Source organism: Mesorhizobium sp. M0500 (assembly GCF_040321165.1).
Lineage (GTDB): Bacteria > Pseudomonadota > Alphaproteobacteria > Rhizobiales > Rhizobiaceae > Mesorhizobium.
The window spans coordinates 1-56,082 of the sequence record NZ_JAMYRB010000021.1; the positions used below are offsets into that span (position 1 = coordinate 1).

Annotated in this window: 55 protein-coding genes and 3 pseudogenes; 37 read left to right on the plus strand and 21 right to left on the minus strand. The window is 60.7% G+C overall.

Annotated elements, in window-relative coordinates; genetic code table 11:
- Positions 1-169: 169 nt before the first annotated feature.
- The 6 genes and pseudogenes from NKI70_RS26360 to NKI70_RS26380 all read right to left on the minus strand — a co-directional run bounded on the left by NKI70_RS26360 (position 170) and on the right by NKI70_RS26380 (position 6,884).
- Positions 170-1,523: pseudogene (locus tag NKI70_RS26360) on the minus strand (IS1182 family transposase).
- 345 nt (positions 1,524-1,868) lie between these two features.
- The gene (locus NKI70_RS34065) at positions 1,869-1,973 is read right to left on the minus strand and encodes a hypothetical protein (protein ID WP_502898936.1); all 105 of its coding nucleotides are present in this window, start codon (positions 1,971-1,973) and stop codon (positions 1,869-1,871) included.
- A complete protein-coding gene (locus NKI70_RS26365; protein WP_502898937.1) occupies positions 1,967-2,398 on the minus strand; it encodes a recombinase family protein in 432 nt (143 codons plus the stop codon). The genes NKI70_RS34065 and NKI70_RS26365 overlap by 7 nt, the downstream gene beginning before the upstream one ends.
- 331 nt (positions 2,399-2,729) lie before the next feature.
- The gene (locus tag NKI70_RS26370) at positions 2,730-4,631 is read right to left on the minus strand and encodes a heavy metal translocating P-type ATPase (protein WP_352725342.1); all 1,902 of its coding nucleotides are present in this window, start codon (positions 4,629-4,631) and stop codon (positions 2,730-2,732) included.
- 135 nt (positions 4,632-4,766) lie between these two features.
- A pseudogene (locus NKI70_RS26375) lies at positions 4,767-4,964 on the minus strand (transposase); the annotation flags it as partial.
- A gap of 555 nt (positions 4,965-5,519) precedes the next feature.
- Positions 5,520-6,884: a hemolysin family protein gene (locus NKI70_RS26380; protein ID WP_352693734.1), complete on the minus strand. Its 1,365-nt coding sequence runs from the start codon at positions 6,882-6,884 to the stop codon at positions 5,520-5,522.
- A 44-nt stretch (positions 6,885-6,928) separates the two neighbouring features.
- Between NKI70_RS26380 and NKI70_RS26385 the strand changes: the two genes are divergently transcribed.
- The 11 genes from NKI70_RS26385 (at position 6,929) to copD (ending at position 18,279) form a co-directional block, all read left to right on the plus strand.
- Positions 6,929-7,270 (plus strand): hypothetical protein, encoded by a 342-nt coding sequence (locus NKI70_RS26385; protein WP_352693732.1) that lies wholly within the window; start codon positions 6,929-6,931, stop codon positions 7,268-7,270.
- 31 nt (positions 7,271-7,301) lie between these two features.
- Positions 7,302-7,976, plus strand: a complete 675-nt coding sequence (locus NKI70_RS26390) for a response regulator transcription factor (protein ID WP_023722098.1) — start codon at positions 7,302-7,304, stop codon at positions 7,974-7,976.
- Entirely contained in the window at positions 7,963-9,369 is a 1,407-nt protein-coding gene (locus NKI70_RS26395; RefSeq protein WP_352725344.1) for a sensor histidine kinase, read from the plus strand. The genes NKI70_RS26390 and NKI70_RS26395 overlap by 14 nt, the downstream gene beginning before the upstream one ends.
- Entirely contained in the window at positions 9,366-10,469 is a 1,104-nt protein-coding gene (locus NKI70_RS26400) for an ABC transporter substrate-binding protein (RefSeq protein WP_352577941.1), read from the plus strand. Before NKI70_RS26395 ends, NKI70_RS26400 begins: the two co-directional genes overlap by 4 nt.
- A 210-nt stretch (positions 10,470-10,679) precedes the next feature.
- Positions 10,680-11,783: an ABC transporter substrate-binding protein gene (locus NKI70_RS26405; protein ID WP_352577940.1), complete on the plus strand. Its 1,104-nt coding sequence runs from the start codon at positions 10,680-10,682 to the stop codon at positions 11,781-11,783.
- A gap of 120 nt (positions 11,784-11,903) precedes the next feature.
- Positions 11,904-13,574, plus strand: coding sequence for an ABC transporter permease (locus tag NKI70_RS26410; protein ID WP_352693728.1), 1,671 nt, complete (start codon positions 11,904-11,906; stop codon positions 13,572-13,574).
- Positions 13,567-14,631, plus strand: coding sequence for an ABC transporter ATP-binding protein (locus NKI70_RS26415; protein ID WP_352508357.1), 1,065 nt, complete (start codon positions 13,567-13,569; stop codon positions 14,629-14,631). Before NKI70_RS26410 ends, NKI70_RS26415 begins: the two co-directional genes overlap by 8 nt.
- Positions 14,632-14,965: 334 nt before the next feature.
- On the plus strand, positions 14,966-15,973 hold the full coding sequence (locus NKI70_RS26420; RefSeq protein WP_352725346.1) for an AI-2E family transporter: 1,008 nt from the start codon (positions 14,966-14,968) through the stop codon (positions 15,971-15,973).
- A 254-nt stretch (positions 15,974-16,227) separates the two neighbouring features.
- Positions 16,228-16,803, plus strand: a complete 576-nt coding sequence (locus NKI70_RS26425) for a hypothetical protein (RefSeq protein WP_352725348.1) — start codon at positions 16,228-16,230, stop codon at positions 16,801-16,803.
- Between the two features lie 274 nt (positions 16,804-17,077).
- On the plus strand, positions 17,078-17,419 hold the full coding sequence (copC, locus tag NKI70_RS26430; protein ID WP_352577935.1) for a copper homeostasis periplasmic binding protein CopC: 342 nt from the start codon (positions 17,078-17,080) through the stop codon (positions 17,417-17,419).
- 2 nt (positions 17,420-17,421) lie between these two features.
- Positions 17,422-18,279 carry a copper homeostasis membrane protein CopD gene (copD, locus tag NKI70_RS26435; protein ID WP_352623823.1) on the plus strand — a complete coding sequence of 286 codons (858 nt, stop codon included), beginning with the start codon at positions 17,422-17,424 and terminating at the stop codon, positions 18,277-18,279.
- 753 nt (positions 18,280-19,032) lie between these two features.
- Here the strand turns inward: copD and NKI70_RS26440 are convergent.
- A complete protein-coding gene (locus tag NKI70_RS26440; RefSeq protein ID WP_352577933.1) occupies positions 19,033-19,173 on the minus strand; it encodes a hypothetical protein in 141 nt (46 codons plus the stop codon).
- A gap of 395 nt (positions 19,174-19,568) precedes the next feature.
- On the opposite strand from NKI70_RS26440, the gene NKI70_RS26445 reads away from it, so the two are divergent.
- Together NKI70_RS26445 and NKI70_RS26450 are read left to right on the plus strand one after the other, a co-directional pair.
- Positions 19,569-20,210 (plus strand): DUF1007 family protein, encoded by a 642-nt coding sequence (locus tag NKI70_RS26445; RefSeq protein WP_502898290.1) that lies wholly within the window; start codon positions 19,569-19,571, stop codon positions 20,208-20,210.
- Positions 20,211-20,231: 21 nt separating this feature from the next.
- Positions 20,232-20,945, plus strand: a complete 714-nt coding sequence (locus NKI70_RS26450; RefSeq protein WP_352452073.1) for a HoxN/HupN/NixA family nickel/cobalt transporter — start codon at positions 20,232-20,234, stop codon at positions 20,943-20,945.
- A gap of 164 nt (positions 20,946-21,109) precedes the next feature.
- On the opposite strand, the gene NKI70_RS26455 is transcribed toward NKI70_RS26450, so the two are convergent.
- Genes NKI70_RS26455 through NKI70_RS26465 form a run of 3 tightly spaced genes read right to left on the minus strand, consistent with a single transcriptional unit; the run spans position 21,110 to position 23,007 of the window.
- A complete protein-coding gene (locus tag NKI70_RS26455; RefSeq protein ID WP_352725350.1) occupies positions 21,110-21,898 on the minus strand; it encodes a hypothetical protein in 789 nt (262 codons plus the stop codon).
- An 11-nt stretch (positions 21,899-21,909) separates the two neighbouring features.
- Positions 21,910-22,626, minus strand: a complete 717-nt coding sequence (locus tag NKI70_RS26460) for a HupE/UreJ family protein (protein ID WP_352725352.1) — start codon at positions 22,624-22,626, stop codon at positions 21,910-21,912.
- Between the two features lie 48 nt (positions 22,627-22,674).
- Complete coding sequence (locus tag NKI70_RS26465) at positions 22,675-23,007, minus strand: hypothetical protein (RefSeq protein WP_352725354.1); 333 nt, start codon at positions 23,005-23,007, stop codon at positions 22,675-22,677.
- A gap of 157 nt (positions 23,008-23,164) precedes the next feature.
- Between NKI70_RS26465 and NKI70_RS26470 the strand changes: the two genes are divergently transcribed.
- The 10 genes and pseudogenes from NKI70_RS26470 to NKI70_RS26515 all read left to right on the plus strand — a co-directional run.
- A complete protein-coding gene (locus NKI70_RS26470; RefSeq protein WP_352725356.1) occupies positions 23,165-23,446 on the plus strand; it encodes a metal-sensing transcriptional repressor in 282 nt (93 codons plus the stop codon).
- 9 nt (positions 23,447-23,455) lie between these two features.
- Entirely contained in the window at positions 23,456-24,799 is a 1,344-nt protein-coding gene (locus NKI70_RS26475) for a cation diffusion facilitator family transporter (RefSeq protein WP_352725383.1), read from the plus strand.
- Positions 24,800-24,859: 60 nt separating this feature from the next.
- Positions 24,860-26,182: an MFS transporter gene (locus NKI70_RS26480; RefSeq protein WP_352725358.1), complete on the plus strand. Its 1,323-nt coding sequence runs from the start codon at positions 24,860-24,862 to the stop codon at positions 26,180-26,182.
- Between the two features lie 9 nt (positions 26,183-26,191).
- Positions 26,192-26,632 (plus strand): YqaA family protein, encoded by a 441-nt coding sequence (locus NKI70_RS26485; RefSeq protein ID WP_352693712.1) that lies wholly within the window; start codon positions 26,192-26,194, stop codon positions 26,630-26,632.
- Positions 26,633-26,794: 162 nt separating this feature from the next.
- Positions 26,795-28,357, plus strand: a complete 1,563-nt coding sequence (locus NKI70_RS26490) for an ABC transporter substrate-binding protein (RefSeq protein WP_352577927.1) — start codon at positions 26,795-26,797, stop codon at positions 28,355-28,357.
- A 28-nt stretch (positions 28,358-28,385) separates the two neighbouring features.
- Positions 28,386-29,327: an ABC transporter permease gene (locus NKI70_RS26495; RefSeq protein ID WP_352693710.1), complete on the plus strand. Its 942-nt coding sequence runs from the start codon at positions 28,386-28,388 to the stop codon at positions 29,325-29,327.
- A gap of 4 nt (positions 29,328-29,331) precedes the next feature.
- On the plus strand, positions 29,332-30,243 hold the full coding sequence (locus tag NKI70_RS26500; protein ID WP_023722127.1) for an ABC transporter permease: 912 nt from the start codon (positions 29,332-29,334) through the stop codon (positions 30,241-30,243).
- Entirely contained in the window at positions 30,240-31,253 is a 1,014-nt protein-coding gene (locus tag NKI70_RS26505; RefSeq protein WP_023722128.1) for an ABC transporter ATP-binding protein, read from the plus strand. Before NKI70_RS26500 ends, NKI70_RS26505 begins: the two co-directional genes overlap by 4 nt.
- Positions 31,246-32,229 carry an oligopeptide/dipeptide ABC transporter ATP-binding protein gene (locus NKI70_RS26510; protein WP_352577925.1) on the plus strand — a complete coding sequence of 328 codons (984 nt, stop codon included), beginning with the start codon at positions 31,246-31,248 and terminating at the stop codon, positions 32,227-32,229. Before NKI70_RS26505 ends, NKI70_RS26510 begins: the two co-directional genes overlap by 8 nt.
- A 36-nt stretch (positions 32,230-32,265) precedes the next feature.
- Positions 32,266-32,370: pseudogene (locus NKI70_RS26515) on the plus strand (YqaA family protein); the annotation flags it as partial.
- Between the two features lie 222 nt (positions 32,371-32,592).
- Here the strand turns inward: NKI70_RS26515 and NKI70_RS26520 are convergent.
- The 7 genes from NKI70_RS26520 to NKI70_RS26550 form a co-directional block, all read right to left on the minus strand.
- Positions 32,593-33,366 (minus strand): sulfite exporter TauE/SafE family protein, encoded by a 774-nt coding sequence (locus NKI70_RS26520; protein WP_352725385.1) that lies wholly within the window; start codon positions 33,364-33,366, stop codon positions 32,593-32,595.
- A gap of 188 nt (positions 33,367-33,554) precedes the next feature.
- Positions 33,555-34,229, minus strand: a complete 675-nt coding sequence (locus NKI70_RS26525; RefSeq protein ID WP_352694354.1) for a LamG domain-containing protein — start codon at positions 34,227-34,229, stop codon at positions 33,555-33,557.
- A 34-nt stretch (positions 34,230-34,263) separates the two neighbouring features.
- On the minus strand, positions 34,264-35,631 hold the full coding sequence (locus NKI70_RS26530) for an ABC transporter permease subunit (RefSeq protein ID WP_352725360.1): 1,368 nt from the start codon (positions 35,629-35,631) through the stop codon (positions 34,264-34,266).
- Positions 35,618-36,412, minus strand: a complete 795-nt coding sequence (locus NKI70_RS26535) for an ABC transporter ATP-binding protein (RefSeq protein WP_352517438.1) — start codon at positions 36,410-36,412, stop codon at positions 35,618-35,620. Before NKI70_RS26535 ends, NKI70_RS26530 begins: the two co-directional genes overlap by 14 nt.
- A 45-nt stretch (positions 36,413-36,457) precedes the next feature.
- On the minus strand, positions 36,458-37,351 hold the full coding sequence (locus tag NKI70_RS26540; RefSeq protein ID WP_352577922.1) for a DUF1259 domain-containing protein: 894 nt from the start codon (positions 37,349-37,351) through the stop codon (positions 36,458-36,460).
- A gap of 54 nt (positions 37,352-37,405) precedes the next feature.
- Positions 37,406-37,759, minus strand: a complete 354-nt coding sequence (locus tag NKI70_RS26545) for a hypothetical protein (RefSeq protein ID WP_023802351.1) — start codon at positions 37,757-37,759, stop codon at positions 37,406-37,408.
- Between the two features lie 57 nt (positions 37,760-37,816).
- Positions 37,817-38,290, minus strand: coding sequence for a chromate resistance protein ChrB domain-containing protein (locus tag NKI70_RS26550; RefSeq protein ID WP_352517436.1), 474 nt, complete (start codon positions 38,288-38,290; stop codon positions 37,817-37,819).
- A 132-nt stretch (positions 38,291-38,422) separates the two neighbouring features.
- Here NKI70_RS26550 and NKI70_RS26555 point away from each other — a divergent pair, with 132 nt between their 5' ends.
- Complete coding sequence (locus NKI70_RS26555) at positions 38,423-38,596, plus strand: hypothetical protein (RefSeq protein WP_352517435.1); 174 nt, start codon at positions 38,423-38,425, stop codon at positions 38,594-38,596.
- Between the two features lie 287 nt (positions 38,597-38,883).
- Here the strand turns inward: NKI70_RS26555 and NKI70_RS26560 are convergent, their stop codons facing one another.
- On the minus strand, positions 38,884-39,702 hold the full coding sequence (locus tag NKI70_RS26560) for a DUF1259 domain-containing protein (RefSeq protein WP_352577921.1): 819 nt from the start codon (positions 39,700-39,702) through the stop codon (positions 38,884-38,886).
- 439 nt (positions 39,703-40,141) lie between these two features.
- On the opposite strand from NKI70_RS26560, the gene NKI70_RS26565 reads away from it, so the two are divergent.
- From NKI70_RS26565 to NKI70_RS26575, 3 genes are all read left to right on the plus strand, one after another.
- The gene (locus NKI70_RS26565; protein WP_352725362.1) at positions 40,142-41,122 is read left to right on the plus strand and encodes a chromate resistance protein ChrB domain-containing protein; all 981 of its coding nucleotides are present in this window, start codon (positions 40,142-40,144) and stop codon (positions 41,120-41,122) included.
- Between the two features lie 9 nt (positions 41,123-41,131).
- Positions 41,132-42,541, plus strand: coding sequence for a chromate efflux transporter (gene chrA, locus NKI70_RS26570; protein ID WP_352694345.1), 1,410 nt, complete (start codon positions 41,132-41,134; stop codon positions 42,539-42,541).
- Between the two features lie 102 nt (positions 42,542-42,643).
- Entirely contained in the window at positions 42,644-43,924 is a 1,281-nt protein-coding gene (locus NKI70_RS26575) for an MFS transporter (protein WP_352694358.1), read from the plus strand.
- Here NKI70_RS26575 and NKI70_RS26580 read toward each other — a convergent pair.
- The gene (locus NKI70_RS26580) at positions 43,871-44,413 is read right to left on the minus strand and encodes a hypothetical protein (protein ID WP_352694343.1); all 543 of its coding nucleotides are present in this window, start codon (positions 44,411-44,413) and stop codon (positions 43,871-43,873) included. The genes NKI70_RS26575 and NKI70_RS26580 overlap by 54 nt on opposite strands.
- Positions 44,414-44,772: 359 nt before the next feature.
- Positions 44,773-45,843: an NAD/NADP octopine/nopaline dehydrogenase family protein gene (locus tag NKI70_RS26585; protein ID WP_352508384.1), complete on the minus strand. Its 1,071-nt coding sequence runs from the start codon at positions 45,841-45,843 to the stop codon at positions 44,773-44,775.
- 213 nt (positions 45,844-46,056) lie between these two features.
- Here NKI70_RS26585 and NKI70_RS26590 point away from each other — a divergent pair, with 213 nt between their 5' ends.
- Genes NKI70_RS26590 through NKI70_RS26625 form a run of 8 tightly spaced genes read left to right on the plus strand, consistent with a single transcriptional unit; the run spans position 46,057 to position 52,669 of the window.
- Positions 46,057-47,028 (plus strand): LysR family transcriptional regulator, encoded by a 972-nt coding sequence (locus tag NKI70_RS26590; RefSeq protein ID WP_352725363.1) that lies wholly within the window; start codon positions 46,057-46,059, stop codon positions 47,026-47,028.
- Complete coding sequence (locus NKI70_RS26595) at positions 47,025-48,494, plus strand: NAD(P)-binding domain-containing protein (RefSeq protein WP_352725365.1); 1,470 nt, start codon at positions 47,025-47,027, stop codon at positions 48,492-48,494. The genes NKI70_RS26590 and NKI70_RS26595 overlap by 4 nt, the downstream gene beginning before the upstream one ends.
- A complete protein-coding gene (locus NKI70_RS26600; protein WP_352694337.1) occupies positions 48,488-48,973 on the plus strand; it encodes a CMD domain-containing protein in 486 nt (161 codons plus the stop codon). The genes NKI70_RS26595 and NKI70_RS26600 overlap by 7 nt, the downstream gene beginning before the upstream one ends.
- On the plus strand, positions 48,970-49,533 hold the full coding sequence (locus NKI70_RS26605) for a peroxidase-related enzyme (protein ID WP_352577915.1): 564 nt from the start codon (positions 48,970-48,972) through the stop codon (positions 49,531-49,533). The genes NKI70_RS26600 and NKI70_RS26605 overlap by 4 nt, the downstream gene beginning before the upstream one ends.
- A gap of 56 nt (positions 49,534-49,589) precedes the next feature.
- Positions 49,590-50,330, plus strand: coding sequence for an amino acid ABC transporter ATP-binding protein (locus tag NKI70_RS26610; protein WP_352694335.1), 741 nt, complete (start codon positions 49,590-49,592; stop codon positions 50,328-50,330).
- A gap of 24 nt (positions 50,331-50,354) precedes the next feature.
- Positions 50,355-51,182 carry a transporter substrate-binding domain-containing protein gene (locus NKI70_RS26615; RefSeq protein WP_352577913.1) on the plus strand — a complete coding sequence of 276 codons (828 nt, stop codon included), beginning with the start codon at positions 50,355-50,357 and terminating at the stop codon, positions 51,180-51,182.
- A 59-nt stretch (positions 51,183-51,241) separates the two neighbouring features.
- Positions 51,242-51,958, plus strand: a complete 717-nt coding sequence (locus NKI70_RS26620) for an amino acid ABC transporter permease (RefSeq protein WP_031194726.1) — start codon at positions 51,242-51,244, stop codon at positions 51,956-51,958.
- An 18-nt stretch (positions 51,959-51,976) separates the two neighbouring features.
- Positions 51,977-52,669, plus strand: coding sequence for an amino acid ABC transporter permease (locus NKI70_RS26625; protein WP_352694333.1), 693 nt, complete (start codon positions 51,977-51,979; stop codon positions 52,667-52,669).
- A gap of 184 nt (positions 52,670-52,853) precedes the next feature.
- Here NKI70_RS26625 and NKI70_RS26630 read toward each other — a convergent pair whose 3' ends face one another.
- Positions 52,854-53,336 carry an Lrp/AsnC family transcriptional regulator gene (locus NKI70_RS26630; RefSeq protein ID WP_023721564.1) on the minus strand — a complete coding sequence of 161 codons (483 nt, stop codon included), beginning with the start codon at positions 53,334-53,336 and terminating at the stop codon, positions 52,854-52,856.
- Between the two features lie 94 nt (positions 53,337-53,430).
- On the opposite strand from NKI70_RS26630, the gene NKI70_RS26635 reads away from it, so the two are divergent.
- Entirely contained in the window at positions 53,431-54,936 is a 1,506-nt protein-coding gene (locus NKI70_RS26635; RefSeq protein WP_352725367.1) for an aminotransferase class V-fold PLP-dependent enzyme, read from the plus strand.
- The gene (locus NKI70_RS26640) at positions 54,923-55,798 is read left to right on the plus strand and encodes an MBL fold metallo-hydrolase (RefSeq protein ID WP_352725369.1); all 876 of its coding nucleotides are present in this window, start codon (positions 54,923-54,925) and stop codon (positions 55,796-55,798) included. Before NKI70_RS26635 ends, NKI70_RS26640 begins: the two co-directional genes overlap by 14 nt.
- Positions 55,799-56,082 lie beyond the last annotated feature (284 nt).

The following is a 56,082-nucleotide window of genomic DNA, read 5'->3' on the forward strand; positions in this document are numbered from 1 at the left end:
CAGTTGCCTTCCGCACCGTTTCCACGCACCAATTCGACTGCCGAATTTCGTGCTCGCATAGGGCGCTGAACGGCGGTTTTCCACCGATAGTGTTGAAGAAGTCGGCGATGAAGCCGTCGATCCACTCGCACCGAAGCGTCTTGATTAAGGTCGACGCGACCTCCTCGCCTTAAGTGGCTCGGACGTTTGTTCCGAGGGTGCAAATCTTGGCCAATTTCCTGAGGTTCTGGGCGATGGCTGCAAGGTGGAACTCATCGCGGGCACCACAGGGGCCGCGCAATCGCAATCGATCGAGCTTCAGGATGCGCTTGAGGTGCGCGAACAGCATCTCCACCTTCTTCCGCTGATAGCGTGAGGTCTGGTAGGCGTCTGTCTTTGCGATGTCGCGGGCCATGTCGCGCGCGCCCTCATAGATCGAGCGCAGCACCTTGCGCGCCGGCTCCTTCGGGCAACAGCTGGGCTTCAGGGCACAGGCGTCGCAATCCAGCTTGCTGGCGCGATAGCGCATCATGCCATTCTCGTCGACGAGAGGGTGTGGCATCCGATAGGTCTTCTGGCGCTGCCTGAGCGTCTTCCCGCCAGGACAGATGTATGTATCTGTCGTCGCGCGAGAAGGTGCTATCCTTGCGCCTAGACTTGTCGAAGACCGGGATATGCGGCTCGATCCCACGCTCATGCACCAACCAGTTCAGCATTTCGGCCGAGCCGTAGCCGGTGTCGGCAATCAGCCGCTCCGGCCAGAGGCCGAGCTCGTCGTGCGCCCGCTCGATCATAGTCTTGGCGGCCGTCACCTCGGCTTGGCGCACCGCGGTCGAGGGCTCCACGTCCACGATGATGGCGTGCTCCACGTCGATCAAATAGTTCGTGCAATAGGCATAGACGGCTGGGCCACCCCAAGCGGCAGTCCAGCGCGCGGCGGGATCAACAGGGGAGACGAACTTGGGCTCCACCGGCGTGGCGGCCCCGAAGGCGGCGTCATCCAGAGTGGCGAGATACTCAGCCACGGCCCGCTTGGCTTTGGGATCGAGGTCCTCGGCCGTTTCGATCCCGCGCTGACGATGGGCGTCGGCGACGATCATGCTGGCATCGACCGCAAAGCCTTCGCCGCCGACGAGCCCTTCAGCTATGCAGCGCCGGACGACGGTCTCGAACAGTTCGCGCAGCAGGTCGGCATCGCGGAAGCGGCCGTGGCGGGTCTTGGAGAAGGTTGAGTGGTCAGGCACATCACCCTCGAGGCCAAGCCGGCAGAACCACCGATAGGCCAGGTTCAGATGTACCTCCTCGCACAGCCGGCGCTCCGAGCGGATGCCGAAGCAATAGCCGACGATCAGCATGCGGATCAGCAGCTCAGGGTCGATCGAGGGACGGCCGATCGGGCTGTAGAAGGGCGCCAGATGCTGGCGGATGGCGGACAGGTCGACGAAGTGGTCGATCGCTCTGAGCAGGTGATCCGCCGGCACATGCCGCTCCAGGCTGAAGCCGTAGAACAGCTCCTCCTGCATCACACTTTGCTCGCCCATCATCGACTCAATCTCCTCTTACGACGAAGATTGAATCAGTGCTTCAGGGCTGCTGCAACCCGGACTTTTTCAACACTATCCACCCCGGCCGGACCTTCCCGAGCCTCATCAGGCAATCTGATGTCTGAACGCACCAACCGACCACGTGCGCCAGTAGCAGTCATCCGATCGGACGAATCGAATGACCGCTTTGGCTAGTTCGGTTCGAATTCTTTTGCTCCAGGATGTGTTCCGCCGAACCAACCACGTAGGCATCTGGTACAATACCAATAACTGCAGGCCGGGGGTACGCGTCCGAGGAGGGCCGGTGCGTACGTCGCTGCGAAAGCGGTCCAATTGGACCCACAATCAGCGAACATTCATTTTCGTCTGAGCGCCGATACGTCTCACAGTGGCCTTATGAACTCGGAAGATGCGAGCAATCTCGGCGGCGGGTGGACCATCATTCAGCATGCCGATGATTTCGGAGCGCTGATCGGACGTGAGTTTTGGGCGACGACCACCTTTTCGCCCGCGCTCTTGGCCGCTTGAAGCCCCGCCATGGTGCGTTCCCGTACGATGGCTCGCTCGAATTCGGCGAAGGAACCGAGCATCCGCATCATCATGCGGCCTGCCGTCGTGGTCGTGCCGATTGCCTCGGTCAGTGAGCAGAACCCGGCGCCGGCGGCCTCGATCTTCTCAAGGATAAGGAGCAGGTCCTTGAGTGACCGCATCAGTCGGTCTAGTTTCCGGACAACCACGATATCGCCTTCTTCGCCAAGAAGCCGATGGAGCTCGGGTCGAACCCAGCGTCCTCCTGATGCTCGCTCCTCCGCGAGCCGCTTGCAGCCGGCGGCTTTGGCACCGCAGACAGGCCTACGCGCTTCTCTGGAAGCCATACTTGGCCTACTCTGTCAGGGGATCAGATGAGTCGCTCGTCACGAAAACGACGACCAAAGGATCGAAGAAATCGCTGGGTCGTCAGGCGCAGCGCGATATTTGGAGGTAACGATGAATTTCACGGACAGGCGCCTCTGGTACGGTGTGGCAGCCGTGATCGTGGTGCTGTTTGTGATCGGGTATGCGGCTGGGTGGTTTGGGGGCACACCGCCACCAGCGCCACAGCAGTAAGCGTACTCTGGTTGCGGTTGCCCGGTTTCGTGGACGATGCGAATTGGACGCGTTTGTCGTCCAAAGAACTGCAAGCGCCTTAGGCTCCAAAGAGATGCGCTAAACATCTTGGATTCGAACGCGCAGCAGTTTTGCCGAATTCAGGAACACCAGGACATCTGGCCCCAAGTGCAAAATCGCTGCCTGGATAGGACCGATCCAGCCCATCAGCGCTGCGGTAATGCCCAAAACGTGCACAACACCGACACCGACAAAAATATTTTCCTGAATTGTCCGGTAAGCACGTCGAGCAATTGCGCGCGCGCTGACAATTTTTGCCAGATCATCCTTCATCAATGCAATGTCGGCGGCTTCCAGTGCCGCCTGCGTGCCGCCGCCGCCCATCGCAATGCCGACATCGGCGCGTGCCAGCGCCGGCGCGTCGTTGATCCCGTCGCCGACCATCGCCACGCGATGGCCCTGCTTTTGCAGTTCGGCGATGGCGGCGACCTTGTCCTGCGGCATCAGATTGGCACGCACTTCATCCACGCCGAGTTCCTTGGCGATGGTCCGCGCTGTGGCCTCATTGTCACCCGTCACCATCACCATGCGCTTGACCCCGGTCGCACGGAGCTTTGCCAGCGCTTCGCGCGCACCTGGTCGCAATGTGTCGGCAATCAGAATCACGCCCGCGAATTTCCCATCGACCGCGACGTGAACCGGCGTCTGTCCGCCCTTTTCGATCGCATCGGAAAGCGGCACGCCGGCCTCGCGCAGCAACGATGCATTCCCGACCAGCACGGTGCGTCCGGAGACCGTCGCCTTCACACCGCGCGCCTGCAACTGCTCGTACTGCTCCGGTTCCGGGACATCGATTTTCATCCGGGCGGCATAGTTGACGACCGCTTTCGCCAAGGGGTGAGCGGACCGCCGATCGGCGGCGGCGGCAAGGCTGAGCAGATCAGCTTCCGAAAGCGTGCCGTCCTGCATCTCCACGCCGACAACCTCGGGCTTGTTCGCCGTCAGGGTGCCTGTCTTGTCGAACACCAGGACGTCGACCTTGGCCAAAGACTCCAGATAGACGCCCCCCTTGACCAGAATTCCACTGCGTGCGGCTCGCGCAATGGCTGCGATAATCACCAGAGGAGTCGCCAATCCGAGTTCGGCAGGCGATGTGAAAATCAGCAGAGTGACGATCATCCGAACGTCGCGGGTATAAAGATAAACCGCAACGAGGAAGATCAGCACGACCGGGATCAGCCATGACGCGACCTTATCCGCCAGTTTCTGGACGGGTGCCTGTTCCGCTTCGGCATTCTCGACCAGACTGATGATGCGGGCAAAGGTGGTGTCGGCACCAACCTTCTCGGTCGCGATGTCCAGGGCGCCGGATTCGACGAAGGTTCCGGCAAAGACATCGGCGCCGTCGCTCTTGTCCTTGGGAATGCTCTCTCCAGTGATCGATGCTTCGTTGACCGAAGCCGCTCCACCGACGACGGTGCCATCGACCGGGATCTTCTCGCCGGCCCGCACCAAGACAACGTCGCCCGCGCGCAAATTCTCGATCGTGACCATGCGTTCGCCACCTGGGTCCCGCACAAGTGCCACCTGGGGCACCGAGCCGATCAGGTCTTTGATCGAGGCTCGCGCACGATCCATATTCACATCGGCAATGAACTCTGCGATCAGAATGATCACCATGAGGACCGCGCCGGCGACGGTCTCGCCTCCGATCAGCGCTACCACCGTAGCGATGGTGACGAATATCTCGGTACCGATCTTGCGCTCTTTTACGAGGTCAACGGCGCCGGTTTTGACAAGCGGATACAAGCCGATGGCAACCGCCCCCCACAAAGCTTGAATGGGAATCAGCTGTTGCCAGTACAGAAAGGCCATCAGGCCGGTAAATATAATGCGAGCGACTTCGGTCCAACGTTCGCGTGTCATCAACACTCGCCAACCCGATGGAACAGCCTCAGCCGCCGGCTCAACGCTTTCGGTGGCTGCTGTCTCGGATTTCATGATTGGCTCGCTATCTGGATTGCGGTCTTGGCTTGAAGCGTGAGCGCATCAGGATCGTGTCCCAGGGAGTGGTGTAGTTGACGGCTTGGTCGCCGCAGCTTCCGGCATGGGCCGGGAATGATCAGCGCGCCACAGCAGGCTGATGAGCGGATCATCGCTCATTTGGCTGATGGTTTCCAGCGTAATGTATCTCGCCCGCTGCACGGCCCATTCATCGTTCTGCTCGAGCAGGATCGCGCCAACCAGACGGACGATGGCGTCATCATTTGGGAAGGTGCCGATGACCTCGGTGCGCCGCTTGACCTCGCCGTTGAGGCGCTCGATCGGGTTGGTAACCGGTATGATCATGACGGTGCCATCTGATCCCCCGCTGGAGATGCGAGATTTTCAGCGCATGTGTGACCATCCGGGACAGCGGCACCGGGAGCACGCCAAGTGCGGGCAGGCCGATGTATTCGATAAGCTGCGAGCTCGCGTTAGTAGCTGGCCGCCCCTGCGACCTGCCCGGTTGCGCCGAGAGCGCGGATCCGTAGGTGTCGCGTCGCCCGCCGGCTCCCGATTGTTCAAGGAGAGAGGGGGCATGACGTGTAATTGGAATGGCTATCCACCGCACCTTTGGGGAAGTGGTGTTCTGCGAAGATGGCCGGCTGCGCCATCACGGACGCCGACATGACCCGCTCCGGACTGGAGGGATTTGGCCGCAGCTTGAACAGGACGGACGAGGTCGTTGTCGAGGTGACCGGCAACGCCATGGGGGTGGTGCGGGTGCTTTCGCCTTTCGTCGACCGGGTGATGGTGCATCAGATCAGTCACGTTGGATCACGCAGGATACAGTTGGTTCGCGGGCACCGGCGACCTCGACGAGGCCATGGCGGCATATTCATTGGCCTATGTTCTGAGCCCATCTACCTCCGATGTTTCTTGCCGCCCCGTGGGAGAGTTCCTTCGTGCGAGCAGTTTGTCGATCCGCCGGCCATCCATGTCCACGATCTTGAAGTGCCAGCCGCCATACTCAAAATGTTCCCCGACCTCAGGCAGATGCCCCAGTCGAAACAGGGCAAATCCTGCGATCGTATGGAAGTCGCCTTCAGTTGGCCGTGCTCGAAAACCAAGGCGATCGAACGCGTCCTGGGCCGACATCATACCATCCACGAGAAGGGAGCCGTCTTCACGCTCGACGACATCCGGCTCTTCGCCTTCGATGTTGGGCAGGTCGCCGGCGATGGCTTCGAGCAAATCGGTCTGGGTAACAATTCCTTCCAGACTTCCGTACTCGTCGAGGACCATTGCTATGCGGACGGGCGCCTTCCTGAACTGCTCCAGCACTTTGAAAATCGGCGTTGATTCATGAACGACGAGCGGCTCACGGATGATCGCCATCGGATCGAGAACCTGCCCGTCAAGAACCTGGTCGAGCATGTCCTTCTTCAGAACCATGCCGAGCAGTTCATCGATACCGCCCTTGCCAACAAGGAGCTGCTCATGGCGGCAATCGCGGATCGTACGAAGAATCTCGGTTCGGTCATCATTCACGTCGATCCAGTCGATATCCGGCCGAGGCGTCATGATGTCACTGATGCGGCGCTCGCCGATATTGAAGACCCGCTCGACCATCTCCCGCTGCGCCTGCTGCAACAGCCCGCCTTCCTGACTGGCCGAGATCAGAAGCTTCAGCTCGTCTGGCGAGTGCAATGAATCCTCACCGGTTCCCGGGCGCAGGCCGCAGAGTCGCAGAACGAGGTTGCCGAGACCATTCAGCATTAGAATCGCCGGCCTGAGCAGAAAGAGAAACAGACCGAGCGGACGCACGACCCAGAGCGCAGTGTCTTCGCTGCGCTGGAGCGCCAGACTCTTTGGTGCGAGCTCGCCAAGCACGATGTGAAGCGCGGTGATGATGATGAAAGCGATCGCGACGGCGACAGTGTGTGAGCCCGCAGTCGCCAACGACCCGAGCAGCCCGATCAAGAGAGGCTCGACGAGATGCGCGAGAGCAGGTTCGCCGATCCAGCCGAGTGCCAGCGATGAAATGGTGATGCCGAGCTGGGTCGCCGCCAGATTGGCATCGAGATTGTCGACGGCCCGCTGAAGCGCTGCCGCGTTCAGCCGCCCAGCCGCAGCGAGTTCGGCAACTCGGCTTCGGCGCACGGCGACCAGGGAAAACTCGGCGGCGACAAAGAAGCCGTTTGCGGCCACGAGTAGGAGAACCGACAGGATTCCAAGAATGTCGCTCAAACTGCCATCGCCTGTCGGCATGATATCCTCTTAATGACGCAATTGGATACGTCTCTGAAGCGCAAATGATGGCATTGCGCAATCGCTATCAGCATCACGATCGCCAGAAACATAATCCCCTGATGGCGATGGTGGTGCATCTACTAGCGACTGATCACGGTGCGGTCGAATACGTTGAATGCGGCAAAATGCGTGGTCCAGCCGTGGCTTGCAGCGCGGGTCATGTACCGACGCGCCCCGTTCTTGGCGTGGATGCGCAGATCAACATGAAGGCAGACGGCATCACGCAGCCCGTCGACAAAGCTCAAATGATTGGACAGCTTGAACTGCTGACGGTAACAGGGCTGAAGCCAACGCGTGATCTGCAGATGATGTCAAGCGCCTCTCCGCAAAGAGGTGACGCTTGATAGGGGGCTGCTTCCGTGCAAATGCTCCGGCATGCGAATTCTCCTCGTCGAAGACACGCGCGACGTTGGCGAGGCTATCAGCCGCCGCTTCGAAACGATCGGCCACGCAGTCGATTGGGAGACGGACGGCCGTGCTGCCGCAGAAATCCTCGATTTCACCTGCTACGATCTCGTCATCCTCGACGTCATGCTGCCCAGCCTCGACGGGTTCGAAATCGTTCGACGGCTCCGGCAGGCAAGGAATACGACCCCGGTTCTGATGTTGACGGCCCGTTCCGAGATAGAGGACCGCGTTGGCGCGCTTGATCTCGGCGCCGACGACTATCTGGTCAAACCGTTCGATTTCCGGGAATTGGAAGCGCGCGCCCGTGTTCTGCTCCGGCGGAAAAGCGGCGAGGCGACCAACATCGTACAGTGTGGCGATGTCGTGCTCGACCGCGGCAGCCGCTCAGTGCGAGTAGGCAGGCGCGAGGTGCAATTGAAACGACGCGAGATGACGTTGCTTGAGATACTGGCGTCGCGGCCAGGCCGCGTCTTCAGCAAAGATGAACTTATCGATCAGCTTTTCGGGTTTGACGAGCCGGCCAATCAGAACGCGATCGAACTTTATGTCGGGCGGCTGCGCAAGAAGCTGGAAGGCGCCAAGGCGCAGATCGTTACCGTGCGGGGCGTGGGATATCAGCTGGCTTCCGATGATACCGGCTGAGCCTTCCCTTTTCACGCGCCTGGCGGTCCGCATCTCGCTGGTGCTGGGCCTGGGCGCGGCTCTTCTGGTGAGTGCGGCGTCGTACTACGCACGTACCGCCGCCGATGACGCCTATGACCGGCTTCTGCTTGGTGCGGCCATCCAGATGGCAGACAGCCTTACGGTTGAATCCGGTTCGCTCATCATCAACCTGCCGGTATCAGCTTTTGAACTCCTGGGCCTCGCCAGCCGCGATCGCATCTTCTATCGCGTGATCGGCCCTTCCGGCGCGACGCTGACAGGTTATGCCGATCTGCAAACAGAAGTTGATCTGGCCGCAATACACGATGTCCCGGTATTGGAATCGGCGCATTATCGCGGCGAACCGGTTCGGATTGCGGTGGTGGCGCGCGCACTGTCCGATCCAGCCGTATCCGGTTGGGCGCATGTCATCGTTGGGCAGACCACGGAAGCCCGCCGCGCGCTCGCGGGTGAATTGACTCTCAGGGCGACCGTCCTCCTGGCGATCATGAGCATATTGGCTTTAGCTGGAGCGATGATTGCTATTCGCTATTCTCTGCAACCGGTCAAGCATCTCGGAGCGACGCTCCGCCGTCGCGATCCACAAGACCTGACGCCGGTAACGGTCGTCGTACCGAGAGAATTGCGGCCCTTCGTTACTTCCATCAATTATTTCATGAGTCGGCTCGACGAGCGCGTAAAACTCCTGCAGCGCTTCATCGCCGACGCGGCGCACCAGATCAGAACGCCGCTGACAGCGCTAACGGCGCAGCTCGATCTGTTGAGTCAAGCCAAGCTGGACAAGTCGAGCCGCCAGCATCTCGATCGCGTACAGCAGCGCGCCAGCGAACTTGCGCGCCTGACCAACCAGTTGCTCAGCCACGCCATGGTCATCCATCGTGCCGATTCCGTGCAGCTTCAGCCGCACGGTCTGGCAGATGTCGCACGGCGCGCTTTCCGTGCGGCGGTTCCGATAACTATCGATCCGGACATTATCGTCTCCTTCGAGGCGCCTGACGACGAGCCGGTCGTGCTTGCGGACGCCGTCAGCCTTCGCGAAGCGATCGTCAATATCATCGACAATGCCTTGCGCCATGGAGTGGTGTCGCGCCTTGAGGTCAGAGTACGCAGCGACGGTACGCGTGCCCATCTCGAGGTCGAAGATGACGGACGGGGCATTCCGCCGGGCGAGTGGGAGCGGGTCACGCAGCGCTTCGAAACGTCCAAATCTCATGACGGCAGCGCAGGTCTTGGTTTCGCCATCGCGTCGGAGGTTGCGGCGGCTCACGGTGGCGCGCTGACCTTTCGCGAGACAAGCAAGGATGGCGGGAAGGGCACGCAAGGGTTCACCGTCACCTTGACGTTGCCCATCGCCACGGAGAAGACCGGATGATAACGGGAACATTGCCGACATTCGGTTTGATGGCTGCCGTCCTCCTATGCATCGGTCACGCGGCAAGAGCTGCTGAAGGAAGCAGCGCATTTTTGCCTTCGTCTCAGCCGGAGAAGGACCGACTGTCGATCCACGCCGCGACCGATCTGGCGGCTATGGAACCACTGATCCGGGATTTTCAGTCCGTTTTCCCCAACGTGGCAGTCGAGTATGTTGAATATGTCACCAACGACTTGCAAAGGAGTGCCAGTGAAGCCTGTCGGACGGACGCGGTGCTGGGCGACATCTTGTTGTCTCCGTCGGTCGACCAACTCGTGAAGCTCGCCAATGACGGCTGCGCGGCGCCGCACGTGTCGGCCGAAACCGCGCATGTCGCCAATTGGGCAAACTGGCGCGACGAGGTATTCGGCTTTACCTACGAACCGGCCGTCTTCGTCTATAACGCCCGCCTCGTGCCGTCCGGCGACGTACCGCGCACCCACATCGAACTCGCCGATCTTCTCAGGCGGCGGATCGATTTTTATCGCGGACGGGTCGGAACGTTCGACATCCGACTTTCGGGCATCGGCTACCTATTGGCGTTCAGTGATGCGCGGCAGACGACGGCGGTCTACGGTCGGCTTCTGGAAAGCATGAGCCGAGCGGAAACTGTGGTGCGTTGTTGCACCGCGGAGACCCTTCAGGACGTTGCAAACGGGAGCCTATATATAGGCTACAATATGATCGGGTCATATGCCTACGCAGCGGCCAGGGGCAATTCCGATTTGAGGGTCGTTGTCCCGCGGGACTATGCGCTGATACTCAGTCGTGGCGCGCTCATTCCGAAGACGGCGCCGAATATGGGCGTTGCCAAACGATTTCTCGACTACCTTCTGTCAGCCCGGGGACAGAAGGTTGCCAGGGATAGCGCCTTCTTCTTTGCCGAGAACGGGCAATTGCCTGAGGGAGCGGACGGCCCGGAAAAACTTGGGGAGTCTGGTATCGCGCGCGCCATACGCATCGGCCCTGCGTTACTTGCCGTACAGGACGAGGCGTTGCGCCGCCGCTTCATCGAGGATTGGAGCAAGTCCATGATCGATGCGCAGGGCCAGCGGCCGTGACGCGTAGGATGCCGCTCCAAGATTTCAACAATTCGGCAATACGTCGATGTGGCCGATCCCGCTGTCGTCGACAATCTGATCACGACCCATCGGGCCTAGTCGGCTGAGCAAACCTCGACATCGCCGTGACAGGTTGGTGACAGGTCAGGATGATACTCGCCTTTTGTGCCTGGAGGAGGTACGATTTAGGCGAACTTGGAGGAGACCGTAATGAAAAATCGTCTTGCGACGATGATGGCCGCGTTTTCGCTGTCAGCCGCTTTTGTGACGCTTGCCGCCGCTGCCGAGATCCCCGCCGGGTATCCGGACAACTACAAGGATCTGGTGGCCGCCGCCACCGCGGAAGGACACCTCAGCATCTATTCGACGACCGATGCGGCGCTGGTCCAGCCCTTGCTCAGGGACTTCGAAGCAGCATTCCCCGGCATCGCCGTCGAATATTCCGACCTCAATTCCACCGAACTCTACAATCGCGTCATTGCCGAAACCGCTTCGGGCCAAGGCACGGCAGATGTCGCATGGTCTTCGGCTCCGGATCTGCAGATCAAACTTGCCTCAGACGGCTATGCGCAGGAATACAAATCCGTGGAGGCGGCCCACCTTCCGGCCTGGGCGTCCTACAAGGACATGGTCTATGGTACCACCGCCGACCCGGTGACTTTCGTCTACAACAAGCGTCTCGTGCCTGAAGGCGATGTTCCCGCAACCCACGCCGATCTTCTCAAGCTGATGACCGGGAAGACCGCAGAATATGATGGCAAGATCGCGTCCTACGATCCGGAAAAATCCGGTGTCGGCTTCTATTTCTACAACCAGGACGCCAAGAACTGGACCGATTCCTGGGCGCTTAACAAGGCTTTTGGCAAGGCCCATATCAAGCTCTACAGCTCCGCCGGCTCGATGATCGAGAAGGTCACGTCTGGCGAACATTCCATCGCTTATGGCATCTTCGGCTCATATGGCCTCGCCAAGCAGGCCAAGGACGAGAACCTCGGTGTGATAATCCCGAAGGACTATGTCCTGGTGACCACCCGCGCCACCGTCATTCCGGCGGAAGCCCAGGATCCCAATGCTGCGAAGCTATTCGTGGACTATCTGCTGTCGGCGCGCGCGCAGAAGCTGATCGCCGACGACATCAAGCTCTATGCCGTTCGTGATGACGTTGAAGGGGCAACCACGCTGGCGTCCATAAAGGCCGCCGCCGGTGAAAACGTTCACCCGATCGCGCTCGACGACAAGCTGCTCGAAGGTCTCGACGAGACGACACGGCTGGCGTTCCTCAACGAGTGGCAGAAGGCCATGAAGGGCGAGTAATCGCTTGATCGGGAGTGCCTCCACAGTCGGCTCTCTCACCCTTCTTGCTATTAAGAATCATCGGAACGGCGCGCTTGCGCTCTTGCTAGCGGACGGCCCCCGGCTTTGTTCGAGGCGATCATGCCCTTCCGTGTCTTTCGTATCAGCACCAACCTCCTCGCCATCCTGGTGGTGCTGGCACCGGTCACCCTGATCATTTATCAGAGTTTTCTGTCCGCGCCTTTCTTCCAGAAAACCGCGCATCTGTCGCTGAACGCCTACAGCTTCATCCTCGCGGACGCGGATTTCTGGCTAGCGCTGACGACTTCGCTCAAGCTCGCGGTGGGCATGACGGTGATCGCAGTTCCGGTGGGAATCCTGCTGGCGTTCATCATCGTGCGCACCGACGTGCCGGGCAAGCGCTGGCTGGAGCCGATCATCCTGATCCCGGTTTTCATGTCGGCGGTGGTGCTGGCCTTCGGCTATGTGATGACACTGGGACCAGTCGGCTTCGTCTCGCTGGCGGTCAAGTCGATGATCGGCTACGTGCCCTGGAATGTCTATTCGGTGACATCGATCGCGATCATTGCCGGGCTCACCCATGTCCCACATGTCTATCTCTATGCATCGGCGGCGCTCCGCAACGTTGGCGCCGACCTCGAAGAGGCGGCACGCACCGCCGGCGCTGGCCCTTGGCGCGTCGCCGCCAGTGTGTCGCTGCCCATGGTGATGCCGGTGGTGCTCTATGCGGCGGTTCTGGTGTTCTTCCTCGGTTTCGAACTTTTCGGCCTGCCGCTGGTGCTTGGCGATCCGGAAGGCGTGCTGGTTCTCGCCACCTATCTCTACAAGCTCACCAACAAGCTCGGTGTTCCTTCCTACCAGTTGATGGCCGTAGTGGTGGTGGCGATCATCATGATCGCGCTGCCGCTGGTGGTGCTGCAGCGCTACATGCTGCGCAACGCCAGCCGCTATGTGTCTGTCAAAGGCAAGGGCAGTCGGCACAACCCCATCCGGCTGGGCGCTCTTCGCTGGCCGGCCTTCGCGCTTGTGGTGGCCTGGTTCGCGGCCACCGTGATCATACCGGTGGGCGGCGTCGCAATTCGTTCACTGGTGACAAGCTGGGGCGTCGGGGTGAATATCTTCCAGGTGCTGACGTTGGATCACTATCGCGATCTCGCTGACTATCCGAATGTCATCAGCGCCATTCTCAACACGGTCGGCGTCGCGGTGGTCGGCGGCGCGGCTTCGATCGCGGCCTATACTGCCGTGGCACTCGCCGGTCACCGCTCGAACGCACCCCTGACCAAAGTCGTCGATTACGTGGCCATGATACCGCGGGCGATGCCGGGCATTGTGGCTGGCCTTGCCATGCTGTGGATATTTCTCTTCTTCAAGCCGATCGCACCCCTGCGTGCCACGATGATCTCGGTATGGCTCGCCTATACCATTGTGTGGTTCGCCTATGGCATGCGGCTGATTTCCGGAACGCTCCTGCAGATCGGCAAGGAGCTCGAGGAAGCCGGCCGGTCAGTTGGCGCCAGCGAGGGCCGGGTCGCCAGGGACATCACGCTGCCGCTCATCCGCGGCGGCATGTTCTCAGCCTGGCTGTTGATCTTCCTGATCTTCGCCCGTGAATATTCGACGGGCGTCTATCTGCTCGGACCGGGAACCGAAGTGATCGGCTCGCTCATGGTTTCCCTTTGGGGCACCGGCGCGATCGATCTGGTTTCCGCTCTCGCCGTCATCAACACCGTCATCATCGTGACCGGTCTTGCCCTCGCAATGCGCTTTGGAGTCCGCCTCAATGACTGATATCATCATAGACGGCCTGCGCCTCAGTTACGGCACCCTCGAGATCCTGAAAGGTGTGTCCTTTTCGGTCGAACCGGGTCAGATCGTCGCCTTGCTCGGCGCGTCCGGGTCCGGCAAGACGACGCTCTTGCGAGCGGTCGCCGGTCTGGAGACACCCAACAGCGGCAAGATACTGCTCGGTGACAAGCCGCTTTTCGATGCCGGGCAGAACATCAATCTGGCGCCGGAAACGCGCGGTCTCGGGCTGGTATTCCAGTCCTATGCGCTGTGGCCACATCGGACGGTGTCCGAGAATGTGGGTTATCCCCTGAAGCTGCGCAAAGTGTCCCAGGCAGATGTTGCGAGCCGCGTCCAGAAGGCTTTGGACAGCATCGGCCTCGGCAAACTGGGCGAGCGCTATCCGCATCAGCTCTCCGGCGGACAGCAGCAGCGCGTGGCGCTGGCCCGTGCGCTGGTCTATGAGCCGAACGTGATTCTGCTCGATGAGCCGCTGTCCAATCTAGACGCCAAGCTACGCGAAGAAGCGCGGATCTGGCTGCGCCGCCTCATCACCAATCTCGGGCTATCGGCGCTGTGCGTCACCCATGATCAGGTGGAAGCGATGGCGCTCGCCGACCGCATCCTGCTGCTCAACGGCGGCCAGATCGAACAGGACGGAACGCCCAAGCAAATCTACAACAAGCCGAAGAGCCTGTTTGCAGCAGAGTTCATGGGTGCCAGCAATCGCCTTGACGGCGTGGTCACCGCCATCAACGGCAACCGTGCGGAAATTGTCGCCAACGGCATCCATCTTGTGGGCAGCGCCCAGCAGGAGCTGACCGTCGGCGCCAAAGTCACCGCACTCGTCCGGCTTGAGCGGGTGACGTGGTCCGGGGAGGACGGGCCTGGACGTATCGCCATGACCTGCGTCGAGAGCCTTTTCCTTGGCGATCGGCATGAAGTCATTTTCGAAAGCAATGACCTGACAATCCGGACCTATTCCCGGGACGCCCTTCCGTCCGGCCAATACTATGTCGAGTTCCCGTTCGAGGATCTGATGGTCTTCGCGGCGGAATGAACTTCGGCTTCACTACGAAGAGGATCATTCTTGCCAACCGGCATAAACATCCTCGAGCGGCTGACCTGCCATCGGTAATTTCCTCCATCTGAGATTAAAGTCCGGCCTCGATTGAAGGGCGGACTGATGAAGAGAATGCGGTTTACGCAAGAGCTGATCATCGCGGTCCTGCGTGAGCATGAGGCGGGGCAAAAGCGGGCGACCTGGCGCGCAAGCATGGGATCTGCGAGGCGGTTAGCCTTACACACGTGTCGAAGGCGTGTTCGCTTGCGCATCACCGGGTATCAAAGCTAATGAAACCCGGAGAGGACTTGGCTGCTTCTGCAGGTGAAAAGTGCTGACTTTCTCATGGTTCTATCTCGCGTCGTGCCTGCTTGCGCTTCTAGCGCTCGTCGCCGTTCTCGAACTCGGACTGCTTCCGGCACTGCTTTCGGGCCTTCTCGTGTTCAACATCGTTCATTTCGCCGCACCGATGCTCCATCGAATCGGCGTCTCCAACAGCCTGACGAAAAGCCTTGCGCTGACCTTGGTGGCATTGATCTTCACTCTCCTGGTAGCCGCCGCTATCTTTAGCGGCATGTCGCAATTGACTGGCGGTTCGGAGAACGTCGTGACGCTCCTCAAGAAGATGGCCGAGATCATCGATACCGCGCGCGTCCATCTCCCATCCTGGGCGATGGCCTATTTTCCGTCGAACATCGAGGAACTGGAAGTCTTCGCGGCCCGGTGGCTCCGCGAACATGCCGGCCAGCTTCAACTCGTTGGGCGGGATGTTGGCGTCCTGGTGGTCCACATTGTCGTCGGCATGGTGATCGGCGGCTTGATCGCGGTGAGCTCGGCGGCGCCATCGCGCGAGCCCGGCCCACTGGCGGTCGCGCTGGCGGATCGTGTCAACATTCTGAGCAAGGCCTTTCGCAACATCGTGTTCTCGCAAATCCGGATTTCGGCGTTGAATACGTTTCTGACGGCGATCTATCTCGTCGCTGTTCTGCCGTCCTTCGGCATCGATCTGCCATTCATCAGGACAATGATAGCGCTGACTTTCGTCGCTGGCCTTCTGCCGGTCATCGGCAATCTGATCTCCAACACGGTGATCGTGGTTGTCAGCCTCAGCATCTCCTTCCTTGCAGCGCTCGGCTCGCTTGCCTTTCTCATCATCATTCACAAGCTCGAATACTTCGTAAACGCCAAGATCATCGGTTCGCGGATCAATGCGCGTGCCTGGGAGCTTCTTCTGGCGATGGTTTTCATGGAAGCCTGGTTCGGTATGCCGGGTCTTGTCGCCGCGCCGATCTATTATGCCTATCTGAAGGCTGAACTGACGATGCGCGGGCTAATCTAGGGTTAGGGCAGGTGGCGATTTGACGATGCAAGCAAGGTTGCCGGGAAACCGCGCAAATTTGGCCACTCGCTGAACAGCACCATCTTGGTTAGTGAACCCTCAGGAGTTTCGTGACTGATTTGAAGGCCCCCGTTTAATAGCACGCCCCCTGCAAAGACATTAGACAGCGCTAAAACGTAAATTGTCCGGAGGCATGTAATCTGCTAGTGTTTGATCACCGACAAACGGCTCTGGAAAGCCGTGCGTCGGACATCATGCACAAGATCAACTCAAACCGGAGAACGGCCATGAAACGGCTTCTGACGGTCGCTGCCCTTTTGGCGGCAGGCAGTTTGGCTACGATGCAAGGCGCAGCCGCCGACGACGCTGCGATGATCAAGAGCGCTGAATCTGCTGCACCACCTGCCGTGGCAAGCGGCGCTGCGGTCTACGCCGCGGATGAAAAGGGCGCCATGCGCACCCTGCGCGAGGGCAAGAACGGCTTCTGGTGCATGCCAGACAGCCCGTCCACGCCCGGCCCGGACCCAATGTGCGGCGATGCCAATGCGATGGAATGGGCGATGGCATGGATGGAAAAGAAGGAACCGCCCAAGGGCAAGGTCGGCTTCATGTACATGCTGTCCGGCGGTACCGATGGCAGCAACACCGATCCCTATGCGACGAAGCCCGAGGAAGGCAACAATTGGATAGAGACCGGCCCGCATGTGATGATCGTCAACGCAATGGACATGATGCAGGGCTATCCGACGGACCCCAAGCCTGACACATCCAAGCCCTATGTGATGTGGCCGGGCACTCCATACGCACATCTCATGATCCCGGTTAAGTAGCTGAAATGGAGTCACGCGGGCGCCAACGCTTGTTTCGCCCGCGCTTGTCCTGATAATTACAAACGCTTGCGGCGTCCGTGACCTTCAATCGAGAGTCTCGGCGGTCGGTAGCGTGTTGGCCTGATCTCCCATCACTTCCGGCAAATGGAAAGTTTCGTGACAGCTCGAACAGTGGCGGCCCTGCAATACCAAATATTCGTATATTCGTCAGGAAGTGCATAGTCTTTGATGACCGTCGTCGCGGGAGGAGTTCGCGTTGAACCGGACTATCCGAATGATCGCCACAGTTGCGCTGTGGAGCGTGCCATTATCCGGCCAGGCGCTTGCGCATGCTCGATTGGTCGAGGCTACTCCAGAGATCAATAGCACCATTGCCGCTCCGCCCACTGAGATTCGACTGCGCTTTAGCGAACCCATTGAGGCTCGATTCTCGGGCATCGATCTTTCGGGGCCGGATGGTGCGAAGATCACCACGGAGATCGCGGTGCAGGATAAGGACATGGTGGCACCTGTATCAAGGTCCCTTGCGCCGGGTGTTTATCAAGTTGATTGGCACGCGCTGTCAGCAGACGGGCACAAGGTGAAGGGCAATTTCAAATTTGAAGTCAGACCGTAGAAATGGACGTTGATGGCACTCTGGCCTTCGCCCGGTGGGTCTACTTCCTCTCAGTGATGATTCTATTCGGGTCGGCACTCTTCCCTTTCTATGCGCTAGGCAGAACCGCGGCTCCCGCGCTTGCGCCTCTACCCCGTAACATCAATCCTGCCCTCGCACTTGCGGCCGCAATCTTCGCGGCAATTTGGCTGCTGTGCTTTACGGCCGGGCTCTCCGGACGCGAGGGTATGGTTGACACCTTGCGCGGCGTCCTCATGGAAAGCGACTTCGGAACTGTTTGGTTTGTTCGCCTTTCGCTCGTTCTCCTGCTCCTGGTGATCAGTTTCTCGGGGCGGCCCGAATTGATCGTCGGGCCGGCTTTCTTGCTACTGACCTGCGAGGGTTGGCAGGGCCACGCGGCGGCGTTGGGCCTTCTAGGCTCACTGACTCAAGCTCTCCATGTTGCAAGTGCCGGGGCGTGGATAGGTGGCCTCCTGCCCCTCGGCCTGCTTATCGCGGCAGCACAGCGGCATCCATCCGAAGTCGCAGGCGTGGAAACCGTCCTGTGGCGCTTCTCCCGCTTTGGTATGGTGGCGGTTGCGCTCATTTTTTTGACGGGCGCCATGAACACTTGGCTCGTGCTTGGCTCGTTCCCCGATCCGCGCAACAGCTACGGTCGAATTCTCCTGTTCAAGATCAGCCTATTCGTCGCGATGGTCAGTTTGGCGGTCTACAACCGATACGCCCTGGTCAGCCGCATGAAGTCCGAACCGGCCAAAAGCTTGGGCACATTATCTCGCAACGTTGCGCTGGAGCAGATCATCGGGTTTGGGGTGCTTATGGATGTAAGCGCGCTGGGGCTTATGGATCCGTACGCGTGACGCGCTGACTTTGCAATTATCCGCTGGCAACGTTTCTGCAATTCGCGATCGACACTCACCTCTATCCGCCTGGCGCACAGAGTGGCTGGCCGGTCTGGCTGCCGATCTCAACCAACGTCGGGACGTGTGGAGCGCGGATATATGCCTGCCACCTAGACACGATTCCATGCGTAAACGAGTAACTGCCAGCCCCAGCCGGCCAGCGTTCATCGCTCCTTTGATCCCCACCCTGGTGGAGAAGCCTCCCGAGGGCCGAGGGATGGACACACAAGTTCGACGGCTACCGCGGGTCTTCAATGCGGACCGCGTCGGAGAATAACTGGCGAATGATACTACGGGGCGACGGCGCAGCCGCCGACAGTCGGATGGAGGTCGATCTCGTCGCAGCCGCTGGGCCCGCTAAATGGCATTCTTGACTAACGTGCCAGAGGGTCCATTTTTTGACCCTGCGGTGTGCTGATGTCGAAGCCCCTCTTTATCCCGGCGCTCGCTGCTATATGCCTGAGATCGCCGCTGGTGCGTGCCGGTAATGTCGATCTGGCGTTGGAAGCTTTTTGGTATTTGTCTTGCCCATGGACCTGACTTCGAACGAACCGTCGCTGCGGCCAGGAGACGCGGATGGACTCCGTTGTCCGGCGACGCAGCACTTGCCCCCGTCGATGACGTAGACGCCTTCCAGGGCTGCGAGGCGACCGGTGACGACCTCCCGGCCAAAACCATGATCGGGGTGACGTGCAAACTTGCTCCATAAAGCTATTCGATGTCGACCGCGCGCCATTCAAGGAGCGTTTCTTCGCCCGGACGGATGCCGAAACAATCGGCGAGGACAGAAACGGAATGCAAGTTTCCAAACTCTACATATTGACAGCCGGCAATCGCAAGCAGCTTGTCCATTTGACGTTCCCGAGGTCCGGAATCACATCGAACACGGTCATTGCAAGCTCGATCGCCGACGACTAGGGCGGATCAGCTGGTGTTATCTGCACGGGACGCGGGGCTTTTTGCGTTTGCAAGGAACTCGCGATAGGAATGCTCTGAATCGATCTGGAGCAGCAAATTGAGCGATCGGCAAAAGATCATCTGGATGATAGTGGTGGCAATCCTTGCTGGTATCGCGGTGATCATGCTCAAACATTGGCTGAAGGGCGACCTTGGGTAGCTGCCTCCTTAAATGAAGCGACACAGCCCTGATCGATCAAGGTTGGGCTTTGGCCCGTCCCATTTCGGCCTGCTTGCAATGGCAGGTGTCCTGTCTGATGCGGAATCGACGAGCGAAATGTGAGCGAAAAATGCAACTGACAGGCATGGTATCAGGCGCGCTGTTGCTCGCTTCCGCCGCGGCAGCGAACGCCCATCCGCATGTGTTTGCCGAAGCGACGCTGGACCTGACCGTCGGTCCAGACAGAACGCTCAAGTCGCTTCGGCATCTCTGGCGTTTCGACGACCTCTTTTCCAGCACCGTGCTGATGGAATTCGACAAGAATTCCGACCTTGTCCTTGATGCCAAGGAACTCGATGAAGTCGCTCTCACCGTCCATGCGTCGTTGGCCGAGTACAACTACTTTCAGATGGTGACCTTGAACGGCAAGGACGTGACGATGGCGCCACCGCCGAAGTTCAGCGTCAGCTATGAAAACGATCAACTCGTCGTCCAGTTCGAAACGCAGCCGAAGGACCCGTTGGCCCTTGCTGGAAAAGTCAGCATCGGTGTCTACGATCCGACCTTCTACACGGCAATCGATTTTACCGACGACGACAAGCTTGCGGTGGCCGGTCTGCCGCAAGGCTGCTCACGTTCCGTCGTCCGTCCAGATCCGGACACGGCCATCGCGCAGAACCAGAAGAGCCTGACAGACGCGTTCTTCAGTGATCCGACGGGGACCGATCTCGGCAAGATTTTCGCGACGCGCCTCGAATTGACGTGCGGCTGACCCGGAGCCGGTTCGATGGCCATGTTCCAGACGCTGGTCGAGTTCCAACGCACGATCTACCTGGCGCTGGCCGAGCAGATCAAACTGCTTGCGGCCGGCGGCGGTTGGCTGGCGTTCACGGCCTTTCTGCCCATGGGCATTCTGTTCGGTGCGGCGCATGCGCTGACGCCGGGCCATAGCAAGGCTGTCCTGGCCACCTATCTGGCAGGATCGGACGCCAGCGTCCGGCGTGGGCTTCTGGTGTCGCTGACACTCTCCTTCACGCATGTAACGATTGCCGTGCTGATCGCGGCGCTCTCGTTGCCGTTGGTATCGATTGCCCTGGGCAGTGTTGGCCGCGCCCCGCTGCTGGAAGACGTCAGTCGGGGCCTGCTTGGCCTGATCGGCATTTGGATGCTCTGGCGCGCATTGAGCCACGGCCATCACCACAAGCATGAGGGCGAGGCCGTCGGCGTCATGGCCGGCCTGATCCCATGCCCGCTGACGCTTTTCGTGATGACCTTTGCGATATCCAGGGGCGTTCCGGTCGCCGGCATTCTTTTCGCAATCACCATGATGGCCGGCGTGGCGCTGACGCTGTCTTGCGTTGCGGTGCTGTCGATCCTGTTTCGTGAACGTCTGGTGCATTTTTTCGATAGCCGGCCACGCCTGTTCGATGCCATTTCCCGAGCCATTGAGGGCGCTGCCGGCTTGGCGCTTGCCGGCGTAGCCGTTTGGCAGATCACGTCGGGCTGAAATGCCGTGAACCAGATCGAGCGGTGGATCAAGACCCGTTTACCTGAAGGTCAGCCGTGTCTTCCTCGCGGCGCAAAGCTTCGACGTGCATCTGCGCTCGTCGGTGGAACAGACGGATAGGTGACGCCCGACGCTCGAAGTGGCGCCGGGCGACCCTGTATGCGCTAGATCATACGCTTGATGTCGATGTAGTCGCCTTCAGTCTGGATCGTCAGGGTCACGTCGCTGCCACCGCGGTTGCGCCAGAACCAACCGTGATTTCCATCGAAGGCGGCTTCAATGGCACCTTCGTCAGCTGGAACGCTGCGACCCTTTTCATAGCTGACGGACTGACCGCCGCCATCGCCGTGCGTCTCGAAGTTCACCACGCCACCGTCAGCTGTCCAGGAAAAGTTTGCCTTGGCGCCCTGCCGCATCACGAGCTTGACTTCGGCACCCTGGCCTGGCGCCAACGTGAAGGATAGCTCGTCTTGCCTTCCATCTGGGCGGATCGGGGCTTCCGAGGTTGCTTCGGTGGCAGGCGTTGTAGCAATGGCCGGAGCCTCGGCAGGAGCGATCTCTCCAACTGTCACATTGTCTTGGGATACCGCCTCCCCAGTTGGCGACGGCTGCAAAGCAGGCCGTTCGGCGGTCAGAGCGACGAGGAGGTTTTCAATTCGGTCCATGCGCGCCATCAATTCGGCCGGAGGGACCATTTGCGTCATCCGCTCGGTTGGTGCCTTCGCGCTGGCCATTTCGTCGGCTGCCGCCTCGGCTGCCAGCTGTGTCTTGATTTCGCCCATTCTGGTGAGGCCGAGCAATCTGCCTGCTCCGGTCGGGTCGATCGCATACTCGGACGGCATGACGACCGTGATGAGCAAGGCGAACGCCGTCAGCGCGGCAATGAAGGTGGAGCGCTTCAGCTGCGCTGACGTCGGCAAATCGGCGCGGCTGGGAAGGTCGGTGTTGTACATGATTCGGTTCCTTATGCGGCGACGAACAGGCCAGTGAGCTGATATCCGATCAGCAGGAATCCGGCCGTCATCATGATGACGTTTGCGGTATAGGCGTGGCGCCAGAAGCTTCGTGTCCGGCGCCAGCAGCCCATCACGATCAGGATGGCGCCAAGAGCCAAGAGCTGCCCGATCTCGACGCCGACATTGAAGGCCAAAAGGTTGGGCACCAGGCCGTCCGACGAGATGTTGTATTCGATGATCTTCGTCGACAGGCCGAAACCGTGGAAGAAGCCGAAGACCAGCGTCGCGATCTTGGTGTTCGGCTGGAAGCCGAGCCATCGCTGGAAAGCGCCCATATTGTCGAGCGCCTTGTAGACCACGGACAGGCCGATGATCGCGTCGATGATGTAGCTGTTGATGCCGACGTTGAAGTAGACGCCAAGCAGCATGGTCGTGGAGTGGCCGAGCGCAAACAGGCTGACATAGATGCCGATGTGCTTCATCCGGTAGAGGAAGAAGATCACGCCGAACAGGAACAGGATGTGGTCGTATCCGGTCACCATGTGCTTGGCGCCGAGATAGATGAAGGGCAACACGTTGATGCCCGAGATTTCCTGGATGTAGCCCTTGTCGCCGGCGGCGACGGCATGGGCAAAGGCTGCCCCGGCGAGCAGCGGCAGGGTCAGCAGAGCGATAAGCAGGGGCAGGGCGGGTCGCCAGTGGCCCCGGTCGAAGGGTTCTTGCATAAAATTTCCAATCTTCGTCGTTGAGGGTGGCCGCGCGAGCGGCCGCGATCATGCGGCGAGGAATGGTCTCGGCGGTCGCTCGAGCCGGAATGTCGTGCCCGGATCGACGGAAGTCGGCGGGTAATTCAGCCAGCCCCGTCCGACCTGTGGAACGGTCGGTGCGAAGTCGGCTGGCGTGCTCGCCGTCTCGTGCGAGTGGTCGGCCGCATTGTGCCCGTGAAAATGGCCAGCGCTCTGCTCGTCGGCAACGCCGTCATCGTGTGCGTGGTCATGATCTTCGATCTGCGCGGCGGCTCCGCCGTGACGTTCAACCGCGGTGGCAATCGCGATCGGATCGTGTGAGGTCGAATAGCCGAAAGGACGCAGCACGCCGAACATCATCGCTAAAGCGATGACCAGACAAAAAACTGTGCTGTGGATCCGATTCGGCATGAACGGCGATTATTCTCCAAAATCCTAACGAATGGTTGTTGACTGCACCGGAATCGAGGCCTCTTTGAGGCTTGTTGTATCCCCTCCAAGAGGATAGTATCAAGAGATGAGCAAGCAGCCTCATACCCACGAAACCCATCCCGATATCGTCAAGCGCCTGAAGCGGGCTGGCGGACATCTCAAGGGCGTCATCGACATGATCGAAGCGGGCCGGCCCTGCCTCGATCTTGCCCAGCAGCTCCATGCTGTCGAGAGGGCCATCGCGCAAGCCAAGAAGACCCTGATCCAGGATCATCTCAACCATTGCCTTGAAGACGTCGTCGGGCCGCTGGCGCGCGAGCAGCGCCGCTCGATCGACGAGTTCAAGGATATCACCAAGTACCTGTGAGAGAACACCATAATGGATAAGATACGCGACTGGTTCGGCTTCGGTCCGATGACGCAGGGCTTCGGCGGCCATGGACATGATCATGGTGATGGTGATGGCGGCCATGGCCACACCCACGGCGTCATCGATCCGACAATCGCCACGACGACGCGCGGTATCTGGGCGATCAAATGGTCATTCGTCGTTCTGGCCATTACGGCAGCACTTCAGCTTGTGGTCGTGTTCCTCTCCGGCAGCGTGGCGCTGCTGGCCGACACCATCCACAATGTCGGCGACGCGGTCACCGCCGTCCCGCTGTGGATCGCCTTCATGCTGGTCCGCCGCAAACCGAGCAAGACGTTCACCTACGGCCTGGGCCGCGTCGAGGATCTGGCCGGGATCGTCATCGTTCTCATCATTCTTTTCAGCGCCATCGTCGCTGGTTACGAGGCGATCGACCGGCTGATCAATCCGCGACCCATCGCGTTTCTCGGCTGGGTCGCCATCGCCGGTCTGATTGGCTTCCTAGGCAACGAAGCGGTCGCCGTGTTTCGTATCCGCGTCGGCCGTGAGATCAACAGCGCGGCGCTGATCGCTGACGGCTACCATGCTCGCACCGACGGCTTTACCAGCCTGGCGGTCGTGCTGGGCGCTATCGGCGTCTGGCTGGGCTTTCCGCTTGCCGATCCGATCATCGGACTGCTGATCACCGCGGCGATCTTCGCCATCGTCTGGCAGTCGTCGAAAGCCGTGTTGACGCGCATGCTCGATGGTGTGGAGCCCGGCATCATCGACGAAATCCATCATGCCGCCGAACATGTGTCCGGCATCGAGCGCCTTGGAAGTGTGCAGGCGCGCTGGATCGGCCATCGCCTACATGCCGACGTCGCCATCAGTGTTCCGGATGCGGCGACGGCCAAAGACGTACTGGGCGTCAGCGAAGCCCTTAAGGAGGAACTGTTCGCCCACTTGCCGGCGTTGGCGGAGGCGAATGTCCGCCTCGAAAGCTCAGCCGGTTCGACCGCCAAGCGGGGGGAAACCTCTCATGCTCATCATCATGCACCGGAGCCGTTCAAGGTCGTATGCGAGCTGGCTGCAGGGACATTGGAAATCGTCGATACGCCCGGCGGTGAACGGATGCGGCTAACCATCGATCGCCACGCCGATGATTTGACAGCGACTGTGATCATCGACCGACCCGAAGGGCCAGAGATGCTTCGCCTCGAGCCCGTCGCTGACAACCATCATCGGCTTGAGAGCACCATCGCCCCTGCCGAGCCGCATGAGTTCCAGGCGAGGTTGATCCTGGCCGCGAAGGGTCGCGAGCAGGTGCTGCCGTTCAAGATGGTCGAGCCGGAAGGTCACCATCACTGAGACAGGCAGGCCGTTCGCGCCAGTTCTCGACGAACCGTCATCCGCTGCAAGAAGACAAATATGCTTCAGGTCCTGGCCAATCGCACTTACCGTCATCTCTTCCTGGCCCAGGTCATCGCCCTGATCGGCACCGGCCTTGCCACCGTGGCGCTCGGGCTGCTGGCCTATGATCTTGCCGGCGCCGACGCCGGCGCGGTGCTCGGCACGGCGCTCGCCATCAAGATGATCGCCTATGTCGGCGTGGCGCCTGTCGCCGCCGCGTTCGCCGAGCGCCTGCCACGCCGCACCATGCTGGTTTCGCTCGACCTCATCCGGGCTGTGGTCGCGGTGTTCCTGCCCTTCGTTACCGAAGTCTGGCAGGTATATCTTCTCATCTTCGTCCTGCAGTCGGCGTCGGCAGGCTTCACTCCGGCCTTCCAGGCCTCGATCCCTGACGTGCTGCCCGAGGAGAAGGACTACACGCGGGCCCTGTCGCTGTCGCGACTGGCCTACGATCTGGAAAGCGTCGTCAGTCCCATGCTGGCGGCGGCGCTGCTTTCCGTCATCAGCTTCCACGGCCTGTTCGCCGGTACGATTGTCGGCTTCCTGGCGTCCGCGGCGCTGGTCGTCTCCGTGGTGCTCCCCAGCCCGCAAGCCTCGGAGCCGCGCGGCATCTATGAGCGCACGACGCGCGGAATCCGCATCTATCTGGCGACGCCGCGATTGCGCGGGCTGCTGGCCCTTAACGTTGCCGTCGCGGCGGCAAGCGCGATGGTGATCGTCAACACGGTCGTCCTGGTGCAGGCGCAGTTCGGCCTCTCGCAAAGCGACACGGCGCTGGCGCTCGCAGCCTTCGGCGGCGGATCGATGATTGCAGCCCTTGCCCTGCCGCGGCTGCTGGAGAACGTCCCGGACCGGGTTGCGATGCTCTCGGGCGCCGCGATCCTGGTCGCGGGCGTGCTGGTAGGACCGCTCGCCGGCAGCTACTATCTGCTGCTGCCGCTCTGGTTCGTGCTGGGGCTCGGCTATTCGCTGGCGCAGACGCCTTCGGGCCGATTGATCAGGCGTTCCGCCGATGCCGTCGACCGGCCCGCTCTGTTTGCTGCCCAATTCGCGCTTTCGCATGCCTGCTGGTTGATCACCTATCCCATTGCCGGGCTCGTCGGTGCGGCGATGGGATTGCCCTTCACCTTCATTCTGCTCGGCGTCATAGGCGCCGCTGCTCTGCTTGCCGCGATCTGGCTCTGGCCGAAACATGATCCCGACGTGCTTGTGCATACGCATGTCGATCTGCCAGAGGACGACCGTCATATTGGGGACGCGGTATGGTCGGAAGCGGGTTATGAGCATTCGCATGGCTACGTCGTCGATGATCGGCACCCGAAATGGCCCAAGACAAGCTGAGAGCTCGAAATGTCTGGCGAGTTCGCCATCTATGGCGGCCTATTTCTGACCGCGTTCGCTGCGGCGACCATCCTGCCGATGCAATCGGAAGCAGCCCTTGCGGGACTGCTTCTGACAGAAAGCTATGCTCCGGCTCTGCTCATCGTCTCCGCAAGCGCAGGCAATGTGCTCGGCTCCATCGTCAACTGGTGGCTCGGCCGCGGCGTCGATCGCTTTCGCGACCGCAAATGGTTCCCGGTGAGGCCCTCCGCACTGACGCGCGCGACGCGATGGTATCAGCGCTATGGACGATGGTCGCTGCTGTTGAGCTGGCTGCCTCTCGTCGGCGATCCGCTGACGGTCGTGGCGGGGGCGCTGCGGGAGCCATTCTGGAGCTTCCTTGCGATCGTCACGATCGCGAAGGTCGGCCGCTACCTCGCGCTGACGGCGATGACGCTGAGCTGGACTTAGCGCTTGTCGAGACCCGCGCCGGCACCGCGACATTACGCAGGATGGCGCTTTCCTTTGCCAAGCGCAGCGCTGCGCGCCAACTTGGATTGGCGCCGAATATGTCTATACAAATGGGAATGCATGTGTACAATCGCTACCAATCAATCAAAATGGGGAACTGAAATGATCACTCTCGACCGCCGCAATTTCCTTGTTTCCACCGCCGGCCTTGCCTTCGCCGCTGCGCTGCCACGCACCGCCTTTTCCGAAACCAACGACACGCTGAAGATTGCCATCGCCGCGGAGACCGGCGATCTCGACCTGCTGCAGAATGTTTCAACGCTGAGCACCTACACCATCGTCTTCGATGCGCTGATCCACTACGGCCAGAACGGTGCGCTTGAGCCGGGACTTGCCACCAAATGGACCATTGCCGACGATCAGCTTTCGATCGCTTTCGATCTGCGTGAAGGCGTGACCTTCAGCGACGGCACGCCGTTCGATTCCACCGCAGCCGAATGGAACCTCAAGCGATGGATGGGGGTGAGCGACTTCTCCTGGATCGGCATTTCCGATGCGTTCGACAGCATTGTCACGGACGGACCAAACAAGCTGACGGTCAAGCTGAAGCGACCGGTGCCGGCCGCACTCCTCGAACTCACCATCGTCCGCCCAGTTCGTTTCCTGTCGCCCAAGGCAGTCGACAAGGATGGCAAGCAGACGGCGCCGATCGGAACCGGTCCATGGATCGTCGAAAAATACGATTCGAGCGGCACCAGCCTCGTTCGCAACGACAAATACTGGGGCGAGAAGCCGCTTTTCAGCCGCATGGAATTGAAGGTGGTTCCCGATGAACTCGCTCGTGCCAACGGCCTCCGCTCAGGCGACCTCGATGTCATCGGTGGCGACTGGGTGGCGACGCTATCGCCGCGCCGCGCCCGTGCGCTGGAAAGCGACGGCATGAAGGTTGTTGCCGAGCCGGGCACCGCGACGATGCTGCTCGGCTATTCGCCGAAGTCGAAGATCATCGCCGACAAGGCCGTTCGCGATGCCGTCTATGCATCGGTCGACCGGGCGGCGATCGCCAAGGTCCTGTTCGAGGGCTTTGCCGACCCGGCCGCCGATCTGTTCCCGGCGAACGTGCCGTCGTCGGGCAAGCGGCATGACGTGCCGGTGCGTGACGTGGCGGCGGCCAAGAAGATACTTGCCGACGGGGGCTGGGCAGAGAGCGGCGGCGCCTGGACCAAGGCTGGCTCTCCTCTGACCATCGACTTTCTGGTTTCCGAAGAGTCCCTGCCGGGATCGCGGCGCATCGCCGAAATGATCCAGGGTCAATTGTCCGAGGTCGGTTTCCAGGTCCAAGTCTCCTCGGTGGACAATGCCACCATGCATGAACGGCGTCCGGCCTTCGACTATGATCTCGCTTTCTTCACCACCTATGGCGCTCCCTATGACCCTCACGGGACCCTTGGCAATGCCTTCGTCTCGACGGCGGACAGCGGGCCTGACGGCAAGATCTATGTCTCGGACGCGCTCGACGGCGTAGTCAAGGCTGCGCTCGAGGCGAGCGGCGCCGAACGCGACCTGAAGATGCAGGCTCTCTACGATTGGCTGCACGACAACACCGCCATCTGTCCGCTTGTCGTCAGCCAGCGGCTGTGGGCTCACAATCCGCGCGCAGAGAACTTCTCGCTTCCGGCGACTGACTACGACTTGCCGTTCAAGGCGATCACGCTGAAGGCCTGAAGACTTCGAGCCCGAGTGAGGCCTGACGATGAAACGCACGATCCTGCGACGGATGCTGCTTGCCTGCCTTTTGATCCTGGCGGCATCCGCGCTGACATTCGCCCTGGTTGCGGCGGCTCCGGGCAATGTTGCGGCGCTCATTGCCGAGCGTGCGGCAGGTCCTGGCGCTGACGCGCAAATGATCGCCAAGATTGGCAACGAGCTCGGTCTCTACGACTCGTTGCCGATCCGCTACGGACGCTGGCTTTCCGGCGCGCTGGCCGGGGATTTCGGCATCTCACTGCGAACGGGAAAGCCGATCTCGTCGGAGTTTGCCGCCCGCATCCCGATGACGGCGGCTCTGCTTGCCGGCGGCGGCATTCTCGCCTTCATTTTCTCGATCGCGCTCGGCATTGCCGGCGCCGTCAGCAATGGTGGCGTGATGGACAGGTTCCTCCATGCATTTTCGCTGATCGGCGCGTCGACCCCGAACTTCTTCGTGGCGGCGCTGCTGGTCATCGTGTTTTCGGTGATGCTGGGCTGGGTACCCACCTTCGGGACCAGCGGCTTCACCTCATGGCTTCTGCCGTGGGTGACGATCGCGCTGTTCCCGGCCTCCGTTCTCAGCCGCGTCGTTCGGGTCAACCTCCAGGAAGCGATGTCGCGGCCGTTTGCGACAACCGGCTTCGCCAAGGGCTATACCAGAACGCAGGTGCTGCTGCGCGAGGCGCTGCCCAACATCGCCATTCCGTTCCTGACGACATTCGGCGCGCAATTCACGCTGATGATCATCGGATCGATCGTCGTCGAGACGGTATTTGCATTGCGCGGCGTCGGTGCCTTTTTCATCGAGGCGATCCGCTTCCGCGACTTCATCGGCATGCAGTCGGTGCTGCTGCTGTTTGTCGTCTTCTTCGTCATGGTCAATTTCATCGTCGACATGATTTGCATCGTCGCGGATCCGCGAATGCGCCGGGCGCGGGGAGCATGAGGCGATGAACATTTCCGCTATCAGGGACATCAAGGACTGGCCGTGGCTGGTGCTGCTCCCCGTAATCGGCTTTGTGCTGATCGGCATCTTCGCTCCTGCTATCATGCCTTACGATCCAAGTGCGCAGGACTATTCGGCGACACTGGAGGGCATGAGCTGGAACCACTGGCTCGGCACCGACTATCTCGGCCGAGACGTCTTCAGCCGCATCGTCGGTGGCGCCCGCATTTCCCTGGTGGCGATGGTGATCGTGCTTGTGGCCGCGTTGGCGATCGGGGTCACGATCGGCTCCTTCGCCGGCTATGTCGGCGGCCGTGTCGAGCTCGTCCTTATCAGCATCATCGATATTGCGCTGGCACTTCCGAGCCTGGTGATCGCGCTGGCGTTGATCGGCATTCTGGGCACCGGCTACTGGTCGATGATAACGGCGCTCACCCTGGCGTGGTGGGCGAACTATGCCCGCATGAGCCGCGCCGTCGTCACCGCCGAGCTGCAGCAGCCCTATATCGAGGCGGCCCGCGTGATGGGCGCCGGCCATCTGTGGATTTTTGTTCGCCATATCCTGCCGCATGTGCTTGCCCTCGTCGTGGTCTATGCAAGCGCCGACGCCGGCGCTCTTGTGCTGGCCATCGCCACGCTCAGCTTTCTCGGACTTGGCGTCGCACCGCCGACACCGGAATGGGGCCAGATGCTGGTCGACGGCATGAGCTACATCGAGGAGGTGCCGCGCCTCGTCGTGCTGCCCGGTCTGGCGCTGACGCTGGTCGTGGTCAGCTTTAACCTTCTGGGCGAAGCCTTCGCATTGCAAAAGGTGCCGCGGCCGGTTCGCGGCGCGACGTTGCGCAGACGCCGAAGGGCGCGCGCTCGCGAAGAAGCCGAGCGTAACGCCGTCGAAACGGGAACGACTTCAGCATGAGCGACGCTCAGCCAATCTATTCGATCGAAGATTTGGTCATCGACCTCTACGCCACCACCGTTTCTGTGCGGGCGGTCGACGGGGTGTCGTTCAACGTCCGTCCCGGAGAAACGGTCGCGGTCGTCGGCGAAAGCGGTTCGGGAAAGACCGTAATGACGCTCGGTCCGCTCGGCCTGCTGCCCGAGGGCGTGACCGTGGACATGAAAGGGTCGGCGCGAGCCGACGGAAGCGAACTGCTCAGCATCGGTTCCCGGCAATTGTCGGACCTGCGCGGGCGCTATTTCGGCGTGATTTTCCAGGACCCGATGAGCGCGTTGAACCCGATGCTGAAAATCGGCCCGCAGCTGGCACGCCAGGCGCGCCGTTTCGCTGGCCTGTCGCATGAGGCAGCGCGCAAGGAAGCGGTCTCGCTTCTGGCGCGCTCCGGCATCCCGGACCCCGAGGATCGCTATAACCGCTATCCGCACGAAATGTCGGGCGGCATGCTGCAACGCGCGATGATCGCGCTGGCGCTGGCGGCCCGGCCGCGCGTGCTGATCGCAGACGAGCCGACCACGGCGCTGGACGCCACGGTCCAGGCGCAAATCCTGGAGCTCATCCGTCAGATCCAGCGCGAGGATGGCATCGCGGTCGTGCTGATCACGCACGATATCGGCGTGGTCGCTTCCGTCGCCGATCGCGTCATCGTGCTTTACGCCGGCCAGGTGGCGGAGGAGGGGACGGCGATGGATGTGCTGACCCGGCCAGTCCATCCCTATACGCGCGGGCTGCTCGCATCGGTGCCGGATTTTCGCGCCGACGAACGCGCGGCGACCCGCGAGATACCTGGCCTGCCGCCAAACCAGATCAGGCTGGAACCGGGTTGCCGGTTTGCCGAGCGCTGCGAACTGGTCGAAGCCGGTTGCCGGCAGCACCGGCCGCCGCTGCAGACGATATCCGCGTCGACGAGCCCGCACCGTGTGGCTTGCCCGGTCGTGCTGAAACGAGAGGGGATCGCCGTCCATGTCTGATGTCGCGGCGATCGAGGTCAGGGGACTAAAGGTCCATTTCGCCAACCGTTCGGGTGTCGGCGCGGTGCGGGCGGTCGATGGCATAAACCTGACGGTCGCGCGCGGCGCGTTCCACGGCATCGTCGGCGAGTCCGGCTGCGGCAAGACTACGCTGGCGCGCACCATCGTCGGTTTGCAGAAGGAGAGCGAAGGCACCGTCCTGATCGGGGGAAGGGATCGCACCGAATGGCTGAAATCGGACAGGAAGTCGTTCAGCCGCGAAGTCCAGTTCGTCTTCCAGGATCCGTTGGGGTCGATGAGCCGCCGCCAGTCCGTCTACCAGACACTGGAGGAGCCGCTGCAGATTCATCGCTTCGGTTCATCAGTCGAGCGCCGGCGCCGCATCGCCGAGCTTCTGGACCTGGTTGCGCTGCCTGAGACGGTGCTCGATCGGCTTCCACGCTCGCTTTCCGGCGGCCAGCGCCAGCGCGTTTCGATTGCGCGCGCGCTCGCGCTGAAGCCGTCCATACTGGTCTGCGATGAGCCACTTAGCGCGCTCGACGTTTCGATCCGGGCGCAGATCGTCAACCTGTTCACGTCGTTGCAGAAACAGCTTGGCCTGACCATTGTCATTGTCGCGCATGATCTGGCGATCGTGCGCGAGGTCTGCTCGAACGTGACGGTGATGTATCTCGGCCGCATCTCGGAAGCCGGCCTGACCCGCCCGCTGTTTCGCGAGCCGGCCCATCCCTACAGCCAGGCGCTGCTGTCGGCTGTTCCTTCTCCCGATCCTCGCATCGAAGCCGGGCGCCGCCGGATCATTCTCGCCGGCGATCCGCCAAGTCCCAGCGCGCCGCCTCCGGGGTGCCGGTTCAACACGCGCTGTCCGGTGGCGATCGATGTCTGCCGGGTCGAGGAACCGATGCTGCGATCGGTGCCGCATGGCGGCGTGGCAGCCTGTCATCTGGCCGATAGCGGCCGCCGCCCGGTTATCTGAAAGATGGCGTTTCTGCCCCCAACGCGTTTCGCGAGGCTGACTGTCATTGCCGGTGTCCTGCGCGAGCTTTTTTTGCTGGTCACTGCCGCCAAGGTCGGCCGTTATCTTGTTCTTGCCGCCGTGACGCTGAGCGTCATCTGACCTCGCGAAGCTTCTCCAACCTGAGCGGGTTAGGCCCGACTGGTTCGAAGGAGCCAGCCCAAGAGCCACGTCTGATACAGGCGGACGGGAAGCCTAGCCCTTCTTGACGGCGACCTTGTCGAGGGGCTGCGCGCAGGCCTTTTGCCAGCCTCTGCGCGTCGCGGGACCGGCCAACCAAGCTACGGTACAGCGCGCGAAGGGCTCCAGCCAACATGGACATTGTTAAGACATTCCTGTGGCCGCGCGCCAGGCCTGCACAACCAAGCTGTGCTGGTTCCAGATCATCAGCGCTCCACTGACAGCCATGAGCGCGACCACAAGGCCGCGGAACTGTCTTCCACTCAGGCGTTCGAGCCAGGGCTTGGCCAGCAGATTGGCAAGCGCGGCGCCCAAACCCGCGGCTGCGCCGTATATGGCCGCCTGACCACCGAGCGTCCCGAGTCCGGTGAATACCGCGACCTTGACGACATCGGTCACAAACGAGTTCACGGATTTCGTGGCGACCAACGTCTCCTTCTCCGAACCGTAGTTCAGATAGAGCGAATTCAGGACGGGTCCCACCGTGCCCATCAGCGCCGACAACAGCGCGACGATCAGGCCGGCCGGGAGGAACCACCAGCAGCGGGCTCGATAGCTCCGCTCGCGCGCGCCGCCGCGAAATTCCCAGACAGCACTGATCAGATAGATCCCTATGAGTATCTGGAGCCATTCCGCCCGACTGTTGGCGAAGAGCCAGGAGCCCGCCGCGGCGCCGGCGATGGCGCCGGGCAGGTACCAACGGACCAGGCTCCAATCGATGTTGCGCCGAAACGCCAGGGCGCGGATGGGATTGCCGATGAGCTCGGTCAAGGTGATGACCGGCGCAACCGCCGCGCTGCCTGTGATGAAAGTCACGGCGGGGATCAGCAATAGACCTCCGCCTCCGGCCGAGAGGGTGTTCAGCGCCCAGGTGAGGAACCCCGCCAACGCCAGGAGGCCTAGTCTAATCCAGTCCATCGGATCAGAACGAAGCGGGCCTTCGATCGTTCCGAACGCATCGGTTCGCAAAAACCCGGCCCGCCTTTTGAGTCTCGTGTGCAATGGAAATAATCACCCGTTACCGGGCCAAACGCGGGCGCCCGGAAGACCGGACTCCGGCGCACCGTACCGCCGATACCTTTGAAAGCTGGTTGAAAGCGTACCGCCTAACCAGCCGGAGTTACGGTGAAGTCATCAAAATACACGTGACTGTCGGCCTTCGACCACAAGCCAACACGCCCGGTCACCGGCTCAGGCAGCGTGTCCTGCAGGTAGAGCTTGCCGTCGACATAGCCTTCGACCTTGGTGCCGGCGATGCGCACCTTCAGGTCGTGCCATTCATGGGTTGAGGTTGGGGTGTTCTTGACCCAGGTCACCGACGAGCGTTTCCCCTTTTCGAACTTCCACAACACAAGGTTGTTCTCCAGAGGGTTGGCGCGAATCGTGAGATAGTCGCCATTGGGCTTAAGGTTGAACAATATCCCTGCACCCTGGTCGATGCGGCCGCTGATGCCCTCGAAACGGACGGCGATCTCTCCATCGCGGAAATCCGGCACGCCCTCAAGAACAGCATAGGGGAAGTATGCATAGGCCTGGACGCGGTCGAGGAACTCGGCGTACCGCTCCCCATAGAGGGCCCGCGCCTTGTCTGCGAGACCAGCGGAAGTCTGTCCCTCCTTCCATTGGCGCCCGTCGACGGCCAACACCTTGTTGTCGCCTTCCATTTCGATCCGCCAAATGCCTACCACGCCGGGCATCGCCTTCGAATCTGTGCCAACTTCCTCGTCCGAAAAATTGACGATGTCCGGCGAGCCCGCCGAAGCGGGCAGCAGCAAGGCCATCAAGCCGACACCTGCCGCGGCAATTGTCTTGAGGCTATGTAAGATGTTCACGGCTGATCTCCTTCTGGCTTGAAGTGTATTTGATGGCCGGTGCGCGGCGGCTCCGCCACCAAGCAACCCAGACGAGCAGCGGCAGGCCGCCGACGAACCAGGGAAGCGCGATCCACGGAGCCGCGACGAGCGGATAGCCGGGATAATCGCCGGCCCCGGTCGCCGGCACGGGCAGGGGTACATTTGCGGTGCCGGTAGATCGACTGACGGCCGACCGGCCGCCATAGCTGTACTCGACTTCGCCATATGACTCATCGCTTGCGCTGCCGACAACACTCTGCTGGTCGCCTGCAAAACGGATGACAATCCGTGGAATGACCCGTTCGAGCTTCGATAGGACGTTTGTTCGCAAATCGGCGTACCGGGGGTCTTCGGGCGCCAGGTGAACGGTGACGGTCAAGTGATCGCTGAGTTGCGCCAGGGCCTGTTGGTCGGCAAGCGAGAAAGAGTTCCGTCGGTCCTCGGTCGCATCGGCCGACCATCTGATCTGGGTAGCCGCGACCATCACAAGACAGGTCGCCACGAGGCAGATGAGCGAACGGACAAGCTTGATGCGCACGGTAGCACCCATGGGGAGCCAGATGGCAGCGAGTGCGGCAAATCCAAGAATCGCCGCAAGCACCCCGACGACCAGACTGAGCGACAACAATCCGAGCTCAAAGGTGTGCAGCGTTTGCGTGAGCGACAGCCGCGACGACCAGCCAAGGAGGTCGGGTTGGCTGGCCGCCGCGAAGTCGATGACCCACGATCCGAGTGTGAAGCCGAGTGTGACAATCGCCGCGGTTGCCGCGCTCTCGGTAAGCGCAGCTGCGAATAACGCGATGGCGCCGACCAACAGGCCGTAGAGGAGATGTCCGAGAACAAGATTCAGGGTCTCGGCGACGAACAGATGTCCGCCCATGAACTCCCAAATCGCGAGCGCAGAGAGCGCAGGGATACTGGCAATGAGCCAAGCTGCGAAGACGGCGACCAGCTTGGCGCCAATCAAAGTCGGCGGTCGATAGGGCAGCTGGATCAGGAGCCGCAAGGCGCCGGACTCCTTTTCGTTGCCGAGCACGCGTATGGCAACAAAGGGAAACAGCAGCGTAACGGCGACGTAGAAGCCGCCGAACGTCGGAACCAGTACGCCGTCCAGCGGGGATAGTGCGCTCGCGAGCCCAGGCGAGGTGAGGGCAGTAGCGCTCGTTTCGCCGTAGAGCGACACGGCCTGAAAGAAGCTGAAGCCGACGAGAGGGCAGAGCATCAGCAGCATTGTCCAGAGCGGCCGGCCGCTCGCCATTTCCCGCAGCTCCTTGGCCAGCAAGGGGCCGAAGGGAGCGTCGAGCGGTACCGCTGCCTCAGGTGAGCGCAAGGAAAACCTCCTCCAACCCACCGGAGAGGATCCCCGCACGCTCCCGCAAGTCGCCCAAGGTCCCGACGCCGCGCACGTGGCCTTCTGCGAGCAAGACGAAACGGTCGCATATGCGGTCGGCATCGAGCAGCTGGTGTATGGCGAGGACGAGGCTGCGCCCCTGCGCCGCAACCTTGCGCAGCACGTCCATGATCTCGCGGGTCTGTCGCAAGTCGAAGCCGTCGAAGGGCTCGTCCATCAGCAGCAGTGGATGCGGCGTAATCAGGGCAAGCGCCAACATCAGTCGACGGGCATACCCTTTGGACAATGCAAGCACCCGCTTGTTCAGCACCGGTGCAAGTCCGACCGCCCTAACTGTGTCCGCGACGTCGAGGTCCGATGTCCGGTAAACACCGGCGAAGAACGCGAGCACCCGTTCGACATACTGGTCGCGCCACGGCCGGAGGCCGTCGGGGAGGTAGAAGATCGATCTCCGGCGCAATGCGGGTGGCAGAGGGGCGCCGTGCCAGAAAATCGTCCCCGAGTCGGCGGGAAGAACGCCGGCAACTGCTTCGAGCAACGTGGTTTTGCCGGCTCCGTTCGGTCCGATGAGCCCGAGAACTTCGCCGGCTTCGACCGTGAAGGCAACGTCCGCCAACGCTGTTTGCGGGCCGTAGCGCTTTGTCAAGGCGTCGACCCGAAGGGCGACTCCGCTCGCTGGCGGTGTCGCGATTTGCGCCTTGTCAGGCATCCGGCTTCGCATCAACATCGGCTGATTCCCTCCCGGCGTGCGATTGGGCATTGCCCGGCCGAACTCCGCCGTTGGACGCGCGCGCGGACGCCCAATCTAGCTCTTTTTGACGGCGACCTTGTCGAGGGCTGCGCGCAGGCCTTTCGCCAGCTTCTGCACATCGTCGTTCGCCCAGAAATGCATGAAGAAGAGCCGCGGCTGCTCATCGAGCATGTGGCTATGCAATGCCGTGATCTCGATGCCGTTGCCTTGCAACGCCCTGATAACCGGATTGACCTCCTTGGCAGTCAGCACAAAGTCACCTGTGATCGCCGTTTTGCCGCCGCCAGTCGACTGGAAGTTGATCGCTATGGCGGAGCCCAGGGCGGCCGGCACATCCATGCCATTTTCTTCGACCGGTTCTGCGCGCGGTATAGTGAACTGGTAGACCGCGCCGTTGGCCTTGCCTTTGTAGCCAATAGCTTGGTCGACACCCGCCGTGTCGAACTCGATCTTCGAAGCGGCCGCCGCCTGCGAACCGGCGGATGCAGCCATCGGCGTCTTCGTCAGAGCCAAGCCGGCATGAAGCGCTGTGGCGAGTGCTACCGGATCACCTTGGCCGAAGAGGTGCATGTAGAGCGTCATCGGCTGCGCGCGCAGCAGGTGGTTGTGCACCGCGGTGATCTCGATGCCGCCTTCTTCAAGCTTCTTCATGACCGGGTTCACCTCGTCCTGCGTCAGAACGATGTCGCCCATGACCATTGCCTGATTTCCCATGGGATCGAAGGCGATCCAGCCTCCGAGCGCAAAGCCTGGCTTCAGGGATATGCCGTCGAGCGATACCTTCAGGTCGGTTCGTGGCAAGCCAACTCTATAAACGCCGCCAGGCATTTCCGATCCGGATTTGCCAAGTGTCTGCGCGACAGTTTGCCAATCGGGTGCCGCTGACGCCGGTTGGAGAAGCGCCGACATCGCTATCAGCATTGCGCCGGTGATGAGTTTTGCACGCATGGATTTCTCCTTGTGGTCTGCCCCAATATGCCCAATGACTTTCAATCCGAGACGCTAGTCGCGTGCAGAGGGCTTCTGCAGCACGCCCTCCAGGAAGAACGTCCCATCCGGGTCACGAAGCTGTACTGCGGTATCTGAGATCCATACCTGATAGCAGGTCTCTTCGCCTTCAACGGAAATGCAGAGCTGCCCCTTCTCGACGCGCCACTTGCCGGCGTTCTTCTTGCCCATGTCGTAGCGCACGATCCGTCCGTCGCGGCCGAACGCATCCGCCCAATGAACGTCGTCCGTGAAATCCATGCCGGCGAACTTGGCCTTGATCTCCTTGCCCTTGAGGTGCCGGAACGTGTCCGCCGCGTCCGCGGCATTCACAGCAATCAGGCTGAAGCCAAAGGCGATGGCGGCCATCAGCCGCCGACCAACCGTAGCAGTTCCCGGGCTGTTTCTTTCGAGGGTAATCATCTTTCAGGCCGCCGCCGTAGGCTTCATGGCCGGCGGCCAGCTGTGCGTCTCCGCTTTGCGGCGCGAGGCCCAGGCATAAAGGGCATCGTAGATGACGAAGCCGTGCCTCAGCACCTCATGGTCGTCCGGCGTGACGTCCCGGAGCCCCATGGAGATCGCAAGCAGTCCCGCCGACTGTGGCATGAGATCGTGCCGATCGGTGTCGGCGCCGCGCACGATCGAGGCGATCGTCACGATCGCCGGATCGCGCTCGAGGCCGTATTTCGAGACGAAGGTATCGAAGCTGCAGCCGTCACCCACATGCGTGAACTCGACACCGGGCACGTCATAGGGTGTAGCGCCCGTCTCCTGGGCAACTGGGATCACCCGATCCGGCGGCACGAACAGGAATTCTGGCTCCGTGTCGATGAAGCGGGCGATCAGCCAGGGACAAGCAATACGGTCGATCACCGGACGTTCGCGGGTAACCCATTTCATGGCCTTGTCTCCCTTTTGGTTGGCGCCACTCAGCGCGGCCTACTGCTGCGAGACCGCCAACGCTACGCCTGGTTAAAGAATGATACAAGTGTTACATTTATCTTACCCGTGATACGGTTCACTTATGAGTGAATGGAACAGCCCTGGCTGCTCCTTATCCATCAGCTGCCGAGCAAGCCGGCCTCTCCGGGTGAAGATCTGATGGCGCGCACCGAAATCTTGCGGGCCAAGACGGGACACGTTCTGGACATCGGCGCAGCGCTGGCGGTTATCCTGCTCGGCGTTTGGCCGCTGATCCGGAGATAGGTTTTCGATCTTGGCCCACCCCGCCGCACATCCATGTTTGGGGTCCGCCGTGACATCGACCTGGATCGATGCCAACGGCTGTCCCGAAGAGATGTGCCGTTCGGCCCTGCCAGCATCGACGAATATGGCAACTTCGACGGAACCGCCACCCAGGCCGACCTTCCCACCGCCGTCGCGCCGCCAACCCGAGCGCGCTGCGCCGAAGTTCTTGGCTTTCGATACATTTCCGCTGCCATTATATCGCGAGCGCGCGGCGGTCGCATGACTCCTGTGGCGACAGCGACAGACTATTGCTGCGTGTTGAGCGCCCGCCTCAAGCTCTGCGCCAACGCCTGAGCATTGCCGATGCCCCAGTAGTGCAAGAAGATGATCCGCGGGTCTTCAAAGAACATGTGATTGTGCACCGCCATTACTCCAATCGCTCCAGCTTGCAGTTCACGGATGACCGAACGGACTTCATTTTCCAGCATCGCAAAGTCGCCGCAGACCGCGGCGCGCTCGTCCGTGCCCTGAAAGGCTGCCCATGTGTTGTAGCCCATTGCGGCATCAATATTGAGCTCACCACAGCGTGTGCAGACGACGGGCACGGATGGGCGCGCCAGGACAAACTTGAGCACGCCATCCTTGCTCTCGCCCTTGTGCTCGACAATCGCCTCAAGCGGCGGCGCGTCCAAGCTACTATTCACTTTCTTGATGGCGGGTTCGACAGGATGCTTCTGGCGCACGATCTTTATCGCTTCAAAAATCCTATGCGCTCCTGTCGCCAACGCAGTTTCATCAGCCGTACCCTCGACATGCATAAACATCACGCGCGGCTGCTCGCGGACGAAATGATTGTGTAGGGCTGTTACGTAAAGGTTCGCCTGGATCGCTGCGGCCATCGCGTCCTCGATTTCATCTTCGAGCACGACGATGTCACCCATCAGCGTGGCGTGATGCGCCCCCTGTTTAAAACTAACCCAGGAGGTGAGGCCCATAAACGGAATGATCTCAAAGCCGTCCAGGGTCATTCTCACTTCACTGCGCGGGACCGATAACTTGAGCACGTCACCCGTGGTCTGTCCCTTCAGTCCGGTAAGGGATTCAATAGCTTGGGTATCGAGCATCTTAGACCTCCTCGTTTCATCGAGCACTAACCGAACCCGATTTCCGTTGGCGCCACACAATGAATCGAGTGCCGAACGCCAACGCCAGCGTCACCATTCCAATTATAGGTGCAGGGGTGGTATGAAAAAGAGCAGTACGAAGCAGCCAGCCCACCTGGGATCATTGCCAGCAGAAGGGCGGGACCGGCCCGCTCGGCGGTCGCACCAAGGGCACCGAAAATACCCGTTCCGATGATCATGCCGGCAGTCATGAGCGTAGCTGCGGTGCGTCCGACGGCCCGAGTCGCGGATGATCCTGACTGGCTAGCCCCACCCGAGGCTGTCATTTCGGCACCTCCTGTCAGGCATCAGCGAGACAGTCTGCGAGACGTCAACGCTACGCCTGAATATAATATGATACAAGTGTTGCATTTGCCTTTCTCGGTGATACGGTGTGCTGATGAGCGAAGGGGAACTTGGGACCGAGCAGCGCTGGCTGCTCTTGATCCATCAGCTGCCGACCAAACCAGCCTATTTCCGGGTAAAGATCTGGCGGCGGCTGCAGGGTATCGGCGCAGTTGCGGTCAAAAGCACAGTCTATGCGCTGCCCGCCGATGCAGAAACGCAGGAGGATTTCGAATGGCTCCTGAAGGAAATTATCGACGGTGGCGGTGAGGCGATGGTGTGTGAGGCGCGTCTGATCGACGGCCTGACGGACGCACAGGTTCGGGCGCTGTTCGATGCCGCGCGGGACATCGACTATGCAGAGATCGCCAAGGCAGCGCGCGATCTAACGGCGGCTATCGACTCCGACAAGACCGAGGATCGGCGCGCGGATGCCCGCGCGCAACTCGGTCGAATGCGCAAGCGGCTTGCCGAAGTCGTGGCGATCGACTTCTTCGGCGCCAGCGGGCGGCTCGCCGCCGAGGGACTGATCGCCGAGCTCGAGGCTCAGCTTATAGAGGACAAGGCCATGACCAAGGAACCGAAGAAGACGGCCGAGCTGGGTGAGGTCAAGGGCCGGACCTGGGTCACGCGGCGGGACGTGCATGTCGACCGCATCGCCTGCAGCTGGCTGATCCATCGCTTCATCGATGCCGATGCAACGATCCGCTTCGTGGCGGGCAAGGGACACGTGCCAAAGGAGGGCGAATTGCGCTTCGACATGTTCGAAGGCGAAATCACCCATGAAGGGGACTGCTGCAGCTTCGAGGTACTGCTCAATCGTAGTGGCATAGTCGACCCGGCGCTGCAGGCCATCGCCGAGATTGTTCACGACATCGACCTCAAGGACGGCAAGTTCAGTCGCGAGGAAACCACCGGCATCGCCAGCCTGATCGCTGGGATCGCCATGGCCAATGCGGAAGACGAGCAACGGATCGCCGAGGGTGCTTCGGTGTTCGACAACCTCTATCGATATTTCCGCCAGAAGCGCGGGTGAGGGGAACCAATGACCAGCGTTCGTGCCGTCCATCCGAATGCGCTCGGTGATGACCCTTCGCATGGCATCCCCTTCGGCGAAGCAGTGCGGGTCTGGGCGCGTGTGGCGGCGCTGAGTTTTGGTGGCCCGGCCGGCCAGATCGCGGTAATGCATCGCATCCTCGTTGAGGAGAAGCGCTGGATCGGCGAGACGCGGTTCCTGCATGCGCTGAACTACTGCATGCTGTTGCCAGGACCGGAGGCCCAGCAGCTCGCCGTCTACATCGGGTGGCTCCTGCATAAAACCCGAGGCGGGCTCGTGGCCGGCACGCTGTTCGTATTGCCGGGCGTGATCGCCATCATGGCGCTGAGCTGGATCTATGCAATCTTTGGCAATGTCGGCGCGGTGCAGGCGCTTTTCTTCGGTCTGAAGGCCGCCGTCCTCGCCATCGTGCTCGAGGCGGTTATCCGGGTCGGCAAGCGGGCGCTCAAGAACAAAGTCATGATAGGCCTCGCCGCCGCCGCCTTCATCGGGCTCTTCCTGTTCCATGTCCCATTCCCGCTCATTGTCCTGACGGCCGGAGTGATCGGGTACGTCGGCGGGCGGGCCGGGCTGGCAGCGTTCATGGCGGGCAACGGCGATGGCAAGGTCGGCGGCAAGCAGGTCGCCGACGCGGAATCGGCGCTCGGCGAAGGCATTCCTGCCCATGCTCGCCCGCCGGTCAGCTGGTCGTTGAAGATCGGAGGCGTGTTTCTGGTGCTATGGCTGGCACCTGTCCTCGGCCTTTTCGTGCTGTTCGGGTCCGGCAATGTCTTCGCCGATATCGCGGTCTTTTTCTCGAAGATGGCGGTCGTGACCTTCGGAGGCGCCTACGCCGTCCTCGCTTACGTGGCGCAGCAGGCTGTCGATACCTATGGCTGGCTGAAGCCAGGCGAGATGCTGGACGGCCTCGGCATGGCGGAGACGACGCCTGGCCCCTTGATCATGGTGACCCAGTTCGTCGGGTTCATGGGCGCGTATCGAGCGCCGGGATCGCTTAATCCGCTGCTCGCTGGAACGTTGGGCGGCCTGCTCACCACCTGGGTCACCTTCACACCTTGCTTCCTCTGGATATTTGTCGGTGCGCCGTTCGTGGAAACGTTGCGCAGCAACAAGGCCTTGTCCGCCGCGCTGGCGACCATAACGGCAGCCGTGGTGGGCGTGATCCTGAACCTGGCGGTGTGGTTCGCGCTTCACGTTCTGTTTGGAGCACTGGGCGAGGTCAAAGGGTTCGGCATGACGGTCGATGTGCCCGTGCCCAGCTCCGTCAACATCGCGTCGCTCGTCCTGACATTGAGTGCGCTGCTGGCGGTGTTCCGTTTCAAGATCGGTATGCTCCCGGTGCTCGCCGGCTGTTCGATCCTCGGGCTGCTCTACGGGATGGCAACGGGAGCGATCTAACCCGTGCAGCCAGCGCCGCTTACCAGTGGTGAGGAGGCATCGTTGACGTTACAGTGGCTCGCGCACGGTTTGCGCAAAGCTATTTCGAAGCGGCGCTTCAGGCTGCTTCCTGCCGGTGCTGAGCCGACTGCTGCGAACCTGCTGATATCAAGGGGACTGCGGGCGTTCGGTGACGGTCTGGTCAGCATCCTGCTTCCCGCCTATCTGGCCACGCTCGGCTTCGACGCCTTCGAGATCGGAACCCTGTCGACGGCGACGCTCGCGGGCTCAGCCGTCCTCACCCTGGCTGTTGGGATCGTCGCGCATCGCTTCTCCCGTCGAGCGCTGCTGACCGCAGCGGCTGTCCTGATGATAGCAACGGGGGTCGTCTTCGCTGTCGTTCACGACTTCTGGCCGCTGCTTCTCATCGCGTTCGTCGGCACGCTGAACCCATCTTCAGGGGACGTCAGCGTGTTTCTACCGCTCGAACATGCGCAGCTTGCGCAGAGCGTCACCGACCGCGACCGCACGGCGCTCTTTGCGCGCTACAGCCTCATCGGCTCTCTCGCCGGCGCCGTCGGAGCGCTGGCCGCAGGAGCGCCCGACTTTCTCCGCGACGCCATCGGCCTGGAAATGAAGCAGGCCCTCCAGGCAGCTTTTCTATTTTATGCCTCACTTGGGTTGGCGGCGGTGCTCCTCTATCGGCGGCTGCCGAGTGACGCGCCTGATGCAGGCAAAGTGTCGGCACAGCCATTGCGCAGGTCTCGCTCCATCGTTCTGTCACTCGCAGCGCTCTTCAGCCTCGACGCTTTCGCAGGCGGCTTCGTCGTCCAATCGTTGTTGGCCCTCTGGCTCTTTCAACGGTTCGGCCTGTCGCTCGCCGCGACCGGCGCAATCTTCTTCTGGACGGGTGTCCTTTCGGCTGCGTCCTATTTGGTCGCTGTGCGAATTTCCCAGCAGATCGGACTCATAAACACGATGGTGTTTACGCACCTTCCGTCGAGCCTCTGTCTGGTGCTCATCCCGTTCATGCCGAGCGTCGCTCCGGCTATCGCTCTTCTGCTGATTAGAAGCGCGCTGTCGCAGATGGACGTGCCGACCCGCACATCGTACGTCATGGCCGTGGTGACGCCCGAAGAGCGGGCTGCCGCGGCGAGCATCACCGCCGTCCCCCGCAGCCTCGCGGCGGCCGCCAGTCCAGTCCTCGCAGGGGCTCTCCTTGCCGTCTCCAGCTTCGGCTGGCCCCTGATCATCGCCGGTGGGCTGAAAATTATCTACGACCTTCTGCTGCTCGCGACATTTCGCAGTGTTCGCCCTCCAGAGGAGCACGGGGGCGGGAGGAATGACATGTCAGTCGGCCATGATCGAACTGGCAACGACGCGCGGGTTTCCTGGTGGCGTTGAAGGCAGGACCACCAGCCGGACAAATTGCTTACGTCCGCCGGCAACGAGGATGTAGAGACGCGAGAACTCCTCCGTATCGCGATCTTCGGCAATCTTCTCGGCATCCGTACGGGTGAAGAAACTCTTCCGAAATGCCTCTTGATCGATATCGGGAAATGCCAGCGTACACGTCTGCACCGGTTTGCCGCTCATCGTTGCCTTGGTGGTGCCGATGATGGTTCCTGCTGGCAATCCTTCCTCCGCTTCGGCCACCAGCCATGCCTCCACTGAGGTTGGATTAGCGATTGGCGCGAGTTCGGCGAAGCCTGCTTCGGCAATAAGTGTCCACCTGCGTTCGTGCGCGGTCTCTATCATGCGCTCGAAATTGGGACCCTCGGCCAGACAGGTACGGTGAAATTGTTCGACAGCCTGATCCGCATCACTGGCGGCCTGCGCCGGCGACATCGTCAGACCCAAGATGGTCCCTGCCAACGTTAGAAATTGGAACATGTCTATCTCGCGTAGCTGATTGTGGACGAACCACTTATCCTGAACGGGCTACGACACTCGTTGTTCCGGACTGTCGGCGTCTGCATGGCCGGTATCTTGATGGAGGCGCGAAGCGCCTGCGCAGTTGATGCAATGTTCAGGCATCTGGCAACTGATGGAACCATGCCGCACTGGGTTTCGATGACGGACCCTGCTACAGACCCACTCACACCGCCGGGCGGGACCATTTGATCACGTGCTGAGTTCCTGGAGACATCTCCCGGCGCTCGCCGAGGAACCTGCATGTCGTGCTCGCCGGCAACTAGCCCCGGTGGTTTTTCGGGCACTTGGCCTATGTCCCAGTCCACTGTGGAAACTTGTTAAAATCCCTTACGGCAAAGGTTTTCGAGGTCCGCTTTTGCCATTCCCTCGAAGCCCAGCGCGGGAAGAATATCATTATCTCCCTTAAGATCGCGACCGTAAGCCGCCGAGAATATGGCAATTCCAGATTCATGGAGAATCGCTGAATTTCCGCTGATCTTCCCCAACAAAACGGTCGGCAGCAGCCCGAACGGAACGTCCTCGAGAATATAGCGGCTTTCGATGGTTGACGGGCCGAAGCCGCCGCGGCCTTGGCGATCCATCTCCTGGTTCATTTCCGAAACGGTGGCCATGGGGACGTGAAACGACAATGAAAAATGCTCTTCAACTGTGCGCACGGCAATTCCAAAACGGGCGGCGATCGCCAATCGTTCCGCGTCCAGAGCCTCGATAAAGCGGCCGACAGCCGGGGTGACGTTTCCGGCCTGGCTCCACTGTTCTCCCTTCTCCATGCGTGTGAGATTAAGAAGAGCGATCCCGAGATGGTTCTGCGGATTGAGGTTGCTGAGCGCGATCGCAAGCATGCCGTCGCGCTTGACGAAACGATCGCCGAACAAGCTCGTGCAAAGCTCGAACCCTTGGTCCTGAGCACTGAAAGGCAGCGTCGCGACATCCAGTTTCTGGCGAACGGTTGCAACATCGATTTCGGCTGGCCCGCGCTGTTGCCCGGTCACGAGCGTGGTACCCCAGACGACGATCGGCAGGCTAACCTTCCGGTCCGCAAGCCGCTTGGAGAGATACAGTGCCCCAAAGGAACTGTGCGAGCTGATGATAACCGGCGTTCCGTCCCTTAGATAAGGAGTGGCAGCGTCCATCACCATCTTGTGCCCGTAAGCCGGCAACGCGATTATGACGACGTCGGCATCGGCAATGGCGTCTTCGCAATCCTTGGCGATGCGCACCTTAGTCGTTGCCTTGATAGCTCCGGTAGCCTTCAGCAATCCACCGGCGGCCAGCGCCTTGGTGCGTTCTCCGGAAGGCGACCAAAGCATAGGGTCATGTCCCGCTTCGGCCAGATAGGCGGCAAGGCCGTAAGCAATCGCTCCGGCGCCAAGAATGCTTACGCGCATAAGTTCCCTCCTGTTGCGGGCATTGCAGCCTCCATTTCTCACTAGGAGGTTCCACAAATCGGAGCCGCATCTGCCATCGTCGGCTTCTGGCGATGGGATTCCGGCCTGAGCCCGCGATTGCAACATGTCTCAGCGAATATTCGTTTCCGCTTGACATATATCAAAAATGAATGAGACGATGTCAATCATACGGATTGCGCATGTAGAGAGAACATGGAAACCCGCGACCTTCAGAGCTTCCTTGCGGTTGCTGCCAGCGGCAGCATTACCAAGGCGGCTGACATGCTCGGTCGTTCCCAACCTGCAGTGACACGCACCATTCAGGATCTCGAGGCAGAGCTCGGCTTCGAATTGCTGCACCGTCTTGGTCGGCGGGTGCAGTTGTCCGAGGAGGGTGTGGCCTTCGAGGAGGAGGCGCGGCGCTTGCTGATGTCCTTCACCGAGCTAGCGGCGCGGGCCAAGATGATTGCCGCCGGCAAAGGTCGGATTCTGCAAATCGTTGCGACCTCTGCGATCGGTACTGGCTTGATCCCGACGGCCATGGCCGAGCTCAAAGGTGTCGAGCTTCCAGACGAGACGCATCTCGGGCAGTTTCTCCCCTCGATCGTCGCCCAGGAGGTGCGCAGCGGACGTGCCGAGATCGGGTTTTCGAGCCTGCCGCTCGATACGCCCGGTCTGGATGTCCTGCGGCTCTATTCGGCGCCTGATGTTGCGGCCGTGCGGGAGGACGATCCGCTGGCTGAACTTGACGTGATACCGCTTTCCGCCTTTGCCGGTCGCCGCGTCGCCACACTGCTCAACCCCCTACGTTTCCAGTTGCATGTCTCCAAGGCATTGGCGGCCAGGGGCATCGATACCGGGCCAGTGATCCGGACCAATACCGCGTACGGCGCGTTGCAGATCGTGCGCCAGACTGGCGCTGCGGCAGTCATCGATCCCCTCACCGCCTATGGCGTGGCCCTGCCTGGGGTCGTCATTCGCCCGATCGACGTGACCGTTCTTTTCTATTGGGGCGTTGTGGCTGCCGAGAAACGCCCCCTTCGTCCAGTCGCGCAGGCGTTGATGGATGCGGTCGAGGCGGTGGCTGAACGGTCGATCGTCGGCTCCAAGAAACTAGATCCGACCCTCGCTGGCCAATTGGTGAGCGATCCTGCATCCGGCACAAATCACGGAACGGGAATATGAAGCATACCCCCGCCGCGCCAACGCCGACAGGTCTTGCTGCGCTCGAAGCGCAGTTCGCGCAGGATCTCGACTTTCTCGAACTGCCCGCCAAGCCATGGGTTCCCGCGCGTTCGCACGATGGCGTGCCGGTCCGTGATGTCGTGGTGATCGGCGCCGGCATGTGCGGACTTGCTGCCACGGCAAAGCTGGTGCTGACCGGGATAACCAATGTCGTGGCCTATGATGCGGCTCCGGCCGGGCTCGAAGGACCATGGGTAACGTTTGCCCGCATGCAAACGCTCCGGTCGCCGAAAACCCTGCACGGTCCATCGCTTGGCCTGCCGCAATTGACGTTCCGCGCCTGGTTCACGGCGCAATGGGGCGTTGAGGCCTGGCGGTCGCTGGACAAAATCCCCAAGGGCCAGTGGATGGACTACCTGGTCTGGTACCGCAAGGTTCTTGGCCTGCCGGTGCGCAACAGCGTGCGCATGACCGGACTGGCAGCCGTTGGAGATCTGATTGCGATCGATATCGAAGGCGCGGAAACCGGCCGGGTTCTCACCCGTCGTCTCGTTCTGGCCACTGGTCGGTCCGGGTTGGGCGGTTTTGCCGTGCCCGATTTCCTCAGCGGCATCGATCGCGCCTATTGGGCCCATTCTGCCGACGACATCGATTTCGACGCGCTGAAAGGCAAGCGCGTGGCGGTGATCGGCGCTGGTGCCTCGTCCATGGACAATGCCGCAACGGCACTCGAGGCGGGAGCCGGCTCTGTTGACATGTTGATCCGGCGCAAGGAAATGCCGCGCATCAACAAGCTGACCGGCATTGGCAGCCCGGGTGTTGTACTCGGCATGCATCACTTGCCCGACGCCTGGAAGTGGAAATTCTTCGATTATACCGCCTCGACCCAGACACCGCCGCCGCGTTCATCGACACTCCGCGTGTCTCGCCACCCCAATGCTCGGTTCCTTCTCGACTGCGGCATAGTTGCGGTGAAGGAGGAGGCAGGGACCCTGCTGGTGGAAACCACGCAGGGGCCGATGCGCTACGACTTCCTGATCGCGGCAACCGGCTTTTCAAATGACTTCAGCGGCCGCCCGGAATTTGCGGCGATCGCCCCACATATCCGCACCTGGTCGGATGGCCGATATAGGCCGGATATGGGGCCGGCTCGTGCAGGCATGTCGGACGCGCCGGATCTTGGTCCGGCCTTCGAGTTTCGCGAACGCGTCTCCGGCTCCTGCCCGATGCTGGCGCATATCCACTGCTTCAACGACGCCGCGATGCTGACCCATGGCAAGGTCTCCGGCGACATCCCGGCCGTCAGCGCCGGGGCCGACCGTCTCGTCCGCGGCATTGCCGCATCGCTGTTTGCCGAGGATGTCGAAACCCACTTCGCCAATCTGATCGCTTACGACACGCCCGAACTTCTGGGCGACGAATGGGTCGATTCAACTCCCTTGCTGCAGAAGGAGGCCGCGTGGTGATCGACGCGATGGACAAGGCTGCCGGCCTTTCACCGGATGATACCCTTTTCGCCGCAAGGCGGTTTCGGCCCGAATTCGTGCGAGGGGCAGAAGAATGTCGCCTCTCGGTGCTGCAGCCGGCAACCGATCAGGGGCTGGCGCCGAATTTGCGTGTTGCTCTTGCCCGTCGAATGGCCGCCCTGAACGCCGATCCGGTCCTGGTGGCCGAATATGATGTGCAGCTGGCTCAGCTAGGTCCGACCGAGCAGCTTCTGGCTTTGGCCCAGGGCGAAACGGATTTGATTGAACCCCTGGCGACCATCGTCCGTCATGTTGACCTGATCACCCTGACGCCGAAAAAGGCGGAAGCGAGCCATATCGCTCTCCTGGAGAAGGCTGGATTGAACAATCCTCAGATCGTCGCGCTCTCCGAACTGATTGCCTTCGTCAACTTCCAGACGCGGGTGGCGACCGGCTTGCGATTGATGAGGTCGTCATGATTTCGTCGGTTCGTCTGAAGCCATTGAATTGGCGTCCGTACATCGCGCCGGTCGAGCTGTCCGAGGCCACGCCGGAACAGCTTGAAGCGATGAAGGTCACGCCATCGGCCAAGAAGGTTTCGGAATATGTGCGCACCCTTGCCCACGACCCAGAGAGCTATCTTGCCCGCACCGTCCTGTTCAACGCGATCATGTATGTCGAAGGCGGGCTCGCCCGTCCCGATCGCGAGCTTGGCGCCTTGGGCGCCTCGATCGTCAATGGCTGCAAATTCTGTGCCGTTGTCCACGCCCGCAGGCATGCAGAGCTGACCAAGAGCGACCAAGTGGTCACCGCACTTTATGTCGACAAACCTGAAGCGCTCGGGCCCCGCGATGCGGCAATCTACAGCTTTGCCCGCCGCCTGTCGGCGGCGCCGTCGGAAGCGACGGCAGACGATATCGCCGCGCTGCGATCAGTTGGCATGGATGACCGCGAGATCATCGACTTGATCCACGCCATATCGATCTTCGGCTGGGCGAACCGGCTGATGCACGTTCTCGGCCATGCGGAGAGCGGGTGATGATGTCGCATGCGGTCAAGGCACTCCGTCCCACACTGTGAAGGGCACCAACCAGAATGCTTGAACTCAAAGATATAAAGCTGTCCTACGGAAGCACGCAGGTCCTGAACGGCGTCAATCTCTCGGTAAAGCGAGGTGACGTCGTGTCAATCATCGGCCCAAGCGGCACCGGCAAGACCACCCTGCTGAAGTGCATCAACTACCTGGTTAAGCCGGCATCTGGAACCATCGCATTCGATCAGATTCGGATGGATTACCAGCGCGCCGACAAGGCAGCCATCCAGGCGATCCGGCTCCGGACAGCGATGGTCTTTCAGCAATTCAACGTCTTCAAGAACATGACCGTCCTCCAGAACGTCATGGATCCGCTGGTCGTCGTGCAGCGCAAGTCCACGGACGAGGCGCGTGAAATCGCGCTGCGAGAGCTCGAAAGGGTCGGCCTCTCAGCGAAGCGGGACAGCTATCCGTCCCAGCTCTCAGGTGGCCAACTCCAGCGTACAGGCATCGCACGTGCGCTGGCGGTTCGGCCGGATGTGATGCTCTTCGACGAACCGACATCATCGCTTGATCCAGAACTGGTCGGTGAGGTTCTTAAAGTGATCAAAGACGTCACGTCGTCCGGGATTACTTCGCTGCTTGTGACCCACGAGATGCAATTCGCAAGGAACATCTCAAACCGGATCGTCTTCATGGATCGTGGCGTAGTTGCCGCCGATGGCAGTCCGGCTGAGATCTTCGATGCGCCTTCCAGCCCACGACTTGCTCAATTCCTGCAGTCTGAACTCGCTTTTCAATAATCCAACAAGAAGGGAACCCAAGAAATGTCTGCAATCAAATCCAGTTTTTCGCGTCGTTATGCCCTGGCCGTCGCCGGCGGCATCGCAATTGCCCTTGCGACAGCAGGGATCAGTTATGGTCAGACCGTTCGGACAATCAAGATCGCGACCTCTGCCGAATCCAAGCCATTGGCTTGGGGCGCGCTCGGCGTCGAGCCGCAAGGCTATGAACCCGATCTACTGAGGGCGATCAACGCAAAGCTGCCGCAATACAAGTTCGAAATGGAAGGTGTCTCCGACATCGCGCAGGAAACCGGCCTGGCCACAGGCAAATACGACATCGCGGTCGGTGGTTACTACAAGTCACCCGAGCGCGCCAAGCAGTTCTTCATTCCGGAAAACCCCATGGGCGCCAGCCTGATGAAGATCTACAGCAAAAAGGGCAGCGGCATCAAGGAAATGAAAGATCTGGTCGGCAAGAGGATCGTTCCGACCACGGCTGGCGGCGGAACCTATAAGTTCATCATGAACTGGCAAAAAGAAAATCCGCAATACAAGCTTGACGTGACGGCGTCGAGCGCCGGAATCCCGTATCCAAACCGTTTGGATGAGGTTCAGAACGGCAAGTTCGACGCGCTGGTCCTGCCTTCAAATCTTGGTGAGCAGACCGTCATCGATGAAAAGAAGCTCGACATCGTGGCGTCCGAACCGGTCTTCAGCAACAACACCTATATGCTTATTCACAGGTCAGATGAAAACAAGGTTCTGGTCGATGACGTGAACAAAGTTCTCAAGGAGTTAAAAGACGACGGCACGATCGAAAAGCTATCGCAGAAGTGGTTTGGCGAAGGCATCGTCAAGTATATGAAATGATTTGATCTGAGTAGATATCGTCAGCGGCAAGGCTGAATTGCAAGAAGGAGCGTTTCAAAGTGGATGTTTCTGCTATGATTCCCGAGTTGCTCTCGGCATTGCCGCTGACGCTCGCTATCACGTTTACCGCCATGTTGGTCGGCTTTTGCTTGGCGCTCGTTGCGACAACATTGCGGATTCGCAGGATACCAGTGGTCAGCCACCTCACCGACCTCTACGTGTCCTATGCCCGCAGCGTTCCCGTCGTCCTCCAGTTGTTCGTCGCGTTCTACGGGCTCCCCCTATTGGTGGCGCTGTTCGGCTCCGCAGATTTCTTCTCGCCGACGATCGCTGCGATGGTCGGACTGAGCTTTTACCATGGCGGCTATCTGTCGGAAGTCCTGCGGCCCGCATACCTGGCCGTCGATCGCGGCCAGCATGATGCAGCCGACAGTCTCGGATATACCTTTCGCCAGAAGATCACCCGCATCGTGGGCCCGCAAGCGGTGCACTTCGCATTGCCCGGCTATGGAAATTCCATCATCTACCTGATCCATAACGTTGCGCTGGTCATGTACATTGGGGCGGCCGACGTGATGGCGACCGCGCATTTGATCATGGAGCGCGACTATAACCAGTACCAGTTCGAAACATACCTCGTCCTGGCCGTCATCTATGCGCTGATGTGCCTGATTGCCTGGTTCATCGTGCACTTGTTCGAGCTTCGCTCGCCGATGCAGGCGCCTGAGGCCACGACAACAGCTCAGATCAAGAACGCGGCCATCGCCAGCGTCTGACCTAAAGGGTATTAAACCATGTTCGATACCGAAATTTTGCTCCAGGACACCCAGGAAATTCTGGGCGCCGTACCCGTAACGCTTGCCATGGCGTTCACGATTTTCGTCCTGTCGACGATCGTCGGCAGCATTTTTGCACTCGTCGAATATAGACGAGTCCCGGTGCTGCGAGAGCTCATCATGGCTTACAAGATCGTCTTCAAGGGCGTTCCGATGGTCATCGTGATTTTCCTCGCCTATTTCGGTCTGCCCCCGGCATTCCAGTTCCTGCTCTCGTTGCTCGGGATCAACTTTAACGGCCACGAAACACCCAACTCGGTTATCCTTATTATTGCGGTGACAGGCTGTATCGCTGCGTTCCAATCCGAGATTATCAAGGGAGCCTTGAACGCCTTCGACACCGGTCAGTCAGACGCCGCCCATTCGCTTGGCTATACGAACGGCCAATTGTTCCGACGGATTCTGTTTCCCCAGGTGGTTCTCACGGCAATTCCCGACCTGACAACCTCGATGATGGTCATCATGAAGGCGCTTTCTCTCGGATTCGCCATCGAGGTTGTCGATATCTTCGCCCAGTCCCAGCTGACCGCCGCGCTGAACTACTACTACCTCGAAGCCTTCGTGATTGCCGTCGTGATCTACATGGTGATTGCCTATATCGTCACCCAGATTGCCGACAGGCTGGAGCAAGCCCTTAGGGTACGGACCTGAGCGAAGCGTCGTCGGAACCCGCGCATCAAGGCGGAGGAACTCAAGGCTCTGTTGAGAGCCTGCAAACAGCCGACGTGCGGGGCCAGCTCGCAGCCAGATCTGTGGGCTTGTAATAGACACCTTGGCGGGGCCTGCGGCCGAAGGCTTGCTCGACGGCCAGCGGCGCGTCCAATTGCGCGCCGGATTATCGCAGATTGGTCAGATCCACTGGACGATTGTTGATGATCGCTTCCATGGAGAAGAAGCCTGTCACCGTAGCCAGGTCGAAGTTCGTGATCAGTTTCTGGTAGAACGCATCGTAGCCGGACATGCCTTGTGTCACAACCTTGATCAGATAGTCCCAGTCCCCTCCGATCCGATAGAAATCGATCACCTCCGGCAACCGTTCGACATGGGCACGGAACGCCTCGCTCCACTCCTTGGAATGGTGGCGAGTGCGGACCATTACGAAAACCGTCAGGTCGAGTCCCAGCGCTCGCAGATCGATATTGCTGTGCGACCCCCGGATAAGACCTAGCGACTGCAGGCGCTGGATCCGCCGCCAGCACGCGTTCTGAGACAGGCCGACCCTCTCCGCCAAATCTCGCTGCGAAAGGCTTGCATCGATCTGCATGGCCGTCAAAATCTTCATATCAAATGCATCGATTTTCGCCCGATCTTCGATCATCTGACACGCTCTTTGCAAGAAATTGCAGAAAATAGGGGAATTTTTTCGACCGTGGAGCAGGCTACAATCGGAGTCAATATCCGAGCCGGGGAGAATGACCGTGCAAGCAGCTCGCCCAACGACGAGGCAGACCGAGACCCCTCTGTCAAAGTTCCGCCAGGCGCTGAAGAAAAAGGCTGACGTGACCGCCGACCTCCGGGATGGGCTTGTGGGATCGACGGCGAAAATCGTGGGTCCCTACGGGCAAAAGGACTTGGTGTACGCCGACTATGTCGCGTCAGGCCGCGCACTCCGTCAGATCGAGCGCTTTGTGCTTGAGGAGGTCCTGCCGTACTATGCCAACAGCCACACGGAAGCCTCGTATTGCGGAGGCTTCATGACCCGCATGCGTCGGGAAGCGCGCGCCCTGATCGGTCAATTCTGCGGGGCCACCGAACGGCATGCTGTGATCTTCACCGGCTCCGGCGCTACGTCGGGGATCAACCGCCTCGTCAAGCTATTCGGCGTCGCTGAAGCCGTGGCAGCGGGCAAGCGCGCTCGGATCATTATCGGTCCCTATGAGCATCACTCCAACATTCTGCCCTGGCGCGAGAGCGGGGCAGAAATCGTGGAAATCGCTGAGCATCCGTCTGGCGGGCCGGACCTGTCTCAGCTCAAGGACGCGGTTGGCGGGGGGGCGTCAGATCTGACGATATGCTCGATGTCCGCGGCCTCGAACGTCACGGGCATCACCAGCGATGTCGCGGCCATCACCGTGATCGTGAAGGCCGCCGGCGCAAAGATGATCTGGGACTATGCGGGCGCAGGTCCTTACCTGCCGATTTCCATGTCGCCCGCCCCTGATGCCCAGATCGACGCGATAGTTGTTTCGCCTCACAAGTTCCTCGGGGGTCCCGGCGCCTCCGGCATTTTGATCGTTCGACGCGACGGACCTTCGACGAAAACGCCGTCGTGGCCAGGTGGCGGGACGGTGAAGTTTGTCTCCCCGAAGACACACGATTACAGCGACAGCCTGGAATCCCGCGAGGAAGCCGGCACGCCGAACGTGATCGGCGACATACGAGCCGCGCTGGCCTTCATCGTCAAAGATGCGATCGGACTCGACGCGATGACAGCGCGCAATCGCGAGCTGGCGCGTCGTGCCTTTCGCGCATGGAAAGCCCTGCCGCGGCTGGAGCTCCTCGGTCTATCGGATCCTGAGCGGCTTCCGATCTTTTCTTTCCGGGTCAAAAACGGAAAGGACGGCTACGTCCACCAGCAGCTGATCACGCGCATGCTAAGCGACCGGTTCGGGATCCAGGCGCGCGGTGGCTGCGCCTGCGCCGGCCCGTATGTCCACAGACTGCTGTCGATCGACGACGAACGGTCCGAGGAAATCAGGCAAGCCATTCTCTCCGGCGACGAAATGAAAAAGCCGGGATTCACCCGGCTGAATTTCAGCGTTCTGCTGCCGGACGAGAAGGTGCAGTTCATACTCGATGCCGTGGCGCAGATTGCGTCGGACGCAACGGACTTCGAGCGTGACTACGACCTCGATCCTGGCCGGGCGATCTTCTTCCCGCGAGCCGCAGTCGAGGGCATTGCCCATGCAGCAGCCTGAAGTCGCCGGGTTCTATGATGCACGGACGGGCAGCATCCAATATGTCGTTGCATGCCCGAGTTCACGAAGATGCGCCATCATCGACCCCGTACTCGATTTCGACGAAAAGTCTGGCTCGACAGCAACGACAAATGCGGACGCGATCCTCGACTACATCAACAGCCACAATTTGAAGCTCGAGTGGATCCTGGACACCCATCCGCATGCCGATCACTTTTCGGCCGCGCGCTATCTCAAGGCGAAAACCGGCGTGCCGACAGCTATCGGCGAGCACGTGAAGCAAGTGCAGCGGATCTGGCAACGGATCTATAACTTCTCGGATTTCCCGTGTGACGGCTCACAATGGGATCGGCTGTTTTGCGACGGCGAGACCTTCAACATCGGCGAGCTGGAAGCGCGCGTCATGCACTCGCCAGGACACACCTTGGCGTCGATAAGCTATATCATCGGCGATGCAGCGTTCATTCACGACACACTTTTCATGCCCGATAGCGGCTCCGCCCGTGCAGATTTTCCAGGTGGCAGCGCAGCTGACCTATGGAAGTCGATCCAGGACATTTTGAGCCTACCCGATCCGACGCGCCTCTTCACCGGGCATGACTACAGGCCGGGAGGGCGCCAGGCTCTGTGGGAGAGTTCGGTAGCGGAGCAGAAAGAGAAAAACCCGCATGTCGCCGGTCATTCTCGGAGTACGTTCATCAGGCTTCGGGAGGCCCGAGACAGGACATTGCCAATGCCAAAACTCATATTGCATGCCCTGCAGGTCAATATCCGCGGAGGGGAACTGCCTCAGGTCGAGGAAAATGGCCGGCGTTATCTGAGGATACCGCTCGACGCGCTGCCAGCATCGGTCTGGGGTTAGTGACGAATCGGATGGCTCTCTCCAGCAGTTCCTGCCCGCGATCGGTTTCAGGATCACTGATCGGGTGTACGCTCGGTCCGATTGGCGGAGGCGGGTCGATCCTCGCTACGCCCTATCGATGTACGTCGTCGGAATGAGCATCCTCGGATGCGCTCTCGGAGGTGATCGCGGCAAGCAATTGCGGTGGCGCGTCTGCAACACTATTATCGATCATGTTCTGAGGAGGTATCTCGGATGTGGAATAGGATCGCCAAGCTTCGGTTATCGAGCCGCACCTGGGAGGC

Coding starts and splice junctions, on each gene's coding strand:
- NKI70_RS26395 (WP_352725344.1), top strand. CDS start 7,963: ATGATACCGGCTGAGCCTTCCCTTTTCACGCGCCTGGCGGTCCGCATC.
- NKI70_RS26415 (WP_352508357.1), top strand. CDS start 13,567: ATGACTGATATCATCATAGACGGCCTGCGCCTCAGTTACGGCACCCTC.
- NKI70_RS26385 (WP_352693732.1), top strand. CDS start 6,929: ATGATGGCATTGCGCAATCGCTATCAGCATCACGATCGCCAGAAACAT.
- NKI70_RS26535 (WP_352517438.1), bottom strand. CDS start 36,412: ATGCCCAATCGCACGCCGGGAGGGAATCAGCCGATGTTGATGCGAAGC.
- NKI70_RS26500 (WP_023722127.1), top strand. CDS start 29,332: ATGAACATTTCCGCTATCAGGGACATCAAGGACTGGCCGTGGCTGGTG.
- NKI70_RS26615 (WP_352577913.1), top strand. CDS start 50,355: ATGTCTGCAATCAAATCCAGTTTTTCGCGTCGTTATGCCCTGGCCGTC.
- NKI70_RS26380 (WP_352693734.1), bottom strand. CDS start 6,884: ATGCCGACAGGCGATGGCAGTTTGAGCGACATTCTTGGAATCCTGTCG.
- NKI70_RS26560 (WP_352577921.1), bottom strand. CDS start 39,702: ATGCTCGATACCCAAGCTATTGAATCCCTTACCGGACTGAAGGGACAG.
- NKI70_RS26425 (WP_352725348.1), top strand. CDS start 16,228: ATGCACAAGATCAACTCAAACCGGAGAACGGCCATGAAACGGCTTCTG.
- NKI70_RS26390 (WP_023722098.1), top strand. CDS start 7,302: ATGCGAATTCTCCTCGTCGAAGACACGCGCGACGTTGGCGAGGCTATC.
- NKI70_RS26455 (WP_352725350.1), bottom strand. CDS start 21,898: ATGTACAACACCGACCTTCCCAGCCGCGCCGATTTGCCGACGTCAGCG.
- NKI70_RS26510 (WP_352577925.1), top strand. CDS start 31,246: ATGTCTGATGTCGCGGCGATCGAGGTCAGGGGACTAAAGGTCCATTTC.
- NKI70_RS26450 (WP_352452073.1), top strand. CDS start 20,232: ATGTTCCAGACGCTGGTCGAGTTCCAACGCACGATCTACCTGGCGCTG.
- NKI70_RS26365 (WP_502898937.1), bottom strand. CDS start 2,398: ATGGCTTCCAGAGAAGCGCGTAGGCCTGTCTGCGGTGCCAAAGCCGCC.
- NKI70_RS26525 (WP_352694354.1), bottom strand. CDS start 34,229: ATGGCCTTGCTGCTGCCCGCTTCGGCGGGCTCGCCGGACATCGTCAAT.
- NKI70_RS26465 (WP_352725354.1), bottom strand. CDS start 23,007: ATGATGTTCGGCGTGCTGCGTCCTTTCGGCTATTCGACCTCACACGAT.
- NKI70_RS26445 (WP_502898290.1), top strand. CDS start 19,569: ATGCAACTGACAGGCATGGTATCAGGCGCGCTGTTGCTCGCTTCCGCC.
- NKI70_RS26625 (WP_352694333.1), top strand. CDS start 51,977: ATGTTCGATACCGAAATTTTGCTCCAGGACACCCAGGAAATTCTGGGC.
- NKI70_RS34065 (WP_502898936.1), bottom strand. CDS start 1,973: ATGCTGAATGATGGTCCACCCGCCGCCGAGATTGCTCGCATCTTCCGA.
- NKI70_RS26595 (WP_352725365.1), top strand. CDS start 47,025: ATGAAGCATACCCCCGCCGCGCCAACGCCGACAGGTCTTGCTGCGCTC.
- NKI70_RS26590 (WP_352725363.1), top strand. CDS start 46,057: ATGGAAACCCGCGACCTTCAGAGCTTCCTTGCGGTTGCTGCCAGCGGC.
- NKI70_RS26505 (WP_023722128.1), top strand. CDS start 30,240: ATGAGCGACGCTCAGCCAATCTATTCGATCGAAGATTTGGTCATCGAC.
- NKI70_RS26565 (WP_352725362.1), top strand. CDS start 40,142: ATGAGCGAAGGGGAACTTGGGACCGAGCAGCGCTGGCTGCTCTTGATC.
- NKI70_RS26640 (WP_352725369.1), top strand. CDS start 54,923: ATGCAGCAGCCTGAAGTCGCCGGGTTCTATGATGCACGGACGGGCAGC.
- NKI70_RS26470 (WP_352725356.1), top strand. CDS start 23,165: ATGAGCAAGCAGCCTCATACCCACGAAACCCATCCCGATATCGTCAAG.
- NKI70_RS26605 (WP_352577915.1), top strand. CDS start 48,970: ATGATTTCGTCGGTTCGTCTGAAGCCATTGAATTGGCGTCCGTACATC.
- NKI70_RS26495 (WP_352693710.1), top strand. CDS start 28,386: ATGAAACGCACGATCCTGCGACGGATGCTGCTTGCCTGCCTTTTGATC.
- NKI70_RS26635 (WP_352725367.1), top strand. CDS start 53,431: ATGACCGTGCAAGCAGCTCGCCCAACGACGAGGCAGACCGAGACCCCT.
- NKI70_RS26555 (WP_352517435.1), top strand. CDS start 38,423: ATGGAACAGCCCTGGCTGCTCCTTATCCATCAGCTGCCGAGCAAGCCG.
- NKI70_RS26585 (WP_352508384.1), bottom strand. CDS start 45,843: ATGCGCGTAAGCATTCTTGGCGCCGGAGCGATTGCTTACGGCCTTGCC.
- NKI70_RS26630 (WP_023721564.1), bottom strand. CDS start 53,336: ATGATCGAAGATCGGGCGAAAATCGATGCATTTGATATGAAGATTTTG.
- NKI70_RS26410 (WP_352693728.1), top strand. CDS start 11,904: ATGCCCTTCCGTGTCTTTCGTATCAGCACCAACCTCCTCGCCATCCTG.
- NKI70_RS26580 (WP_352694343.1), bottom strand. CDS start 44,413: ATGTTCCAATTTCTAACGTTGGCAGGGACCATCTTGGGTCTGACGATG.
- NKI70_RS26480 (WP_352725358.1), top strand. CDS start 24,860: ATGCTTCAGGTCCTGGCCAATCGCACTTACCGTCATCTCTTCCTGGCC.
- NKI70_RS26520 (WP_352725385.1), bottom strand. CDS start 33,366: ATGGACTGGATTAGACTAGGCCTCCTGGCGTTGGCGGGGTTCCTCACC.
- NKI70_RS26440 (WP_352577933.1), bottom strand. CDS start 19,173: ATGGACAAGCTGCTTGCGATTGCCGGCTGTCAATATGTAGAGTTTGGA.
- NKI70_RS26540 (WP_352577922.1), bottom strand. CDS start 37,351: ATGCGTGCAAAACTCATCACCGGCGCAATGCTGATAGCGATGTCGGCG.
- NKI70_RS26370 (WP_352725342.1), bottom strand. CDS start 4,631: ATGAAATCCGAGACAGCAGCCACCGAAAGCGTTGAGCCGGCGGCTGAG.
- NKI70_RS26545 (WP_023802351.1), bottom strand. CDS start 37,759: ATGGCCGCCATCGCCTTTGGCTTCAGCCTGATTGCTGTGAATGCCGCG.
- NKI70_RS26400 (WP_352577941.1), top strand. CDS start 9,366: ATGATAACGGGAACATTGCCGACATTCGGTTTGATGGCTGCCGTCCTC.
- copC (WP_352577935.1), top strand. CDS start 17,078: ATGATCGCCACAGTTGCGCTGTGGAGCGTGCCATTATCCGGCCAGGCG.
- NKI70_RS26460 (WP_352725352.1), bottom strand. CDS start 22,626: ATGCAAGAACCCTTCGACCGGGGCCACTGGCGACCCGCCCTGCCCCTG.
- NKI70_RS26490 (WP_352577927.1), top strand. CDS start 26,795: ATGATCACTCTCGACCGCCGCAATTTCCTTGTTTCCACCGCCGGCCTT.
- NKI70_RS26610 (WP_352694335.1), top strand. CDS start 49,590: ATGCTTGAACTCAAAGATATAAAGCTGTCCTACGGAAGCACGCAGGTC.
- NKI70_RS26405 (WP_352577940.1), top strand. CDS start 10,680: ATGAAAAATCGTCTTGCGACGATGATGGCCGCGTTTTCGCTGTCAGCC.
- NKI70_RS26550 (WP_352517436.1), bottom strand. CDS start 38,290: ATGAAATGGGTTACCCGCGAACGTCCGGTGATCGACCGTATTGCTTGT.
- NKI70_RS26485 (WP_352693712.1), top strand. CDS start 26,192: ATGTCTGGCGAGTTCGCCATCTATGGCGGCCTATTTCTGACCGCGTTC.
- chrA (WP_352694345.1), top strand. CDS start 41,132: ATGACCAGCGTTCGTGCCGTCCATCCGAATGCGCTCGGTGATGACCCT.
- copD (WP_352623823.1), top strand. CDS start 17,422: ATGGACGTTGATGGCACTCTGGCCTTCGCCCGGTGGGTCTACTTCCTC.